Source organism: Asticcacaulis sp. W401b (genome assembly GCF_046503825.1).
Classification (GTDB): domain Bacteria; phylum Pseudomonadota; class Alphaproteobacteria; order Caulobacterales; family Caulobacteraceae; genus Asticcacaulis.
Genome location: NZ_JBKFEE010000003.1, coordinates 165,133 through 221,838 on the forward strand (window position 1 = coordinate 165,133; position 56,706 = coordinate 221,838).

Here is a 56,706-nt window from a genome sequence, read left to right on the forward strand (position 1 = left end):
AATGTCGTTGGCCATGCTGGCCTCCCGAATATGCGCAACCAAGGTTTAGCTTTTGTAGGCGACTGTCAGGTTTGTCTTTTTGCCATTGCCGGTGTGAAGTACCTTGTCACCCGGTTTCATTTCCATTTTCATGGCTGTTCGACAGGCCTCAATGTCTGTGTAGGCATGAGATTTTCCGGCAACGCTTGTATGTATGCCTTCCGCATCGAGTTCAAAGGTCTCAACGTTTTGATCAGCCGCCTTCAGCCGAATGCGTTGAATATATTCACGGAACTGTTGAACAGTAGGCACTGCGGTCTCCACTTACCCCTTCTCCCTTTAGGAGAGAAGGGAGAGGGTTAGCGTTCAGCAGCTCGATAGCTGTGATGCTCTCGGTTTGTGTGCACCCGGGATGACACCGATTGAACACAACTGCGTACTCGTTCCGTTGTGAAGTCCGCTTTCCAAACTTCAAGGTTATCCAGAAACGAAATGTAGACCGCGTGCCAAAGGATGCCCTTGGTCCCGAACCGAGGCTTCAAGGTGATGGCCTTGCTGGAACGACTAATTTGAATTTGTTCATTCAGCGTTGCTGAATAGTCCCGTAGCAGGTTTATCCAAGTGACTTCGCCTTGAGCACGGTCCAGCGCAACCTTGTCGCCCGAAGTAATGCGTATCTGCTTCGGGCGAACATCTAATTGCAGTATTTGCGACGTGCTCATGAGATCAACTCGACATCCACATGGTGGCGGGCCTTGATCATGTCGTAGCGGGCCGGGGTCGTGGTGGGTGGCATGTCGATCATGCGCTGCACCGACAGGCGCGCCTTGTCGATAATGGCGGCGTCCACCGTCACTTCGTGCGTCATCGTCAGCAGCGAGGCATAGATGCCTTCCAGCGTGATGCGCTTCATGTGCGGGCACAGATTGCACGGGCGCAGGAACTCAACGCCGTCGCCCGCATCGGCCGTGACATTATCGGCCATCGAACATTCGGTGATCAGCACCACCTGTTTCGGCTTGTTCTGCGTCACATAGTCGGCCATGGCCGTCGTCGAGCCGGTGAAGTCACAGGCCGCAATCACGTCCGGCGGGCATTCCGGGTGGCCCAGCACCACCGCATCGGGGTGGGCGGCGCGCACATCGGCAATGTCCTGAGCATTGAAGCGTTCGTGCACTTCGCACGCGCCCTTATAGGCGATGATGCCGATGTTTGTCTGACGCGCCACATTACGGGCCAGGAACTCATCGGGGACCAGAATGACGCGGTCCACGCCCCATTCCTTCGCCGCCCATTCGACCACCTGCACCGCATTGGCCGAGGTGCAGCAGATGTCGGTTTCCGCCTTCACATCGGCGGTGGTGTTGACGTAGGAGACGACCGGCAGGCCGGGGTAGCGCTGCTTGATCAGGCGCAACTGTTCACCCGTCAGGCTGGAGGCCAGCGAACAGCCGGCGCGCAGGTCGGGGATCAGCACGGTCTTTTCCGGGGCCAGAATCTTCGAGGTTTCGGCCATGAAGTGCACGCCGCCCTGCACGATGATCTTCGCGTCCGACTTCGCGGCTTCGCGCGCCAGACCTAAGCTATCGCCCACATAGTCGCCGACGCCGTGGAAGATGTCGGGCGTCATATAGTTGTGCGCCAGAACGACGGCGTTTGTCTCGCGCTTGAGGCGGTTGATGGCCGCGATCAGCGGGGCCTGAATCTGCCATTCGATAGGCGACACCTTGCCCTTGAGGCGCGCGTAAATCTCTGCGGTTTCCGCCTCTATGTCGGGCGTAAAGGCCAGCGCGCCAAGGGCTTCGTCCACGATCGGGTTTTTGCTGTGCAGCATTTTATTCGTCTCCTCGCGCCGCCGGACCGCTCCGGTGACCCTTATGCTCAATTTCAGCATAAGTGGCATTAAAATACGCCTTTGGCCGGTCATTGCAAGACCAGCCCGTAAAAAAACCATCACATATTGTATCGGTGTGGGGCGCCTGAGCCCTGTGTTTTCACAAAATCCGTGAAAACCGGAATTGTCGGTTATGGGTCATTGAAACTTTATAAGGAGCTGCGCATATCGCTGAAGACGTCTATTTATAAGGGTAACCATTATGCCGAAAGCCGCCGAAACGCCTGACACCCCCGTCTGCCTCGAACTGTCGAAGGTGCTGGCCGACAGCTATAATCTCTATCTGAAGACGCATGGCTATCACTGGAATGTACGCGGGCCGCAGTTCAACAGCCTGCATGCCATGTTCATGGCCCAGTACACCGAGATGTGGACGGCGCTGGACGAAATCGCCGAGCGCATCCGCGCCCTGGGCGAACTGGCCCCCATGTCGGGCGCGGCCTTTGGTAACCTGTCCTCGATCAAGGAAGGCGACGCCACCAAATCGGCCAATGAGATGCTGAAAGAGCTGGCCGACGGGCACAAGACCCTGATCGCCACACTGAAAAACGCGCTGAAAGTCGCCGAAGAGGCCAGCGACGACCCCACGGTAGACCTCCTGACCGTGCGCCTCGGCAGCCACGAAAAGCACCTGTGGATGATCTCGGCCTCGCTGGAAGATTAAAATAAGCTACCGAAAACCCGCTATACCGTAGCGGGTTTTTTGCTGCCATAGCCCTGATCACGTGTTCGTGATTGGCCGATCTTACAGGTGTGCCGGCGGGAAGAGGTGGGAGCATGAAGGTGTCAAGGCGTGTCCTGACCAAGGCCTTGTTTGTTGCGTTTGGCCTTTGGCTTGTAGCTGCGGTCGTAACTGCACGACCGGGCAACCCGGCGCTTTTCCCCGCAGCGCAGGGTGAGGTCACCGTGTATATTGTCAGCAACGGTTTTCACACTGACCTAGCCCTGCCTGCGGCGGCCGTTAACGCGAGAGGCGGGTTGCTGGCCAAAGCAGGAGAGGCGGCCGGTGGGCAGCCATGGCAGGTTTTTGGCTGGGGCGATGCAGGCTTCTACACCGCAAAAGGGGTTTCGGCTGCGCGGGCCGTGGATGGTTTACGCGCCTTGTTCAAACCGGGCAATCCCTCTGTGATAAGGGTTTTTGGTGTCTCGCGCCGTCCGGATCAGGCCTTTGAGGCCGAGGTTATTCCGGTTGTCCTGTCGCGGGCCGGTTTTGAAGCTATGGCGCGTCGTATGGAAGCGTCATTTGTCCACAAAGATGGTCAGCCCGTAAGAGCTGTTTTGCCCAATCCGGATGCCTTTTTTAAAAGCCCTGAGCACTTCTCGATACTGCGGATGTGCAACCACTGGACCGGTGATCAGCTTAATGCGGCGGGTGTGCCAACCACGCCAATGATTGACGGGCTGGCTCTCGAGTTCGCGTTTGATCTGCGGCTGCGGGCGGGACTTAAGGCCGCAAAGCCTGAGGTGTCCAAGGTTGAAGTCACAGAAAAAATCCCGCACAAGGCCGGATGATCTTCATTACGCCCAAAATCTCCGTCGATGAGGCCGAACTGAGCGAGAGCTTTGTGCGCGCATCCGGTGCGGGCGGGCAGAATGTCAACAAGGTCTCGACCGCCGTTGAACTGCGCTTTTCGATCTGGGAAAACCAGACGATCCCCTATGAGGTCAAGCAGCGCCTGATCGTTCTGGGCGGGCGGCGCGTGACGCAGGACGGCGTGCTGGTCCTGTTCGTGCAGACCCACCGCACGCAGGATATGAACCGTAAGGCGGCGCGCGAACGCTTTGTCGAACTGCTGCAACGTGCGGCCGCCCCGCCACCACCGCCGCGCATCAAGACCAGGCCGACGCAAGGGGCGGTGCGCCGGCGTCTGGTGGCCAAATCCATCCGGTCAGGCATCAAGTCCGGCCGCCAGAAACCTTTGGGCGAAGATGACGACTGAGATCCGACCGGCCACCGCCGCCGATGCCGACGCCATTCTGACGCTGTATCGTGACGTCGCGCGCCTCAGCGGCGGGCTGGCGCGTACCGAAGCGGAAATCACTTCGGACTATATTACCGGCAACCTGACGGCGGCCCTGACGCGCGGGGTGTGTCTGATCGCCGAAAGTGACGGGCGCTGCGTCGGGGAAATCCACGCCTATGCGCCGATGCCGAAGCAGTTTGCGCATGTCCTCAGCGACCTGACCGTGGCCGTGTCGCCCGCAGCGCAGGGGCAGGGGATCGGGCGTCGCCTGTTTGAGGCGCTGATCGCCCATAGCCGTCAGCAAACGCACATCCGTCGCATCGAGCTTTTGTGCCGCGAAGGCAATGCGCGCGGTATTGCCCTCTATGAAAGTCTGGGCTTTGTGCAGGAAGGGCGGTTGAAGGGGCGCGTCCACCTGCCCGACGGCACGGTCGAGGACGATCTGTTTTTTGGGCTCACGCTGTGAGCGTTTTGCGTATCCGGAACCAGCCATAGCACAGGGCGGCGACCACAAGGCACAGGGCGGCAAAGCGCAGTTCGACGCCGGTGGTTATGCCGATCAGGCGCGCCCCTGTGCCAATGGCGCATGACAGGGCGCACAGCCCCCAGATTTTCAGCGCCAGACGCCCATGATCGGGGTCGCGGTGGAGCAGCCATTGCTGATAAAGGTGGTCCTTATGCGCCTCAAACAGGTTGCGTTTACGCTGCGCGCGCCAGACGAGGGTCAGCAGCACATCGACCAGCAGCGGGGCCAGCAGGAAGCCGCCCAGCCAGATCGAGGCGATCTGATGCGTGCTGAGGACCAGCGCCCCGCCGGTGACCAGAGCCCCGCCGAACAGCGACCCGGCATCGCCCTGAAACACGCGGTTGAGCGGCAGGTTGAACGGCAACAGCCCGGCAAAGGCCCCACCGGTGGCCAGAAACACCAGTAGCACACCCCCCAGCATAGACACGGGCTGCGACCCGAAGGCCAGCACGAACCCGGCATAGATCAGCAGGCACACGGCCTGCGTCCCAATGGCCAGACCGTTCGACCCGTCCATGAAATTGATGGCGTTAAGCCCCAGCACCAGCCACGCGGTTGCGGCCAGCACCCCCAGCGGAAACGGCACGGCCAGCGTCAGGCCGGGGGCCAGGATCAGCTCATGCACCGGATAGTGGCTGGCAAAGCCTGCGCACAGGATAATCTGAAACAGCAGACGCGCCTTGGCGGGCAGGTCCAGCACATCGTCAATCGCCCCGGAAAGCCCGGCCAGAGCCGCAAAGCCGAACAGCCACAGGCCGGTCTGTGGCACGTGAGCGTGAAGTTCCAAAACGCCAAACGCGATGGCCAGCCCGCTGGCGGCCATGACGGCCAGCCCGCCGCTGGTCGGGGTCGGGGCCTTATGCGCGCCGCGGTCGCGCGGAATATCGACCGGCCCGCCGCGAATGGCCAGTTGCGCCAAAAGTGCGGCCAGCCCGGCAGCGATGGCGACAATGCTCAGACAGGCGAGGGGGGAGAGAAGCCACATAGTCACGCTCCTCTCCCTTGAGGGAGAGGGGGGCCCACAGGGGCGGGTGAGGGGGGGGAAGCCTCCGTTTGGAACACGTCTCTCGATTACCCCCTTACCCCAACCCTCTCCCTCGAGGGAGAGGGGGCTTGGGAGTGAACCCTTACTTCAGCGAGGCGCAGAAGCGCTGGATGCGCTCGCAGGCCTCGGTCAGCACCGCTTCCGACGTCGCGTAGGAGATGCGGAAGAAGGGCGACAGGCCGAAGGCCGCGCCGTGCACCACGGCGACGGTTTCCTGTTGCAGCAGCTCCGAAGCGAAGTCTTCATCCGTCTGGATGACCTTGCCCGACGGGGCGGTCTTGCCGATCAGGCCTTCGATCGACGGATAGACGTAAAACGCGCCTTCCGGCGTCGGGCAGTGGATGCCTTCGCAGGCATTCAGCCCGGCGACGACCAGATCGCGGCGCTTCTGGAACACGGCGGCGCGTTCCGGAATGAAGTCCTGCGGCCCGTTGAGCGCTTCGACGGCGGCCCACTGCGCGATCGAGCAGGGGTTGGAGGTCGATTGCGAGATGATCTTCGACATGGCCTTGATCAGCGGCTCAGGCCCGGCCGCGTAGCCGATGCGCCAGCCGGTCATCGAATAGGCCTTCGACACGCCGTTCATGGTCAGGGTGCGCTCATAAAGCTCCGGGCAGACCTGCGCGATGGTGGTGTAGTTGAAGCCATCAAAGGTCAGATGCTCATACATGTCGTCGGTCAGGATCCACACCTGCGGATGACGCTTCAGCACCTCACCCAGCGCCTTCAGCTCGGTCTCGGTATAGGCGGCGCCCGACGGGTTGGACGGCGAGTTGAGGATCAGCCACTTGGTTTTGGGCGTGATGGCGGCTTCCAGCGTTTCCGGCTTCAGCTTGAAGCCGGTGGACATTTCCCCGACGGCGAACACCGGCGTCCCGCCGGCCAGAAGGACCATGTCCGGATAGGACACCCAGTAGGGGGCCGGGATGATCACTTCGTCACCGACATTCACCGAGGCCATCAGGGCGTTATAGATGACCGGCTTGCCGCCCGGCGACACCGACACCTGAGTCGTCTTGTACTCCAGGCCGTTTTCGCGCTTGAACTTCTCGACGATGGCGGCCTTCAGCTCCGGGATGCCATCGACGTCGGTATAGCGGGTTTCGCCGCGCTTGATCGCCTTGATGGCGGCGTCGCAGATATTTTCCGGCGTGTCGAAGTCCGGCTCACCCGCACCCAGCGAGATGACCTTCTTGCCCTGACGGGCCAGTTCGCGCGCCTTGGCGGTCACGGCGAGGGTGGGGGAGGGCTTTACGCGCTTCAGCGTATCGGATTCGACGAAGGTCATGGATGTCGCCTCTTAAATATCTGGCTTTATGGGCGGTGGAGGTTCGCCCCTCTTTTGCGCGAAGGGCGGCGTTTGTCCAGCACTGTTGCAGGATTGTGCGACATTTTCGCAAAGGCGTGGCACAGAGGTCGTACAGATGGTTTCGTGCGGAACGAATCGCGGCGCGCGACGTGGGTGACAGGGTGGCTGGAAACGGGTAATATCCGCTCATTCAGGGGGGGTGATATGCGGCGGGTGCTTTTGACCATTGCATTGGGTGCGTGTATCGGCCTGTCCGGATGTGCCTCTATGCCCGTAGCCAGCGCTTCGGGCGGCATATCGCTGCTGCGCGACGCTTTGAGCGTGCCGGTGGCCGAACTGGAAACCAAGGCCGCCAGCGGCGACGCCCGTGCGCAGTTTTCGACCTCTCTGGTCTATCAGTACGGGCTACAGGGCACGCCTGCTGACCCGGTAAAGGCCACGACCTACAGTCAGAAGGCTCTGAGCGTCAAAGGCTATACGCCCATTACGCAATACATAGCCGGGCTCAATGGCAATCCGGGGCGTACAGCCATCATCAATGTGCCGCGTTATGAGGTCACCGCCGGCGAGGCCCAGGCCGCCTATCGCTGTGCGCAGGCGGTGGCGCGCCGTGTTGCACCGGCGGTTGGCGCGGCGGCCTGCGGGACGATGGAGGTTTATGCCGAGATAATGTCCCGTTGGTACGGTGGGAAGAGCAGATGGCCCGTCGTTTAGAGTTGGATCAGCCCGATATTTTCCTGCGCAATATGCGCTTTACGGTCGGGCTGGGGCTGAGTGCGGGTCTGCTGATCGGCCTGATTTCGCTGTGGCCGCATTGGCCCGGCGATATGATCGTGCCCTTCCGTTTGCAGCTTGTGGTTCTGGCGGTGGCAGGGTTGCTCATCAGCCTGTGTCTGGCGCGGCGGGCCTTGGTGGGTTTTGCCGCAATAGTGCTCATGCTGCACGCGACCCCTGTGGCCCTGCGGCTGATGCAGCGGCCGGTCCTGCCCGCAACGAGCGATGCCGGACGGCCGCTCAGCCTCGTTTTCAGCAATGTACTGGCCGATAATCGCGACTATGGCCGGGTGATTGCGCTGGCCGAAGGTGAAGATGCTGACCTGTTTGCCGCCGCCGAAACCTCTCCGGCGTGGATTGAACGGTTGAAGGCCCTGAGCGCGACCTATCGCTACAGCTATGCCCCGGATGCCGGTATTTTCGGTGTGGCGCTCTATGCCAAGCGTCCGTTCACGCCGACCCTTTATCGCATTGGTCGGTACAATATGACGCTGCTGCGCGCCGATTTTGGCGACTATGTGGTTTACGTTGCCCACCCCATGCCGCCCGCCAATGCCCGTCTGAGTAAAGATAACCGCCTGTATATTGCGGATATGGCCCGACGGGTCGTCTCAGAGACAAAACCTGTCATCGTCACGGGCGACCTTAATGCCACCCTGTGGTCCGGCAGCCTGGGACCGCTGATGCGCGCCAGACTGAGCTGGCCAGCGGGATCGGGTCTGCGCCACACCTGGCCGACCGGCCGCGCCCTTCTGGGCATACAGATCGACCATGTGCTGACGAAGGGCTTGCGCGCAGGCCGTCTGACGGTTTTGCGCGATGTCGGCTCGGATCATCTGCCGGTGAGGGCCGATCTGGTTTTGCCGCAGTGAACTTTGTGATTCCGACGGTTGGCGAATCCACCGCCAACCCCAAAAGGCACAATTGAACTTTACGCGCGCGCCAAAAGGCGGTGCGATAAACTCTGATTGAATACGCATGTGGGATGTTTGATGGCGGAGAGGGTGGGATTCGAACCCACGGTAGGCTTGCACCTACGCCGCATTTCGAGTGCGGTACATTCGACCACTCTGCCACCTCTCCGTATACAAAGGTGTATTCATTTCGTCCGTGGACGTCGCCCGGTGGTCGCGGGCAGGGCCGTTCTCCTACTCACAAGCGTTTCGCAACGCAAGCCCCTTTCCACAGTTCTGCACATTTAATTATTGAAAACTTACGGCCCGAAGACGACGACGTAGGGTAACTGCGTCCGAAAAAAGGCACGTCATCCTATAGTGTCTTTCGGGTGTCAGTCGTCGTTAAAGACGTATTAAAGGGCACATTTTCAACCAAAATGGCATTTTAGGTGCTATGCAAGATATGTTCCCGCAGTTATGTAGGCGTTTGTAATTACGGTTAGTCCGTCGTGCGTATATTCGGCGGCCTCATCGATGGCCAAGAGAGGGCATTACACATGAAACTCAACTTGCTGGCGGGCGCTGCGCTCGTCGCACTGGCGATGGCGTCTGGCGCCGCCGCTCAGGAAGCCGAAGGCTGGTACGGCGCTGTCGACCTCGGCTACAATCAGAAATCCGAATATGGTGCGAAGTCGGCGAACAAAATGCCGGACGGTGCACCGTTCGCTTATGATGTATCGACGGAAAATGACTGGGCTGGCTTTGCTCGCCTCGGTTACCGCTACAACCCGAACTGGCGCGTCGAATTCGAAGGCGGCTACCGTCCGGGTGACGTCGATGCCGCTCGCGGCTTCGCTCGCGTCTATGGTCCGGCCGCTACCTTCGGTGCCGGTACGGCTCCGCGTGACACCGCGCTCTGCACGCCGGGTGTGACCCGCACGGCTTCGACCCCCTGCGGCAGCCCGGTGGGTTCGTTCGATCAGACGACCTTCATGGCGAACCTGATCTACGATTTCATTCCGGAATCGAAGTTCCATCCGTTCGTCGGTCTGGGTATCGGTCTGGACCGCGTGAAGGCTGACTTCACGGGTCAGTACTCGGTCAACCCGGGTGCGGCCGGTCAGAACCTGACCATCTCCGGTGAAGACACCGTCGCCGCCTATCAGGCGCTGGCGGGTTTCGCCTGGGCTCTGTCGGATCGTCTGAACCTCGACCTGACCTATCGCTACCTGACGACGGAAGAGGTCAATCTCAACGCGAAATCGACCACCACGCTCCTGAACCCCGGTTCATTCTCGGGCAAGTTCGACGATCAGACCCTGACCGTCGGCCTGCGCTGGTCGTTTGGTGCGCCTCCGCCGCCCCCGCCGCCCCCGCCGCCTCCGCCCCCCCCGCCGCCTCCGCCGCCTCCGCCTCCGCCGCCTCCGCCGGTGGTTGAAGAAGCGGTGAAGTACGAAGCCCGCGAATTCATCGTGTACTTCGAATTCGATCAGTCCACCCTGACCGCCGACGCGCAAGCGATCGTGCAGCAGGCCGCTGATTACGCAAAGGCCGGTAACGCGACCCGCGTGGTTGTCGTGGGTCACGCCGATACCTCGGGTTCGGCCGCCTACAACATCCGCCTGTCGGAACGTCGCGCCAAGACCGTGGCTGACGCTCTTGCCGGTCTCGGCGTGTCGGGTTCGATCCTGGCCGTTGACTGGAAGGGTGAATCGGCTCCGGCAGTCGCCACCGGCGACGGCGTGAAAGAACCGCTGAACCGTCGTTCGACCATCGACATCGCGTTCTAATCGAACGCTGTCGGTATCGACAGACAACAAGAAACCCGGCCTGTTCGCAGGCCGGGTTTTTTTGTGCTTGCGGTGGGCGTTGGAAGCACTTGAAGATCGCGGTGCCGCTTGCCACCCTGTTACTTACTGCTGGGGTATGGGGACGTCTGTGCACCGCTTGCGGGGTGCAGGGGCCTGAGGCCCCTGCGTCTGATCATCTCTCTGAAACGCGCCTACTGATCGTCGTCCGGGGCCTCAAGCGATGAGCCGAGCGGATGCCCCGTCCGCGGATCACGCGGAGCGCGCTGGAAGCCGTACCCGCGGAACAGGGTAAAGTCGCGCGTGCGCTTGTGATCGAGCGCGATTTTCAGCGATTCGCCCGGCCCGGTAGCCGCAAAGTCGCGGCGAATATCCGGGATAAAGCCATCGACATAGGAGACGATCAGCACATTCTGTCCGGTTTCCGCGGTCAGCGGGGTTTCGGTCTCCGCCTGTGACTTGGGATGGGCTTCACGCACCCAGGCCTTGAGCGGGACGTCGGGGTTGGCCGTGAACCAGTCACGCCCATAATAGGCGAGGGCGTTATAAACATTGCGATTATCGACCGCGATGGCCGTCGGACGGGCCTCCGTCTGTGCCTTGGCGATAACGGCGTGGGTGAGGGTGTCCCAGCCGCGCGCGCGCTTCACCGTATTGCCGAGGCCGAGCGCATGGGTGAGGGGCTCTGAGACCGCGCCCAGCATAAAGACGGCCATAATGGCTACCTGAATGCCCAATCCGATTCCCAGCGCCGGCCGCCACAATCTGTGTGACCGGATAGCCACGCTGAAACCCGTCACCACAAAGGCGGCGACCAGCAAACTGGCCGGCACATAGGCCGAAGCGGCCCAGTTGGCATTGGCGCGCGACAGGAAGGCCTGCACGCTGACGAAGATCAGAGGCGGCAGGGTGAGACAGGTCAGACCGATCAGGGCGCTGCGCTGGGCGGCATCGGCTTCGCGGTGCAATAGGCCCGCACGCGGCCGCACAAGCCCCGCTATGCCGAGCAGCATCAGGACGACGGGGACGGGGCCAAAGACACCCAGTTGGTCGCGCCAGAATTTCAGCAGGGAGGTCGGGTTAAACAGCTTGCCCCAATGCCAGTTGGCATTGTCGGCGGTATGCGACACGGTCTGAAAGCCGTGCGTGGCATTCCAGTACAGGTTGGGCGACATCAGCACGATAAAGGCCCCGGCAAACAGGGCCAGGCTGCGCAGGTTCCAGCTACGCCGCACCGAGGGCACCAGCACGGCATGGGCGGCCGCCCCGATCAGGAAGTACAGACAGGCATATTTGCTGAGGAAGGCGGCCCCGAAGGCGACCCCCATCCCCAGCGCGGCCTTCAGGCGGGCCTTTTCCGCGTTTGTAGTAAGAAAAATACTGTAAAAATAGAGTGTTGCTGACAGGAAGAACATCAGCGGCGCATCTGTGGATATGACTGCCGCCGACAGCACGACGCCCGGCATCAGGCTATATATAATGGCGGCGCACAGGCCGGTGGCCTCGTTAAACAGCCGTTGACCGGCGCCCCACAGGCATAGCGCCGCCCCCAGATGCAGGAAGGGCGCAAACAGCCGCACAAAGGGCTCGACATCGGACCCCAGGGTGGACAGATGGATCAGCCACGCGATCATCGGCGGCTTGGAATAGTAGCCAAAGTCCAGTTGCCGCGACCACAGCCAATATTGCGCCTCATCCGGATAGAGATTGGTGTAGGTGTTGAACAGAAGCGCGACACGCAGCAAAAACAGCAGCCCCAGCCCCCACAGAACGTAACGCGCCGGAGCGGACAGGGGAGCGGGTGCGGGGAGCTGAGGCATGGAGAAACGTCGCTTGCGGGAGAGAATCTTGTGCGGTGCGCCATCGCATTACCGCTCAAAAGAGGAGGCACTGAGGCGCGTTCCGCGTTGAATGACACGCCCGCGCCCGATACGCAAACACGAATGGTTACGGACTGTGTCGCATAAGCGCCTTTTGCTGACATAAACTGTGGCAATTTAAGCGCAGATCGTTCCGCCTGTCACAATTGTCATCAAACCTTCGCACTTTTGGCTCAAAAAGCGGCTCAAAAGCGGCTAAAGGTGGAAACCTACCTAAACGTTTAAGTGATGGTGCTTAAAAACGGGCATGGGCGTAATCCGCGTCACAGCGCCGCTTTTCTGTTTTGTGAACCTGGAGAGGGGATACTCCGATATGAAAATGAACAAGTGGATTTTGGCCGGTACGGCCCTGACTGGCCTCTTTGCCGCCCATGGCGCCTTCGCCCAATCGACCGGTACGGAAGCGGCCGAAGACGTCAAAGAAGTTGTTGTTCAAGGCAAGCGCGGACCGCGCAGCATTGACGGTGCCCTGACCAAGGAATCAGTGGGTAAATCCCGCTCAACGGTCACTCAGGAGTATCTGGAAACGCAAGCCAGCGGCCAGACTGTTCTGCAAAGCATCAACCTTGTTCCCGGCGTCAACTTCACCAACAACGACGCTTATGGCACGTCGGGTGGTAACATCCGTATCCGTGGCTTCGATGGTAACCGTATCTCGCTGACTTTTGACGGGGCTCCGCTCAACGATACCGGCAACTACGCCATCTACTCGAACCAGCAACTGGACTCGGAGTTGATCGAAACGGTTGCCGTGAACCTCGGCACGACCGATGTTGACAGCCCGACAGCTTCAGCGGCGGGTGGTACGGTTGCCTACAAGACGATCCGCCCGTCCAAGGATTTTGGCATCGACAGCACCCTTTCGGTTGGTACGGAGAACTTCCGTCGCGCCTTCGTCAAAGTGGACACGGGTGAATTTCTGGGCTTCACGGCGTGGGTTGCCGCGTCGAAAACCCAGTACGACAAGTTCAAGGGCCCGGGGCAACTTGAAAAGACCCAATACAACGGTCGTATCTATCGTGATCTCGGTAATGGCGACTTCCTCAGCCTCGCGGCGAACTGGAACGAAAACCGCAATACCAACTACCGCAACATCACGATCAACGACCTCAAGACCAATCCTGATCTTGACTATGATCTGACCTGCGCTTCCACGGCCCTGCCGACCCCGGTAAACGGCACGGCTCAGAACGCGGGTTCTGGCTGCACCAACTACTATGGTCAGCGCAACAACCCCTCGAATACCGGCAGCGTTCGCGGTCAGTTCAAGAAGCACATTACCGACAGCCTTGTCTTTACGTTTGATCCCAGCTTCCAGTACGTTCTCGCCAATGGTGGTACGCAGTTTGAAGTAGTCAGCGAGAAAGACAATCGCCTTGACCTCGATGGCACCAACACGACCGGTGTCGGTGTCGACCTCAACGGCGACAAGGACACGCTTGACTCGGTCATGCTGTTCCGTCCGTCGAACACCAACACTCGTCGCTTCGGCCTCACCAGCTCGCTGATCTGGGATTTGAACGACGACCATCGTCTGCGTGGCGCCTACACGATTGATTACGGTCGTCACCGTCAGACCGGCGAATTCAGCTATATGGATGCCTCTGGCAATCCGGTTGACCTGTTCGGCGGTAAAGACGGCAATGGCCCTGCGGTTGTTGATGTGAAGGGCAACAAGCTTCAAAACCGTAATCGTTTCTCGATCGCCAAGCTTGAGCAGATTGCGGCTGAATATCGCGGCTACTTCTTCGATCGTGCCCTGATGGTGAACCTCGGCGTTCGTGCGCCGGTTCTGACGCGTGAACTCAACAATTATTGCTACCAACCCAACGGTGGTGACTTCCCCCGTTGTACGGCTGAAACGCCGACGGTTGTCGCCGGTGGTGCGGGCAACGTGACCTTCCCGACCACGGGCACCACGAAGCATGTGCCGCCGATCAGCTTCACGAAAGAGTACAAGAAGACTCTGCCGAACGTTGGTGTGACGTGGAACTTCACCGACATCCAGTCGCTGTACGTCTCTTACGCTGAACAAATCTCGGCTCCGCGCACCGACAACCTGTACAAGTACAGCCGTGCAGACACAGCGGGTTCGCCGCTGATCACCTCGATTGCTGAGCCGGAAACGACCCAATCCTTCGACTTCGGTTATCGTTATCAGTCGTCCAACATTCTGCTGTCGGCCGCTCTCTGGACCTCTAAGTTCCAGAACCGTATCGTTCAAACCTACGATCCGGAAACCCTGCTGAACACCGATCGTAACGTTGGTGAAGTCGAAATGTCCGGTTTCGACGGTCAGATCGGCTGGCAGGTTGCGGACTACTTCTCGGTCTATGCTTCGGCGTCTTACAACAAGTCCGAGCTGAAGGAAGACCTGCAGCTCAGCGCCACTACCTTCCTGCCGACCAAAGGCAAGACCCTGGTGGAAACGCCGGAATGGACCTATTCGGGTCGCTTCCAGTGGGAAGTGACGCCTGTGTTCCAACTCGGCGTCCAAGCTAAGTACGTTGGTGAGCGCTTCACCACCGATGTCAACGATGAAGTGGCCCCGGCCTATACCGTCTTCGACATGGACATGAACTACAAGATCAGTGCCTTCGGTAAGCCGGGTACTGAGCTTCAACTGAACGTCATCAACATGTTCGACGAAACCTATCTGGGTTCGCTGGGCTCGGCCAACAACGCCCTCCCGGTGACGCTGAACAACGGGACGGTCCGTAACGGCAGCACGACGACCCACAGCCGTGGCGCACCGCGTACCCTGATGCTTTCTCTGAAGACCAAGTTCTAAGACCAGACACGGTCTGACGAACACGAGCGGCTCTCCGGAAACGGAGGGCCGCTTTTTTTGTGCCCATTCTTCTGGCCTGTGTCATGGAAGGCATGGCCAAACCGGTTGACGCTGTGTAAAAGAGCCGCAATCCAAGTTTCGCTTTTTTCCGGGGTCCGGCATGAGCCAAAATCCGAACCTTTCCCGCATCGTTCCCGCTGAGTGGGAGCCGCACAAGGCCATGTGGGTCGGGTTTCCCAGCCACGAAAACCTGTGGCAGGAAGACCTGATCGAGGCTCAGGCCGAGGTGGCGTCGCTGGTGCGCGTGCTGGCCGAAGCCGGCGATGAGCACGTCAAGCTGATGGTGATGGGCGAGGCGGCGCGTAAGGCGGCGCAATCGCTGTTGTCCGACGTGAAAAAGGTCGAAATCGTCGATGGGCGGTTCGGCGACATCTGGTTCCGTGATACTGGCCCCATCTACGTCAATGTTGAGGATGCGCAGGACCGTCATGCGGCTCTGCCCGTGGCCTTCCTCAACAACGGCTGGGGCGGCAAGTATCACCTGAAGTACGACGATCAGGTCGCCGCTCAGGTGGCCGAACACGATGGCTATGTGCCGGAAACACAAGAGTTTGTGCTCGAAGGCGGCTCGCTGGAGCACGACGGGTTCGGCACCATCCTTACGACGCGCCAGTGTCTGCTTAATCCGAATCGCAACCCCGACTGGACGCAGTCCACGGCTGAGCGCGCGTTGCAGGACGCGCTGGGGGCGCGCAAGATCATCTGGCTCGATGACGGCCTGCTCAACGACCATACGGATGGCCATATCGACAATCTGGCGCGCTTTGTGGCACCGGGCGTCGTGGTCTGCCCCGTGGGTTATGGGGCGGATGACCCCAATGCCGACCTCTATAATGCGGTGGCCAAAACCCTCAGCCAGCAGACCGACGCGCGCGGCGTCAAGCTTCAGGTGGTGCGTATCCCGTCGCCGGGCCGCACGGTGGACGAGGACGGCGAAATCATCCCGGCCTCGCACATGAATTTCCTGATCGCCAATGATTGCGTCATCGTGCCGGTTTATAATGAGCGGCCGGGCGAAATGGCAGTTGAGGCGCTGCAAACCCTGTTTGCCGAACGTCAGGTGTTCGGCCTGCCGTCCAACGCCATCCTGACCGGCGGTGGCTCCTTCCATTGCATCAGCCAGCAAGTGCCCTATATCAAGGGCTGACCCCTGAACCCAAAGGTAACGATATGACCCGGACCGTTTCCGTGGCGGCGCTGCAAACCGCCTATGGCCCCGACATGGCCGCGAACATCGCCAAAACCGAGGCGCTGATGCGCGAAGCGGCGGGAAAGGGCGCGCAGATCATCCTGCCGTCGGAGCTGTTTCAGGGCGAATATTTCTGTGTCAGTCAGGAAGAGCGCTGGTTTGCCACGGCCTTCCCGTGGCGCAGCCATCCGTGCGTCATCGCCATGCAAAAGCTGGCGGCCGAGCTGAATGTCGTCATCCCCACCTCGATCTACGAGAAGGAAGGCCCGCACTATTTCAACTCGCTGGTCATGATCGACGCGGGCGGTGAGCTTTTGGGGGTCTATCGCAAGAGCCATATCCCTGACGGCCCCGGCTATCAGGAAAAATACTATTTCCGTCCAGGAGATACGGGCTTCAAGGTGTGGGATACCCGGTTCGCCCGCGTCGGTGTCGGCATCTGCTGGGATCAGTGGTATCCGGAAGCGGCGCGCGCCATGGCGCTGCTGGGGGCTGAGATTTTGTTCTATCCGACCGCCATTGGCTCCGAGCCGCACGACGCCGAACTGGATACGGCGGCCCCGTGGCAGCGCGTCATGCAGGGCCAGGCCGTCGCCAATGTCATCCCGGTCGTGGCCTCCAACCGCATCGGCACCGAAAGCCTGATTTCGCCGCAAAACGGCTGCGGTCAGACCTTCTATGGGCACAGCTTCATCGCCAACCACCGCGGCGACAAGGTGGCGGAGTATGGTAAGGGCGAAGAGGGCGTTCTGGTGGCCGAGTTCGACCTCGATTACCTGAACACGCACCGCGCCGCCTGGGGCTTCTTCCGCGACCGCCGCACCGATCTTTACGGCGCGCTGGCCAGCCCGCGTCCGGCGCTTTAACCGAACATACCGATCAGCAACTCATAGACATAGAGGCTGAACCCGGCCAGACCGAGGACGGCGAGCACCAGTGCGCTCCATTCGGCGGCGTTGCGCGCCGTGCGAATGGGCTTACCCGTTGCGGTGTGGTCGCGACTATAGGGGGTATGAGACGTATCGTCCATGGCAGGGCTCCTTTTTGCCGGAGCCTGCCCCCTTCTGTATAAGGCCGAAACACGGCTGTGAACGGCCTCTGTAAGCGCGCAATAAACCCTTACATTCCCTGCCACCTTGTGCCTATTCTACCGGAATAGCATTAAGGGGCTGGATATGAAGATGCGTAAGGCGGGCGTGACGTGGGCGGTGATGATGCTGATGGCGGGGGCTGCGCAGGCAGCCACAGTCGCAGTCAAGGCCGACCGCCTGATCGAGGTCGAAACCGGCAAGGTGATCGAGCAGCCGCTGGTGATCGTCACCGATGGGCGCATCACGGCGGTCGGCAGCGCCCTGACGATGAAGCCGCCGGCGGACGCTGACTATGTCGATCTGCCCGGTGTGACTCTGCTGCCCGGCCTGATTGATATGCACGTCCACCTCGACAACAGCCCGGAATATGGCGGCTACAGCGGCCTGTCGCACACGGATCGCTTCTGGGCCTTTGTGGCGGCGGCTAATGCTGAAAAGACGCTGAAGGCCGGGTTTACCACCGTGCGCAATGTCGGCGCGGGGGATTACAATGACATCGGCCTGCGCGAAGCGATAGACGAAGGCGTACTGCCGGGTCCGCGCATCGTGGCGGCGGGCCTGAGCTTTGGGGCTACCGGCGGGCATTGCGATTCGACCTGGCTGCCGCCGTCTTTTGACGCCAAAAACCCGCTCAATGCCGATAGCCCTTGGGAAGCGCGCAAATCGGTGCGGACCCTGAAAAAGTACGGGGCGGACGTCATCAAGATCTGCGCCACCTCCGGCGTCTTTTCGCGCGGGGCCAGCGTCGGCGCGCAGCAATTGACCTTTGAGGAAATGGCTGCGGTGGCTGACGAAGCGCACATGGCCGGCATGAAGGTCGCGGCCCACGCGCATGGGGCGGAGGGCCTCAAGGCGGCGCTGCGGGCCGGGGTCGATACGATCGAACACGCCAGTCTGGTGGACTACGAGGGGATGAGGCTGGCCAAAGAGAAGGGGGCCTACTTCTCGATGGACATCTACAATACCGACTACACGCAGTCCGAAGGCCAGCGCAACGGTGTGGCCGAAGAGAGTCTGCGCAAGGACCGTGAAATCGCCGAGGTGCAGCGCCAGAACTACGGCAAGGCGCTGAAGGCCGGGGTGAAGATGGTCTATGGCACCGATGCCGGCATCTATCCGCACGGTGACAATGCCCGTCAGTTTGCCGTGATGGTGCGCTATGGCGCGACGCCGCTTCAGGCCGTCCAGTCGGCGACGGTGATTGCCGCCGAGGCGCTGGGGCGGTCCGGGGATGTCGGCAGCCTCAAGCCCGGTCACTATGGCGATATGGTCGGGGTCGTGGGCGATCCACTAAAGGATGTAACCCTGCTGGAGCGGCCGGTCTTTATCATGAAGGGCGGAGATGTGATCACGAAGCCGTGATAACATCGGTGTCGGCTTATATATATGAGTTATAACGCCATTTTTTATTGTAACATAAATTAGAACGACGTTACTTTAAATAAACGTTAAGGCTGTTCCGACAAATCTTAACAGGGGCCTTCGTCGCCCTTGGTAACAGAGTCGGAAAGTCTGATAATGCAGCTACGTACAAAGTTTATCGGGCTAGGGGCGGCGTGTGCGCTTCTGGTGTTTGGCATGGTGGCCGCCAACAGCGTGGCGTCGCATTACGCGCGGACGCACGCGCGGCAGGCTTCGCTGATCAGCCAGATCACCCAGCGGCACATGGCCGCCGACATGATGCACGACGCCATGCGCGGCGACGTGCTTGAAGCCCTGCTGGCGCACCAGATGGGCGACGCAGCCGCTGCCGAAGCCGTGGTCGGCAGCTTCAAGGACCACGCTGACACGTTTGAGAAAAACCTCAAAGCCAATCAGGCCGAGGCCCTGCCGGATAATCTGAAGCAGCGCTTCGCCGAAACCCTGACGGCGCTTCAGGCCTACCGTGCTGCCGGTGACGCGGTGCTTACCGCCACCCCGGAAACCGAGCCCGCGCTGCGGGCGGACTTCGACGCCAAGTTCAAGGCGATGGAGGACAGCAATGAGAGCCTGTCCGGTGATCTCGAAGCGTGGATGACGGGCGAGGTCGAGCGGGGTGCCAAGACCGATGCGCAGTTGAACATGCTGGTGCAGGTGTTGTCGGGCTTCGCCATTCTGGGCGTATTGGCGATGATCGGCCTGATGTGGCGCGACCTGTTGCGGCCGTTGGGCCTGATGTCGCAGACAATCGGACGCATTGCCGAAGGCGACACGGATGTCGAGGTCGCCTTTATTAATCGTAAGGATGAGATGGGCGTGCTGGCCCGCGCCACCCGGTCCCTGTGTGAAACGGCGCGCAAGGCGCTGATGGTGGACCGCATGGTGCAGGCCATGCCGACCCCGGTGATGGCGGTCGATGTGCACAATGATCTGCGCATCACCTATATCAATGCCGCGACCGAAAAGCTGATGGACAAGGTCAAGGGGCATTTTCCCAACTATCCCGGCACGCTGATGGGGCAGTCGATCGATATCTTCCACAAACACCCTGAGCATCAGCGCCGTCTGCTGTCCGACCCGAAAAACCTGCCGCACCGCGCGCGTATCCGCGTGGGAGACGAAAGCATCGACCTGCAAATTTCCGCGGTGCGCGATCACCGCGACCAATATGCCGGGGCCATGCTGGTGTGGGATCTCGTCACCGATCAGGCGCAGCTAAGCCGCGATTTCGAAGTGCGGGTGCAGGACGTGGTGAACGGGCTGGCGGCGTCGGCGGCAGAGCTGTCTCAGGTGGCCGAAACCGTGACGGGCGATTTGCGCAATGGGGCCGGGCTGGCCGTATCGGCGGCCTCGTCGGCGACCCAGACCACGGCCAGTGTGCAGACGGTGGCCGCCGCGGCCGAAGAACTGGCGGCCTCGGTACGCGAAATTTCCGATCAGGTGCAGACGACCAACCGCCTGGTGGCCGATTCCTTCCATAAGGTGCAGGACGCCGATCTGGTGGCGCAGAAGCTGTCTTCGGCCTCGGATCGCGTCAGCGAAGTGACGACCGTCATCGCCAATATCTCCAGCCAGATCAATCTGCTGGCGCTCAACGCCACCATCGAATCGGCGCGCGCCGGTGAGGCCGGTCGCGGATTTGCGGTGGTCGCCGGTGAGGTGAAGAACCTCGCCAACCAGACCAGCCGCTCCATCGGTGAAATCAACAGCGTGATCGACGAAATGCGTCAGGCGTCGCGTGAAATCGTCGGCGTTCTGGGCGATATTCGCGGTGCGGTGGACGCCATCACCCACGCCACCACCTCGGTCGCGGCCGCCGTCGAGGAACAGTCGGCGACCACAGGGGACATTGCGCGCAACATGGCCTTTGCGGCTGAGGGGACGCGCGTGATCAGCGAAAATCTCGATCAGGTGTCGGGGATCACCACGCGCAGCGGTGAGGCCTCGGCGCACCTGTTCGACTCATCTCAGGCCCTGTCGGATCAGGCGGCGGCCCTGCGTGGTCGCGTGGCGGAGTTCCTCAGCCGCATCAATCGGGCATCGTAAAAGCGGTAAAACCACAGATTACACAGATTACGCAGATTATTCGACGCTGACGGGCCTTCCCGCGAGACGGGGCGCGAAGCGCCAAATCTGTGCAATCTGTGTAATCTGTGGTTCCAGATTGTTGGTGTGGCCAAACTCCGGACAGCAAGACCAAGGGGCCAGTTGCCCTTTCACCCCAATACATATCGACACACGAAGGCATGACCGGGCGCGTTACCATCGGGGTGCAGGGGACGTGTCCCCTGCGTCTCTTTCTACGCCTTCAGGTCACAGGCGCGCAGGCTCTGACTGCGCAGCAGGGCCTGCTTTTCGCGGACTGAGCCATGACGATAGGCGGCGGTCTGCCTGACGGTGGCGAGGGCCTCGGCGCGGCAGGCGGCCGGGGCTGCGGTCGCCGGAACAGCCGCGATCAGCGGCAGGGACAGGGCCATCAGGCATAGAAGCGGTTTCATACTGGGACACCTTTCAACAGTCGGAAACCACAGAGCAATCGCCGGGCCGTTCTGGTCATATCCGGTTAACCCTGTCTGTAAACTATAACCCAACAGATTTCGAGTAACATGGATATTGTCGAGCGATGTGCCCGATGTGTTCAAGGTTTATCCATGCGTCTGTCTGTTCTCGCTTGTGCGTTACTGTCTCTGGGTTACGGCACCTCTGTGGCCGGCGTGGCTTCGGCCGGCGTCGAATACGATGCCGTTCTGACCGCTGATCTGCTGCGTAACCATTCGGGAGGCTTGCGCAAAGGCAACCGGGTCATGAGCAATCTCGACCTGTCGGCCGCCTGGCAGGGCGAAGGTGAGGCCTTTAAAAACTGGGACGGTTTCGCCTATGTGCTGGCCGATAGCGGGGGCGGCTTTTCCGAGTTCTATTCCGGCGATGCGCAGGTCGTGTCCAATATCGACGCGCCGAAGGGCGTGCGCCTGTTCGAGGCGTGGCTGCGCCGCACAAGCGATGATGAACGCTGGTTTGTGACCGGCGGCCTGATCAATCTCAATGGTATTTTCGACGTGCAGGAGGCAGGGGCGCTGTTCCTCAACGCTTCGCACGGCATTGGTCCGGACTATTCGCAGAGCGGTCCGTCGATCTTTCCGTTTTCGACTCTGGGTCTGGTCGCCGAATGGCAGGCCAGCGAGACTTTACGCCTGCGTGCCGGGGTGTTTGACGGCGTGGCCGGCGACCCGGCGCATCAGAGCAGCTTTATCGGCATCAAGCTGGGCGACGGCGACGGCGCGCACTGGGTGGCCGAAGCGCAGCAGGACTTTGCGCGCGGCTATGTCAAACTGGGGGCGTGGACCTATACGGCGACGGCCGAGCGCTTCGACGGCACGGGCCTGTCCGATGGCAATAGCGGCTATTACGCGCAACTGAAGTACGATTTTTATAAACCCGAAGCCGACAGCGACCGCGGCGTGTCGGGCTGGGTGCGGCTGGGTAAGGCCAATAAGGACCTTCAGGCCATCGAAACCTATGCCGGCGGCGGTCTGGTGTGGACCGGGCCGCTCACAGGGCGCGAGTCGGACGCCGTAGGCTTTGCTGTTGCCCACGCCGACTTCGGTCAGCCCTATGCCGAGGCGGTGGGTGTCAACCTGAAGCCGGAAACCATTTACGAACTCAGCTATCGTTACGCCATCAGGGACGGTCTGAGCCTTCAGCCGGACGTGCAATATATCCGCCACCCGGCTGGTGATCCGAAAACGGACGATGCCCTGGTGCTGGGGGTGCGTCTGCGGGTGGGGCTCGCCGCGTTTAAATAAGCGCTTGCAATCGCAAAACGGAATCCGCATATAGCGGTCGAGATCGCGCGGGCGGAGGCCTCGCCAACCTGGTCAGGGCCGGAAGGCAGCAGCCACAACGAATTCACCTTCGGGTCGCGCGGTCTCACCGTCTCCCTCATAGCGTCATATGTTTGCCATCTGCCTGAGTTAAACTTCAGGTGGGGACAGCTTTGGCATAGGGGGATACCGCATGAGCGCTGTATCGAAACTCTCAGTAATGAGCGTCGCCGTTGTTTGCCTGACTCTGGCTCAGGGCGCAGGGGCGCAAACCGCGACGTGGACCGGACCTGACCCGCAGCGTAAAGTCAGGCTGTACGGCGACACCGTTTACAATCTTGATTACGTAATGAGCGAAATCTGCATGCCTTGGGTGATTCAGGAGGCGGATCCCCAAGGGTTCAAACGCTCTGGAGTGGTTGCCGCCCGCCGTTCCGCTTCCGAAAAAGCTCTGGATCAATTTGCCAAACGTGAAGTGCTTAGTGCCTGGTGGGTCGGTAGTCCGAATATTACGGTCACGCTGAGCCGGGGTGTCGGCAAAACCGAACGCAATTGTGATGTCACGGTCAACCGCGGCGAGGGCGCCAAGCTCAGAGACGCTATGGTCGCGCGGCTGGCGCAATGGCCGCATCCCCTGACCCAAAAATACAGCCAGCCGGTCACAAACTATGCGCAACGCGAACTCTGGTGCGGGACGGTGAACGAGGCCAGCGATCTGGCGCTGATCAGCAGCGGTGGGCAGAAGGGCTTTGCGGCCCTGCGGGCGACCGTGTGGCGGCAGTCGCCGCCGCATAAAGACTGTCCGTCTGAGCCCGCCGCGCCGTAACAAACGGCTGGCGTTGCGTCGGCGAGGCGCTATAAGTCGGGTATGTCCGACCATCCCGAATCTACAGAGACCGGCGATCCTTTTGCCACCGAACGCGATGAGAACACCGACGACATGTTCGGTGGTCCGGCGGTGCCTGCGCCTGCGAAAAAGGACGCGGCCTATACGGTGCTGGCGCGCAAATACCGCCCGCGCACCTTTGAGGACCTGATCGGGCAGGAGGCGATGGTGCGCACCCTGTCCAACGCCTTCGCCACGGGGCGTATCGCCCACGCCTTCATGCTGACCGGCGTGCGCGGGGTGGGTAAGACGACGACGGCCCGCCTGCTGGCGCGCGCGCTCAATTACGAATCTGACACGGTGAAGGGGCCCAGCGTCGATCTTTCGACCTTTGGCTACCACTGTCAGGCCATTATCGAAGGTCGGCATATCGACGTGCTGGAGCTGGACGCCGCGTCGCGCACCGGCGTCGATTCGATGCGCGAACTTTTGGAAAGCGTGCGCTATGCGCCGGTCGAAGCGCGCTACAAGGTCTATGTGATCGACGAAGTGCACATGCTTTCGACCGGGGCCTTCAACGCGCTTCTTAAGACGCTGGAAGAACCGCCGCCGCACGCCAAGTTCATCTTCGCCACCACCGAAATCCGCAAGGTGCCGGTGACCATCCTGTCGCGTTGTCAGCGCTTTGACCTGCGCCGCGTCGAGCCGGAAACCCTGACGCCGCATCTGGAAAAAATCTGCCGCCTCGAAGGGGCGAAGATCGAGCCGGATGCTTTGGCCCTGATCGCCCGCGCCGCCGAAGGTTCGGTGCGCGACTCCCTGTCGCTGCTCGATCAGGCGCTGGTGCAGGCCGAAGAGGGGCAGAGCGTGTCGGCCGAGGTGGTGCGCGACATGCTGGGGCTGGCCGACCGGTCGGCGACGCTCAGCCTGTTTGAGAATATCATTTCCGGTCAGATGCCGGAGGCGCTTCTGGCCTTCCGCACCCTGTACGGCTTCGGGGCCGACCCGTCACAGGTGATGGGCGACCTGCTCGAATACTGCCACGCCACCTCTGTGGCTAAGGTGCTGGGGGCCGAGGCCACGCGCCTGCCCAAGGAACCGGCGCAGCGGGTGGCGGCGCTGGGGGCGCAGTTGTCGGCGGGCACCTTGTCGCGTCTGTGGACCCTGATGCTCAAGGCGTTTGAGGAAATCCGCCGTGCCCCCGATCCGGCGGCGGCAACCGAAATGGCGCTGGTGCGCTTCTGCTATGCGTCTGACCTGCCGGGGCCGGAGACCCTGCTCAAGCGCCTGCAAAACGGCGAAAACCTGCTGGACGGTGGCCCGTCGGGCGGCGGCATGGGCGGCGGGTCCGGTGGCGGCGTCAGCGCGCAAGGTGCGGTCATGCGCCCGCAGGCCTATGCCAATGCCCAGCCGCAAATCCAGCTCCATACGTTTGACGACGTGCTGGCCCTGATCGCCGAAAAGCGCGATATCGGCCTGCGCGTCGATGTCGAGCGCTACGTCAAGCTGATCTCCTTCCGGCAGGGGGCGATTACGTTTGAACCTGCCCCGCACACGCCGATTGATCTGGTGCGTAAGCTTTCGGCGCGGCTGAAGGAATGGACGGGACAGCGCTGGCTGATCGCCACCGAGGGTGGTGGCGGGGCCGAAACCTATCGCGAGCGTGAAATCCGCGAAAAGGCGGAAGCCTTGCAAAAGCTGCGCAATGACCCATTTATCTCCGGTCTGATGACGGCCTTTCCGGGCGTGGAAATCCTCAGCTTCCGGCCCAAGCCGAAGCCGGTGGCCGCCACCACGCCCGACATGCCGATGACCGAAAACCGCGACGAATTCAGCGAAAAGGACGACGACTGATGGACTTGAACGCTCTGATGAAGCAGGCCCAGGCCGTGCAGCAAAAGTTTACCGAAGCGCAGGAAAAGATGAATCAGGTGGTCGTCACCGGTCAGGCCGGGGCCGGTCTGGTCTCGGTCGATCTGCAAGGGGGGGGCGTGCTGACGCGCCTGCACATCGACCCCAGCCTGATCAATCCGGACGAGGTTGAGGTGCTGGCCGACCTGATCGTCGCTGCCCACGCCGATGCGCGCAAAAAGCTCGATGAAGAATCCGCGCGCCTGATGAAGGAGGCGGCGGGGCCGTTCGGCAATATGCCGATGCCGAAGCTGTTCTAATCTATGGCCTCTGGCGCCGGACCTGAAATCGAACGCCTGATGGCGCTGTTGTCGAAGCTGCCGGGTCTGGGGCCCCGCTCGGCGCGCCGGGCTGCGCTGGCCTTGCTGAAAAAGCGCGAGCAATTGCTGATCCCGCTGACCGCCGCCATGCAGGACGCCGCCGAGCGCGTCACCTCGTGCCACATCTGCGGCGCGCTTTCGACGCAGGACCCGTGCGCCACCTGCGGCGACCCGGCCCGTGACGCGGCAATGATCTGCGTGGTCGAAGAAGACTCCGCCCTGTGGGCCATGGAGCGCGTCGGGGCCTTTTCCGGGCGTTATCACGTGCTGGGCGGGCTCCTGTCGGCGCTCGACGGGGTGCGGCCCGAAGACCTGCGCCTGTCGGGCCTGATGCAGCGCGTCACTGCGGGCGGCGTCGAAGAACTGGTCATGGCCCTGCCCGCGACGGTCGAAGGCCAGACCACGGCGCACTATATCGCCGACCGCGTGAAGCAACTGGCCCCGGCGGTGACCATCACCCATCTGGCGCGCGGCGTGCCGGTCGGCGGCGAACTCGATTGGCTGGATGATGGGACCATCGCCCATGCATTTAAGAGTAGACGATAAACTTAGTTATGCTAAGCTTTCCTTGCTCATAAGAGGGGGAGGCTACAAATGACGGGAATTTTCAAAAACTTGATCGCTGTCGGGCTGGTGTCCGTGTCACTGACGGCGTGCGCAGGGGCACCACAGTCGCAGGATGTGGCCCTGGACGACCTGCCGATGTTTGGCGCCATGCCGAAAGACATTGATCAGCGGATACAAAAAGCCTCAGCTCACCCTTTGGGCGATAAGGAGAACCCGGTTCGGGTGTATATGCCCAAGGGTGAATACGCCTATCTTGAACGCCTGCGTTGCCAGAATGGAACCATGCCTGCTTTCGGGCGCATCGGTAGCTTCGGGATCGGCCCTTTCGGTCACATTATCGACGGCTATGACGTCAAGTGTCCAGGGTCTGAACCGGCCCAAAGCACGATCTTTATGGACATGTACTTTCCCCAGCACGTTGAAACCAAAGCCCCTCCCGGATTTACTCTGGCCGCTGATTAGCGGTCTTCTCCCGGTGGCGCATGACCAGAAATACCGCAAACACCCCGGCCAGCTTGCTCAGCACCGAGGTCGCCACCGACCAGATGTTGAAAATCCCCGGAATCGTCGTCGAGGCGATGGCGTAGAAGACGGCTGAGTCAATCGGCGCGCTGACGGCGGTGGAGATCACCACCCGCTCGGACAGTGGGCGCTTTATAAAGGTGAAGATGGCCCAGTCGATCAATTCCGACACGGCAAAGGCGGCGCTTGAGGCGATCACCACCGCCGGGTCCGAGGTCAGCAGCGACAGGCCCAGACCAATGATCAGGGTCAACAGGATCCAGTGACCGATTTCGCGCTGGGCGAAGTCGCGCACGATCAGCACAAAGCCGGTCACGATCGCCATTGGCGTCCACGAGCCATTGTCGGGCAGGGGGATTTGCGGCACGGCGGCGAAGCACCAGTTGATAAACGGGATCAGCGCCAGATAGAGGTACGTCCACGGCGTGCGCCCTGTGACCGCCTTGCGTATAAATGCACCGAATACCATCTGCCCCTCGCACACAAAGTCTTAGATACGTCGCCGCGTGTCCCCCGGATGCGTTAAGGGGTCTTATCTCCGACCGGAATCGTGTCAGGAAAAAGCTTGTCAGCTTTTATTCCGTATGGCAAGAACATTTCATGAACTTTGAATCCGTCGCCCTTATTGCCTCTGTCTTCGCCTCGCTGGTTCTGGGGGGCGGCTATTATCTGGCCTTTCAGGAGACGCGCCGCCTGCGCGAGCGCAATGAAGACCTGAGCGATCAGTTGCGTGACGCCGCCGCTGAGGTGTCGCAACTGAAGGAGCGCACGCGCAATCTCGAAGACGCGCGCGCCGCCATGAGCGAACATTTCCGCGCGGCGTCTCAGCAGGCGCTGAGCCAATCGACCGAGGCGCTTCTGAAACGCGCCGAAGAGAATTTTGCCGCGCGCGAAAAGCTGGCGCTGGAACGCATGGGCCACACGCTGAAACCCGTTGCCGAAACGCTGGGCCGTTTCGAGGCGCAGGTGAAGGAGATGGAGGAATCGCGCGCCAAGGACACGGGCGGGCTGAAAGAGCAGATCACCCACCTGATGCAGGCGTCGGTGGCGACGCGCGAGGTGACGCAGAAGCTGGCCAATGCCCTGCGTCGCGGGGCCGGGGTGCAGGGCCGCTGGGGCGAAGAGACGCTGCGCAATGTGCTGGAAAGTGCCGGACTGTCCAAACATTTCGACTTCGTTGAGCAGCAGAACCTCGACACCGATATGGGGCGTCGCCGCCCGGACGTGACGGTGAAACTACCCGGCGGCGTGTTCGTCATTGATGCCAAGGCCAATCTGACCGCCTATCTGGAGGCCATTGAGGCCACCGACGAGGCCATCCGCGAAGAGGCGCTGCAACGTCATGCGCGCGCCTTACAACAGCATGTGCGCGACCTGTCGGCCAAGGCCTACTGGGATCAGTTCCGCGAACAGTCGCCGGATTTTGTGGCTATGTTTGTGCCGGGCGACGGCATATTGTCGATGGCGCTGGAGCGGATGCCGCACCTGATGACCGAGGCGATGGACCGCAAGGTGATCATCGTCACCCCGACCACCCTGTTTGCCCTGTGTAAGGCCGTGGCCTATGGCTGGCGCGCTGAGGAGCAAATTCACAATGCCCATGAGGTCGCGGCGGTGGGCCGTGAACTGTACAGCCGCCTGTCGGTGATGGGCGGGCACGTGGCCGCGCTCGGCAAAAATCTTGGCAGCGCCGTCGATAAGTACAATGCCTTTGTCGGTTCGCTGGAATCGCAGGTGCTTACTCAGGCACGCCGCTTCGAGGACCTCAAGGTGAGCCACGAGGGCAAGGAGATCGTTGAGGCCGCGCCGCTGGATGTGCAGACGCGGCCCCTGAGCAAGCTGACCGTGGTGTCGGGCGATTAGGCAAACGTCCCGTGGAAGCCCAGCGGTGTGGCGTGCGCCGAACGCCATGAGCCCACCGGTCCGGCGCTGAGGTTTTTCGCCTCGAACACGTGCAGTTCGGTGGCCTTGGCCTTGAGATTCAGCACCGTGCCGACCATCCAGCCGTCCATCTCCTGACCCGTGCCGCCGTGGCTGGCCGGACGCGGGACGAACAGAGCCTCTTCGACAATAGCGTCTGCGCCGAAATCGTGGGTCTGCGCTGTACCGGTCTTCCAGTCGAAGGCCGACAGGGCGTGCGCCCCCAGACGGCCCTCAATATAGCCGCCGACGTGCACGACGCGGTCGCGGCGCAGACCCTGAAAGCGGTGATCGGTCTGCGGAAACTCCGATGAGACGCCCGTCGCCTGCATGTCGGCGCGACCGTCCGGGCGCAGCTTGATAAGGGCCAGATGCGCCTCCTCATCATTGCCGGCGTTATAAATCCCTTTCACCAGATCACGCGCCCCGTTCAGGCCGAATTTCGGCGAATTGGCCAGACAGACATCGAAGCGGATCGTGCCATCGGTGTCTTCCCAGGCGTCGCCCGTATGGAAGTAGGTGGCGGCGGGCAGTTCATACAGACGCCGCTTCGACAGGTCGGCCTTTTCGACAACCAGAATGCGGATCGGCTGATCGGGACGCCAGACCAGCGTATCGACGAAGGGCGGCGTTCGGCGTTCGGCGATAAGCGGCTGCATGGGCAGGATCAGGTGGCGTTCGCTGACCACCCAGTCGTGGGCATACCCCGCAGCGGGAAGCTGGATCAGCTCGCCGCGCTCCATTTCGCCCGACGGGCTGAGTTGCCAGATCCACGCCTTGTCGCCCATGAACCCGGCGCTCCAGATGCGGCCCGACGGTTCGACCTTGGGGTGGGCCAGAAAGGCCAGGCCTTTCAGGTCGTCGCGGAAGGTTTTGGGGCCTTTGGTCAGCAGGGTCTGAGCATCGAGGCGGTAGGGCGAACCGCCCTCCCACAGGGCCCACAGCTCGTCCCCGACACGCAGGACCGAGGTATTGGCGGCGTTGACATCGTCATTGCTGGTCACCGGGGCATCGGCGCGGCCTTTGGTGCCAAAGCCCGGCATGACAATGGCCTGTCTTTGCTGCTCGATGCGGTGTTTGACCGTATCAACGAAGCGGCCGGTGTGGCGCACGCCGTCGGCGCTAAGGTCGTATTTCTGGATCATGCCGTCGCCGTCGAACCAGTGGCCGGTGACGTCGTCGCCATAGCGGAACCACGCCGGGCCGTTGCGGTAGAGTGTGCCGCTCAGGCCCGCCGGCATTTTTCCGCTCAGGCGGGTGAGGGTGGAGGGGGCGTAGCCTTCTGCGGGAGCGTTGGCGACGGCCAGACGCCAGCCTTCTGAAAAATTAGCGGTCGCGGCCGCGGCGGCCCACGATGTCGGGGCGGCGGCCATCAGGCCTGCGCCGCCCAGCGCGGTCAGGAAGGAACGGCGGGACAGGTCGGTCATGTCGATCCCTCCTTAAAACGCGATGTCTTGCGTGGTGTTGCCCTTGACCTCAAAGGCGGCGTCGGCCCACGCCGCCGGGCCCATGCGGCCTTTGGCATTGTTGGAAAAGGCGAAGGGCTCGACCGGCATTCCGAAGGGGTTGGTGTCCATCTTGCCATTGCCATTGAGGTCGTGGAACATCTTCAGGCCGTACTGACCCGGTTCGACGTCGAAGGTGGCGCTGGCCGTGTCAGCGCTGACGGTGACCTGCTGGGCGGCGACGGGCTTGCCGCCCGTATAGGCCTCTTCGCCCTTATAAAGCGCGACCATCAGCGTGCCCTTGGGCGTCAGTTTGGAAAACTGCACGGTCAGGGTTTCGGCGCTGGCAGGCAGGACGACAAGGCCCATCAGGGCGGCGATAAGAGCGGGTTTGAACATAAGAACCTCGGTTGGTTGCGTTGCGATGACCCCGGTGTAGGTCGGCGCGGCGGCGGCGGGGCAAAAGATGCGCGAGTGGGGCGTCCCGATACGTCAACGGACGGTCTGCCACTGGCGCTTCGTGAATGGCATCGGCCAAGGGACTGATTTATAAGCAATCGTCAGCGGCGAAGCGCGAATGCCTTGACCCGCCGGGGGCGGGTTCTTATTTTAGCGCCATGGCCATTCGAGACATTATCACCGTACCCAATCCACTGCTCAAGCAGGTGTCCAAACCCGTTGAAGGGGGCGTGACCGACGAACTGCGCGCCCTGATGGACGACATGCTGGAGACCATGTACGACGCGCCCGGCATCGGGCTGGCGGCGATCCAGATCGGTGAGCCGATCCGCGTCATCGTCATGGACCTTCAGGAACGCCCCGACGACCTTCCCGAAGACGCCCCGGCGCCGAAGCAGCCGCGCTACTTCGTCAATCCGGAAATCATCTGGGCATCGGACGAACTGTCCACCTATGATGAGGGCTGCCTGTCGGTGCCCGAAGTCTATGACGAGGTGAAGCGTCCGGCGCGCGTGCGCCTCAAATACCTGAACTATCAGGGCGAAGAGGTGATCGAAGAGTGCGACGGCCTCTACGCCACCTGCATCCAGCACGAAATGGACCACCTGAACGGCGTGCTATTCATCGACCACCTGTCGAAGCTGAAACGCGACCGGGCGGTAACCAAGGTCAAGAAGCTCAAAAAAGTCGCCTGATAATCCGGGTTGCTGGCCGCTGCGTCGTTTTTCGATTGCATCGAAAAACACCTCTGAATAAAGCCAAGCCAGACCGAAGAACCGCTTCGAGGTCTGGCTTGTCGTTTTTGAGCCCGCAAAAACGTACTGAGCGAAGCGAAGACTTTTTGCGGAGATAGACCCATGCGTTTGGCCTTTATGGGCACCCCCGAATTTGCCGTGAAGGCTCTGGCCGAACTGGTCGCCGCCGGTCATGAGATCGTCTGCGTCTATTCGCAGCCGCCGGCACCCAAGGGCCGGGGGCAGGTGCTGACTCCGTCGCCGGTGCACGCCTTTGCCGATAGCCTCGGCCTGCCGGTGCGCACCCCGAAGTCGATGAAGTCGGCTGAGGCGATTGCCGAATTTCAGGCGCTGGACATCGACGCTGCCATCGTTGTCGCCTATGGCCAGATTCTGAAGCGCGAGGTGCTGGAGCATCCGCCGCTCGGCTGTTTCAACCTCCATGCCTCGCTATTGCCGCGCTGGCGCGGGGCGGCGCCGATCCAACGCGCCATCATGGCCGGAGACACCCATACGGGCGTGCAGGTGATGCGCATGTCCGAGGGGCTGGACGAAGGGCCGGTGATCCTGTCCGGCCGCGTCGAAATCACGGCGCAGGACACGGCCCAGACCCTTCACGACAAGCTGGCCGGGCTGGGGGCGTCGCTGCTGCCCGTCGCATTGGCCGCCATTGAGCGCAGCCAGCCGGAGGGCGAACCGCAGGTCGGTGAGGTCACCTACGCCAAAAAGATCACCTCGGAAGAGGCGCGAATCGACTGGAGCCGGCCGGCGCGCGAACTCGACTGGCACATCCGTGGCCTGTCGCCGTTTCCGGGGGCATGGACGATGCTGACGACGCCAAAGGGCGAGCAGCGCCTCAAGGTGCTGATGTCGCGCGTCGATGCGGCGGTGAGTGACGCCGCACCGGGCACGCTGATCGGGCCGGGCCTGCGCCTGGCTACCGGCGACGGCGTGATTGAATTGCTGCGCGTGCAGCGCGAAGGCAAGGGCGCGCAGGACGCCACCGACTTCCTCAACGGCGCGGGCCTGAGCGCCGGGGACCGTCTGGGATGAGGCCTTTTCGATCATACTCCCCCAGCTTGCTGGCGGGTATAGCGCGGCGAAAGTATAGCTTTCGCAAGCGATGGGATGCGAAACCCACGGTTTCGCAGACGGTGGGGGGGGGGGGGGCGCCTCTCACGACGGCGCGTGCATGGCGTCAAATGGAAAGAACCCCCACCACCGCATCTCACCGCCTGAGGCGGCTCGTGCGGTCCCCCTCCCCGGTAAACCGGGGAGGTATAAAGGTTTAGCATGCCCCGCTATTCCTGCCTCGTTGAATATGATGGCCGCCCGTACAAGGGGTTTCAGGCGCAGGATAACCTGCCCACCGTGCAGGGGGCGCTGGAGCGCGCCATTCTGGGCTTCTCCGGCGAAGCCCTGCGCATTACAGCGGCCGGGCGTACCGATACGGGCGTCCATGCGTCGGGTCAGGTGATCACGTTTGATCTGCCCAAGACCTACCGGCCCGATGTTGTGCGCGACGCCATGAACGCCTATCTGGTCCCCGAACCGATCGCCGTGCGCGAAGCGGCGATTGTCGATGACGACTTCTCGGCGCGCTTTTCGGCGACGGGGCGCATGTACCTCTATCGTATCCTCAACCGCCGGGCCCCGCCGGCGCTGGAGCAGGGGCGGGTGTGGCATGTCAAGAAGCCGCTGGATGCCGAGGTGATGGCCGAGGCCGCGCAGCACCTGATCGGGCGGCATGATTTCACCACCTTCCGCGACACGGAGTGTCAGGCCGCCTCACCGATCAAGACGCTGGATATCGCGCGGGTGAAGCGGGTGGGGGAGGAGGTTCACCTCGTCTTTGCCTCGCGCTCCTTCCTGCATCGTCAGGTGCGTTCGATGACCGGCACGCTGGTCGAGGCCGGGATCGGTCGCTGGACGGTGGCCGATGTCAAGGCGGCGCTGGAGGCGCGCGACCGCCGTGCCTGCGGGCAGGTGGCCCCGCCGGAGGGCCTGTGCCTGACGCACGTCACCTTTGAGCCGGAACCGGATTTCGCAAGCCGCAGTTCGATATAAGTCTCCTCCCTAAACCGCAGGTTTGGGGAGGTGCCGAGCAAGCGAAGCGCGTCGAGGCGGAGGGGGGGGGCGACTCCCAAGGTTAGCGCGCGCTGAGAGGTTAGAGCGAAATGACTTTGAGTGGGATCGCCATTTCGCTCTAAATTCTTGTTTTGTCGCGATGTTTTTGCGGAAAACCGCTCACACTTTTCCGCACATCGCTCTAGGCGTTGTCCCCCTCCGTCACTTCGCTGCGCTCAGCGCCACCTCCCCCTCGCTGCGCGACAGGGAGGAGGGGTTAGGCGAACACCTTGAAATATTTGGCGATCAGCGCCGCATAGGCGTCGGTCAGGTCATAGAGGTCCTGTACCGGGGTCGCTTCATTGACCTGATGCATGGTCTGGCCCACCAGACCGAATTCCACGACCGGGCACAGGGCGCGGATAAAGCGCGCGTCCGACGTGCCGCCGGTGGTCGAGGGATCGGCCTCGACCTTCAGCACGTCGCGGATGGCGTCCTGAATGACATCGACGAACGGCCCGGCCTCGGTCAGAAACGCCTCGCCGGAAATGACCGCCTTCACCTCGATCGCGGCACCGCTGCGTTCCGCCTGACGCACGCAGACCTCCTCGATCCACGCCTGCAAGGACGCGCCCGAATGGGTCGGGTTGAAGCGGATATTGATGCGCCCTGTCGCCGTTTGCGGGATCAGATTGGTGGTCTTGTTAGCCACATCAAAGGTGGTGATTTCGAGATTGGACGGCAGGAAGCGCTCATAGCCCTCATCCAGCACGCGGTCGTCCAGTTCAGCCATGATGGCGACCAGCACGGGGATGGGGTTGAGGGCGCGCTGCGGGTAGGCGACGTGGCCCTGCTTGCCCGTCACCGTGATCGTGGCATTGATCGAGCCGCGGCGGCCGACCTTGATCATGTCCCCCAGCACCGCGGAAGAGGTCGGTTCCCCGACGATGCAGTGGTCGATGACCTCGCCCGTTTGCCTCAGGTGTTCGACGACCTTCCTAGTGCCGTCCAGCGCTTCGCCTTCTTCGTCGCCCGTGATCAGGAAAGACAGCGAGCCGGGCACGCTGTCAAAGCGCGACACGGCGGCGATCCACGCCGCAATACCGCCCTTCATATCGACGGCTCCCCGCCCGGTCAGCACACCGTTTTCAATCGTGGCGGCAAACGGGTCCGAGCGCCAGCCATCGAGCGCGCCTTCGGGCACCACGTCCGTATGACCGGCAAAGCACAGGTTGGGCGAGGCCGTCCCGCGCCGCGCATAGAGGTTTTCGATCTCGCCGAACTTCAGCCGCTCACAGGCAAAGCCGAGCGATTCCAGCGTTTGCTGCACGCGGTCCATCGCCCCGGCGTCCACCGGAGTCACGGACGGATGGTTGATCAGGGCCTTGGTCAATTCGACCGGATCGAGCGTGTTTTCGGGTATATTCGTCATGGCGCGTGGTGTAAGACGACTTTGCTGCGAACGAAAGTGAAATCATTCGCGGACCTGTTTACCGGATATCGCCGTGACCCCTCCCGTTTCGCCTGAAATCGTTTCCGAGCCGCCGTCGCCGCCGGAATCGCAAAACCCGTTCCGCATACCCGCTTACCGCAACTTCTGGATCGCCCGCCTGTGTTCCGTGCTGGGCTTTTCGTCGCAAAGCGCGGTCATCGCCTGGCAGATCTATGAGACGGCGCGCAAGGATTCAGGCATCGGCGAGGCGGCGCTGTATATCGGACTGATGGGGCTGACGCAGTTTATCGCCATGTTTGCCTTTACACTGCCGGCAGGGATCGTGGCCGACCGCTATGACCGCAAGAAGATCATGGGTTATACGATCGCGGCGCAGGCCGTGATTGCGCTGGGCTATATGGGGCTGTCGGCGCTGGATCATCCGCCGATTGCCGGACTGATTGCCCTGTCCTTCTTTCTGGGGGCGTCGCGCGCCTTCATCGCCCCGGCCTCATCGGCCATTGGCCCCATGCTGGTACCCAAGGCGATTTTGCCGCGCGCCATCGCCTCCAACGCTCTGGCGTTTCAGATCGGCGGTATCTCCGGGGCGGCGGTCAGCGGCCTTCTGCTCAGCGTCTCGGCCATTTTCGCTTACGGCTTTTCGGCGGCGCTGTTTGTCATCGGCGGCGTGCTGATCGCCACGCTGAAGGCCGATACGCACCCCGTCAACGCGCCCACAGGCTCCAAGATGGAGATGGTGCGCGAAGGCCTGATCTATATCTGGACCAACAAGATCGTCTTTGGCGCCCTGTCGCTCGATCTGGCGGCGGTGCTGCTGGGCGGGGCGACGGCGCTGCTGCCTATCTTTGCGCGCGATATTCTGCACGCTGGTGAAATCGGTTATGGCGCGCTCAGGGCCGCCCCGGCGGTAGGGGCCATGATGACGGCCCTCTGGCTGGCGCGGCGGCCTTTGAAGTACATGGCCGGCAAGTGGATGTATGGCGGCGTGGCGGTGTTCGGCCTGATGACCATTATTTTCGGCCTTTCGACGAATATCTTCGTGTCGGTGGCGGCTCTGGCCGTGCTGGGCGCGGCGGATATGGTCAGCGTCTTTGTACGCGGGACTCTGGTGCAGATCGTGACACCCGACCCCATGCGCGGGCGGGTGGCCTCGGTGTCCTACCTGTTTATCGGCGCGTCGAATGAGCTGGGCGAATTTGAAAGCGGTGTGGCGACGCGCCTTCTGGGGCCCATCGGCGCGGCCCTGTTCGGCGGCATTGGCGCGATACTGGTGACCGGCGCGTGGATCAAGCTGTTTCCGGCGTTGTACCGCGTGGACAGGTTGGAGTGATGTCTTTCTGCATAGAGGTGGATAAGATCCGGGTGACAGACCAGACGGTTTCTGCCTACTATCTGTCATGGGGAGACGTGAAGACAGTGAAAACGCATGGCGGAAAGCGATTGATGATGCTTACGCGGTTTTCGCCAGTTACCGGCGACCGGGAGTTCTTGATGCCTCACCCGTAGAAAACGCTGAGGCAATGCTCGCCGATCTGACATCGGCCCCTCTTCGTGATCTTACACCCCAAAAGCTGGATAATTTTGCCGGATCGGCGCTCTACACAGTGGGCACCGAACTTGATTATAAGCATTTTCTGCCACGCATACTCGAACTGATGGTCAGCGCACAAGGCTACGGGTTCGACGCCAGCTTGACGGCAAGGAAGCTGGACTACGCTCACTTCAAATCGTGGCCTGCCGATGAAATCGCTACAGTCCGTGAAGTGTTCAGGGCAGCGTGGCTCTTCGCCTGCCACGCTCCGTCCACGACTGAGCAACTTCCCGATCTGCTGGTCGGTAATCGCATCGTCGGCAATGAGCTTCTCACCCTGTTAAGTCAGTTCGAAACGGTGGAGAGCGATCAGTCTGTTATGAAGTTATCCCGATTGGTACGCGCCGTTTTAGAGATGGACGAGCGTGATTTTTGCTGGTCACAACTGACGGCAGAGGACAGGGTTTGTCTGGAGACATGGAGCCAGTCCGAAGCCATTACGCTGGCGTTATTCGAGGGGCTCGATTTTGTGGCGGGATACGATGCCTGGGATGTCGAGTTGACGTTACAGCGTTTGGAGCGTTTTTGAGTCCGGGGGCCACGCATTAAAAAAGCCCGGCAGAACCGGGCTTTTTTTGTCTGTTACTGGCTGCCGCGGCTGGTGGACAGGGCCGGGCGCAGCGGGATGTTCTTGCGCTCCGTCTTGGCGACCAGCTTGTTGGCCGCGCCGGAGTCTTCGTACTTGTAAGGCGTGGTCTTCATGGCCAGCGCCTGAGACGGCAGATTGTCCTGCGTGCGCTTGAGGTCGGCCATGGCGATCATGGTATCCAACTCGTGCTTGCGCGCCTTGAAGGCCACCAGGTCCTGACCGGCCAGAATGGTGCCCTGCGGCACCTTGGCGTCCTTTGGATTGATCGGGCGGTTCTTGTACCACACTTCGAAGTGCAGGTGCGGGCCGGTCGAATTGCCGGTCGAGCCGACATAGCCGATCAGTTCGCCCTGCTTCACGCGCTGACCGGGGCGGACCTTGATCTGCGACATGTGAGCATAGCCGGTGGCCCAGTCATTATTGTGCGACACGCGCACCCAGCGGCCATAACCGCCCCACCACTTGGCATCGGCCACGACGCCATCACCGGCGGCGTAGATGGGGGTGCCCGTACCGGCGGCAAAGTCGATGCCGGTGTGCATCTTCATAAAGCCCTGGATCGGGTGGCGACGCATACCGAAGCCGGACGAGGTGCGGGCCGCCGCGACCGGTGTGGCCAGCAGGAAGCCTTTGATATTCTTGCCCGTATCGTCGAAGAACTGCGATTCTTTATCACCCTGACGCTTATAGGAATAGAAACGCGTGATGTGGCCCTTGGCGCTGATTTCGGCGTACAGCAGATTGCCGGATTCCACGACGCGGCCGCTTTCGGTGACCTTGCGATCAAACACCAGCTTGAAGGTGTCACCCGGCTGGATGTCGCGTTCAAAGTCGATCTTGTGCGCGAACAGCTTGAGCACCTGACCGGTGACGTTCGGCGTGGCGCCCAGCGCCGTGGCCGAGGTGATCAGCGAACCGTCGATGGTGCCAATGGCGACGCGGCGCTCATCGCGCACCGATTCTTCGAGCGCACGCAGGCGCATCGAACCGTCGTGGCTGGTGGTCAGGGTCAGTTGCTTGGCTGGTCCGGTACGCACGGTCAGGCCCAGAAGCTGCGCCGGGGAGCGGCCGTTTTCGGGGCGGGCAATGGCGGCCTGAAGGCTTAACCCCTTGCCGACATTGACCACATCAAAGGCCTGCGACAACAGCGACACGGCGGCATTGGCCTCGGTCGAAGAGACGCCCGAACGGGTCAGGGCCTGAGTGAGGGTTTCGCCGGCGCGCACCATGATCTGCACATTGACCGGCTGGGTGAAGCCCGGACGCGCGGCGGCTTCGGCCAGAGCGCGGGTTTCCAGCGCCAGGGTCGCACTGGGGTCAAGGGTCGGCAGCGTGCTCGGCAGCGGCTGATAAACGCGCCAGACCAGGGTGGCCACCGTCAGGGCGGTCGCAGAAACCAGCACCATCGGGGTCAGGCGCACAGGTTGGCGGCGAGGGTCGAGTTGAGCCATTACGATCCAAAAACGGTATACGAGGTTTACACAACGCGGGCTCTACTCAAACGGAGCCGTTTTCTCCGCCGCCCAGTTAGCCTGTATCTCCCTGTTTCAGGGAATATGCGACCCGACGAGTTGCCGCAGACGCGAATTTGAAAGTGTTAACGCCCCTGCATACGCCGAAATGGGGCGAAAATGAGGCGGCAGCCGCCTCACATATCGCCGTTTTCCGGCCGAAGGGACGCAAAAGGGTCTGTCCCAATTAGGGGGCGAAGGTTAATATCCGGCTTAAACCGGCCCTTTCAGGGCGCATTTATGGGTTTTTTACGACACGCGATGCCAGAGACGGGGTGAGGCGCCGACCCTATCACTTTGCGTAACGCGCGACCAAAAAACGCACCGGGTGGCCGATAAAGGGGCCGTAATGTTCCGGATACGGTAAGAAAAAGAATCGGTTATGCGCCGTTTTTTTAAGAGTTGCGTGCCATAATGCTGCCCTGAACCTTTTGTCCAACCGTTGATCCCGTGAGAGCTTGATCCGTTGCGCACCCACATTCTGACCGATGCGCCTGAGGATGGAGGTGAGCTGTTGTTTCCTGTGCGGCTGCCGCCCCAGTCGAGTTTTACCCGTGCGGTCAGCAACGGAAACGACACCCCTGCGCCGCGCCCGAAAGGCGGCGGTGGGGGTGGCCAAAGGGGCGGCACCGCCTCCGGCGGACCGGGTGGTCCGGGTAAACGCAAGCGCTATTTGAAGGCGGGCGGCTGGCTGCTGCTGACCCTGTGGGGCGCGGCGGCGGTGGGGGTCATCGCCTATGCGGCGCGCAAGGACATTGCCCGCGAAGTGGCGCAGGGTTGGCTGCGTTCCAACGATATACCGTCTGAGCTGCGCATAGACACCCTAAGTCTGGACCATGTGTCCGGCCGCATCGTGCTGGGCGAGGCTGGGCGACCCGACCTGAAGATCGAACGTTTCGACATTGATTATGAGTTGAACCTGTGGCGGCTGGGGCAGCCGCTGACGCGCCTCAAGCGCATCCATCTGGTCAAGCCGGAGCTGAGCTTTTCCTACGATAAAAAAGGGCTGGGCTTCGGGCGTCTGGACCGCCTGCTGAAAGACGGGGGCAGCGGGGGCGGCGGTCCTTTGCCGGAAGAGATTCTGGTCGAAGAGGCGCGCATCCGCGTGCGGACCGACTATGGCACAGTCGCGGCCACTGGCGGGCTCAGCCTGAAAGAGGGTCGCCTGCGGGCGCTGAATGCCACCCTGATCCCCGGCGCCCTGAACGGCTCCCAATTGCAGGGGCAGCTTTCCGACGGCCATATCCGCATTCAGGCCGAACCCGACGCCGATGCCGGTGAAGCCCTGCGCATCGACGCCAACCTGTCTGCGGCGGAGTTGCTGTTCCCGGCGGCGCGCGCCCCCGATGCCGAACTGGGTGATCTGCTGCCGCGCCTGAGCGGGGTGCACGCTGACCTTGATCTACGCCTGCCCTATCGTCGCCTGTCGGACGCCGCCTCGCGCAAATCGCCCCTGTCGGCCTTTGACGGCGCAATCAGCGGTATGCTGGCCGTACGCGCCGAAGCCATTGAGGGCGCGGCTTCGCTTCAGGGCCTCGACAGCACCATCGGTCTCAATGGCCGGGTGGATTTTGAAAATACGCGCGTGGCCTTTTCGGGTACGTCGCAGGTGATGGCGACTCTGGACGGTGTCACCAGCGGCACGATGCAGGGCCGCGCCCTTCGGGTGACGGCGCAGGATATGACGCTGCGTAGCGATCTGGCGCTCGATGCGGCCTCGGCCCTGACGCTTGATGGCCCCTTGAGCGTCAAGGCCGGTGCCTTTACGCAGGACGCCCTGTCGCTCAACGACGCGGCGCTGGACCTCTCCGGGTTTTCGCTGGCGCACGGCTCCGAAGGCACCGACCTCAGTTTTGAAGGTCGCGCCGTGGCCGCCCGCGCCGCGCAGGGGGATCTGAGCCTTGACGGCGTGACCGCGCGGCTGGAGGGCACGGGACGCTTAGGGCCAGACGCTTATGAGATCGCCCTGACCACCGATGTGAACGGCCGCCAGGGCAGCTATCGCGGCATGGGCGCGCTGGCCGCCGACCGCGCCAGGGCTCTGGCCGATGGGCGTGTAGCCTTTGACGCCGCCAATGCCCGCCTGCCGGACGGCATACCGCCGGTGCCCGCGCCGCCGCCGGGCCCGGACCTGATGGTGTCTCTGCTGCGCGCCGCCGACCGTTTCAGTCTGTCGGCCGATACTGTGCGCGTGTCGCTGACCGGGCAGGGCAACCGCCACCGCTTCGCCGTGCGTCCGGGCAAGCCGGTGCTGATCCGTCCGCTCGATGGCGGCGAGATCCGCCTGACGACCGAGGGCCCGTCCGCCCTGATCGCCAGCGATGCGCGCAGCACGTTTAATATTGTGACGAGCGGCGAAACCCTGCCGGTGCTCAAGGCGCGGGTGTCGGACTTTGGTTTCGGCGCGCAGGGCGCGCTGGATGGCCGCCTGAGCCTTGAGGCCGGTTTCAACTTCGCGCCCGTCTATGGGGCGCAGGCCAGGGCCAATGGCCGTTTCGTCTATAGTGCGGCGGGCCTGTTGCAGGTGCGCCTTGATGACTGCGTGCCCGTTACCGCTGACCGCGCCGATATTGGCGGCCGCCTGACCGCGGTGACCACCCGCCTGTGCCCGACGACGGCCCCCATCCTGACGATGACTGGGGGTCAGTGGCGCAGCGAAGGCCGTTTCGACAGCTTTACCGCCGCCGCGCCCGATTATCAGGTGACACTGGCGGGCGGCGAGGGGGCCTTTACCGCCAGCAGCTTCGCCGACGCCGAGGGACTGGGCTTTACGGTGGGCCTGAAAACCCTGAAGGCCACGGACGCGCTCGACGCGCCGCGTTTCCATCCGGTGCTGATCGCCGGAGACATAACGCAGGGCCGCAGGACGCTGGACGGCAAGCTGGCGGTGACCTCAGCCGATGCGGCGGTGCAGGCGAGCGCTGGTGGACCTCTGGCCGAGATCAGACTGACCTCGGACGTGGCCAGTGGCCGGGGCCGCGCTGATCTAACCGCGACGAACCTGACCTTCGCACCGCAAAAACTGCAACCGCTCGACCTGACGCCGATGGTGGCGGGAGTAGTGCAGCGCGACACCACGGGGCGCGTCGATTTCAAAGGTTTTGTCGCCTGGTCGCCGGACGGTTCGACCTCAGGCGGCGTGCTGACGCTCAATGAGATGGGCTTTACCGGCCCGGCGGGTCTGGTCGAGGGCCTGAACGGGCGCATTGACTTTACCTCTCTGGCCCCGCTGCAATCGGCGCCAGGTCAGACCCTGACGATCCGCAACGTCACCAGCGCAGTGCCACTGAAAGACGTGCGGGCGGTGGTGCAGTTCGCGGGGGAGTATCTGAAGCTAGAAAGCGCGCGCGTTACCAGCGACGGCGGCGATTTCGCCCTGGCTCCGATGGACGTGCCGTTCGATACAACCAAGCCGCTCAAGGGCGAACTGAGCTTTGACAAGGTCGATTTCGGCAAGGTGGTGGCCTCAAGCCCGTTCGCCAGGGACGCGGAATTTACCGGCTTCGTGTCGGGCAAGCTGCCGTTTGAACTGAACGGCGGCAAGCTCAGTGTGCGTAAGGGCTATCTGCTGGGCGAAGGGCCGGGCCGTGTCTCGATCCGCCGCAACGCGGTGACCGCGGTGGCGGCTGAGGGCGGGACGGTCAGCAACGCCGATAAGGCTGCCGTCCCGGTGGCCCCGACGCCCGATCCGGCCCCAAATATCGTCGAAGGCCTTGCCTATCAGGCGATGGAGCATCTGGCCTATGAGGAACTGTCAGCGGCGGTGAATACGGATGACAAGGGGCGGCTGAACTTCAACTTCCGCATCGTCGGACGCTATGATCCGCCGCAGCGCCGGGAGGCGAAGATCGGCCTGATTGACTATCTGCGCGGCACCTGGACGCAAAAGCCCATCGACCTGCCCTCCGATACCAAGGTCAATCTCAACCTCGATGTAAGCTCCAATCTTGATCAGTTCCTTAAAGACTATGTCGAGGTGCAAAAACGGGGTGGCTTCGACTGGTCGAAGATCAAATAGACACAATTCTGAGCCATATCCGGTGCCAAGAATGTCTCTGTCATTCAGGCCCGGTTCAGCTTATAGCTGATATCCAGACGTCATGATCTCTTGCTGTGGAGCCCTTCATGTTGAAATCCCCTGTCGCCCGCGCGGGCGTGGCCGTCCTGTGTCTGGCCGGTGTAGCGCTCACCGCGGCCTGCACGCCGACGGTTCGCCTTCAGGTCGATCCCATCACCATCTACGCCAAGCTTGACGCCAATGTGCGTATCTCGCTGGATGAGGATGTGAAGGCCCTCGTCAAACAAAATCCGGATCTGTTCTGAGGAATTTGGCTATGAAAAAGACCCTGTTTTCGATCCTCAGCGCCGTCGTCGTCTCGTCGGCCGTGCTGACCGCCGGTATCGCCCTGAACGCCCCGGCCTACGCCCAGTCCGCCGCCAAGGCGACCGTGGATGCCGCCAAGGCCGCCGGTACGGTGGGCGAGCAATCCGACGGCTATCTGGGCCTCGTCAAGGACTCAGCCGACGCCGCCACCAAGGCCGCTGTCGATGAGATCAATGCCGGCCGCGCCCGCGTCTATGCCGAAGCCGCCGCCAAGAACGGCGTCTCTCCGGCTGCTGCCGGGGCCTCGGCCTATACCAATGTGATCTTCCCGAAGGTCAAGGCCGGGGAATATTACAAGGACGATTCCGGCAACTGGAAGCGCAAGTAAGCCTTCTGATTTCACGGCTTCTTAAAGGCCCTGTGGCAGTGTGTGCCGCAGGGCCTTCTTCGTGCGTGAGTGGCATATGACGTGCAGGGCTTCGTCAAAATTCGCCTGACTGGTTTATTTCAGGACACCCCGCACAGGAACCCGCCCATGACGACACCCATTCGCGCCGCCGTTTCCCCGGCCGCAGCCGACAATATCCGGCCGCTGACCTCGCTGCGTTTCTTTGCGGCGGTATGGGTGATCCTCTACAGCTACTGGTCGGCGCTCGAAGGGGCCATCCCCATCGGTATCATCGAAAAGGGCTATCTGGGGGTCGATCTGTTCTTCATCCTGTCGGGTTTCATTCTGAGCCACGTCTATATGACGTCGCTCGGGGAAGGGCGGTTCCGTTACGGGTCTTTCATCGTCAACCGGCTGGCGCGCGTCTATCCGCTGCATCTGGCGACGCTGTGTTTTGCTATCCTGCTGTGGGGGGCCGCGACGCTGAAAGGCATGAGCGTTGACAAGAATCTGGTCAACTGGCCGTCCCTGCCGGCGCATCTGTTCCTCGTGCAGGCCTGGGGTCTGGCGCCGGAAGCGTCTTTCAACCACCCGTCGTGGTCGATTTCGGCGGAATGGTTCGCCTATCTGCTGTTCCCGATCTTCGGCACGGTGGCGTGGTCGATGCGCGCCCGCCCGTGGCTGGCTGTCGGCCTGTCGGTCACCTTCCTTGTCAGCCTGTACATGATTTTCGAAGCCTTTATGGGCTTCAAGCTGACCTCGGCCACCGTCTTCTGGGGGGCACTGCGTATCGTGCCGACCTTCATGCTGGGCTGCGCACTTTATCTGGTGTGGCGGTCGGGCAAGCTGACGCCGCAAGTGGCGCTGATGGGGGCGGCAGCCTCCAGCCTGATCGTCATTGCTGCGGCCTCGTGGCTGAAGATCGACGCCCTGATCGTGCCGATGCTGGGCCTGATGCTGTTGTGCGTGTCGCGCTTTGGTAATGGCGGCGTGATGGGCAACCGCGTGCTCGTCTATCTCGGCGAAGTGTCGTTCGCCATGTACATGGTCTATGTGCCATGGAAATGGGTCTATCTCAATGTGATGGGGATGGTGCTGGGTACGGGGGATGCGCCTTTGCCGCTGCTGTGGTGGACGGTGGGCCTGATCGCCATTATCCCCGTCGCCATGCTGGGCCATCACATTGTCGAACTGCCGATGCGCAATGTCGTGCGCCATCTGGGGGACCGGCTGCGCTATCGACTCGCTTACCGCCTGGCGCGTTAGATCAGTTTGCCCCGCTCTCATCCGTAAGCGGACGAAACCCCATAATTCGAGCGTCTTTTCCCGCGTGCGGCGAAAAGACGCTCGTTTTTTTTCGCCCGCGCCCTGAATTTATAGTTAACTGATGTTTAACAACTTTTTTGCAACATCCTCAGGCACGGCCCGTCCAGATGTGGGAAATTTACCACGATTTGGAAAATAAAGGCTTTGTAAATGCCGCTGAGTTATGTATCAAACCTCTACAAGTAAATGTTGCGGGCGTTTTAGCTGATCTTTTTCACCCGCAGCCACCCCCTGTAAGACCCCTAAGAGGACCGCCGCAAAGGCCCCTCGATCAGGCCCCAAATGGAGTGCTCGTGTGCTGAAAAGACTAAGCGTATTGGCCCTGTCGGCGACTCTGGCGTTTGGCGCCGTGGGCGCGCAGGCCGCTGAGAAGAAATCCCCCTACTGGCAATGCGTCACCTTCGCCCGGTCGATCACGGGTATGAACATTTTCGGTGACGCCTGGACGTGGTGGGAAGGCGCTTCGGGCAAATACGACAAGGGTCAGGCACCGAAGGCCGGGGCGGTTCTGGTGTTCCGTCCGCAGGGCAAGATGCGACTGGGCCACGTGGCCGTCGTCTCTCAGGTTATTACCGATCGCGTCATTCAGATCACCCACGCCAACTGGTCGCCCATCGGTGGCCGCCGTGGTCAGGTCGAAAAAGACGTCACCGTCGTCGATGTCTCCGACAAGGGCGACTGGAGCAAGGTGAAGGTGTGGTACGGCCCGATCGCCGATGTGGGCACCACGGTCTATCCGACCTATGGGTTCATCTATCAGGCGGCCCAGAAGGGTCAGGAGATGGGCGAAAACCTCGTCACTCAGGTGCTCGACAAGCCGACCGTCAAGAAGCCGTCTGCGTTCGACAAGGTGGCGCAGAAGACGTCCTCCAAGACCAGCAACAAGGCCCTCGTTAATGCCCTGACCGCCGATGTCGAAGCGCCGCGCAGTCAGGCGCTGGCCTCCGCGACGGTGGACGATGCGGTGGCCCCCAAGCCCGCCGATGTGAAGCCGGACGCCAAGGCCGCGGACAAGGCGAAGGCGAGCAAGACGAAGACCTCCGCCGAAAAGGCCGTCGCTGACAAAGACGCCGATAAGGCTCCGGCGGCGAAATCAAAGACTAAGACAGACAAGGGCGACAAGACGACCAAGGTCGCCGACAACGCCAAGGCGGACAAGAGCGCCAAGATGGCCCCCAAGTCCGGCAAGTAGGCCGTCGCCGAAGCGGACGACAAGGCCGCAAAGACCTCTAAAACCGCCAAGGCTGATAAGGCTGAGAAATCGGGGACCAAAAAGGTCGCCGAAGCCGAGGCCAAAAAATCCGAAAAGAAGACGGAGAAGACCAAGGCCTGAGCCGGTTCTTTTTGTCTGAAGGTTTGCAGCGCCGCTGGTCCCGCCAGCGGCGTTTGACTTGTCAGGGCGACGCAAAGCGGCCTATTCAGGAATGATCTGTGAGAGGCCCCATGCTGAACATCTATAGCCGTGACGTGGCCCCGGACGGGGCCTTTACCGTGGTGCCGCCCGAAGGGGCAGGGGACGAGGCCGGCTGGTGCGAGATTACGCCGGACGGGGTGTGGATCGACCTCTACAATCCGGACCGTGAGGAAGAACGTTATGTCGAAGGCGTCGTCGGGCTGAACCTGCCGACGCGCGAGGACATGCAGGAGATCGAGTTTTCGTCGCGCCTCTATCTCGAAGATGGCGCGGCCTTCATGACGGCGCTGGTAGCTTTTTACGGTGGCTTCGACCACCTGCAATCGGGGCCGGTGACCTTCGTCCTGCACCGTCAGCACCTGATCACCATTCGCTATATCGACCCCAAATCGTTCAGCATCTTTGCCGAACGCACGGTGCGCCATCCGGAAAACTGCGATCAGGCGCACGAAGCGCTGGCCAACCTGCTGGAGGTGCTGATTGACCGTACGGCCGACCTGCTGGAAAAGGCGTCGGCCACGGTGGATGAGATTTCCGGGCGTATCTTCGCGCCCAAGCGCGGGCGCAATCTGGAGCGGGGCCTGCGCGAACTGGGCCGTTGTCAGTCGGACACGGCGCGCATCCGCGACAGCCTCGTCTCCTTTGGCCGGCTACTGCTGTTTGCGCGGGCGCTGGATCGCGAACTGGTCGGAGCGGACGAGGCGGGCTTCAATGCCTTCCATGACAAGCTGCGCACGCTGGAAAAGGACGTGGCCTCGCTGAACGATCATTCGGCCTTTGTGTCGGGCAATATCGCCTATCTGCACGACGCGGCGCTGGGGGTAATCAATCTGGAGCAGAACACGACCATCAAGATCGTTTCGGTGGCCTCGGTGGCCTTTCTGCCGCCAACCCTGATCGCTTCGCTCTATGGGATGAATTTCGAATTCATGCCCGAACTGCACGTGCCGTGGGCGTACCCGCTCGTGGTGCTGGCCATGATCGCCTCAGCGGTCGGGCCGCTGGTGTGGTTCCGCCTGAAAGGGTGGTTATAAAAGCCACTTATCTTTCCGCCAGCGTGTAGGTGCAGCCCTGATCGCGGACATGCGCCATTTCGGCCTCCAGAAGCCGCGCCCGCGTCAGGTCGGCGTGGCGCAGGCTGGCGTGGGTCAGGGTGGCCCGCGTCAGATCGGCACGCAGGGTGCGGTCACCCCCCAGCGACAGGGGCGAGAGATTGGCCCGGTCCAGCGTGGCGCGGGTGAGGCGGGCCCCGATCAGGCGTGCGCCCCTCAGATCGGCCCCGGACAGGTCGGCCATGCGCAGGTCTGCACCGGAGAGATTGACCCCCTGTAGCTGCGCCCCGGAGAGGTCCATGCCGTACAGGATGGCGCCGGCCATGTTGGCCGCCGTCAGCTTGCGGCCGATCAGGGTGGTGGCGCTGCGAAAATCGAGCCCGCTGAAATCCTGCGTCGCGCCCTCCTGCCCCCCGCTGCGGCACCACGCCTCATAGGCGTCGAGCAGGTCATCGAGCGGTTCATCGTCAATGAAGACGCTGATCGGTTCGCCCAGAATATCCGACATGTCGGTATCCTTGGTGGTCATGCCCTGGGTCTGGGTCCCGACCATCACCGCCCCTTTTAATGAGGCCCCGGACAGGTCGGCGGACGACAGGTCCGCCGCCGACAGGTTGGCCCCCTCCAGTGAGGCATTGCGCAGCTTGGCGTGGCTTAAGACCGCGCCTTCGAGCTGGGCATCGCGGAAATCGGCGGATATGGCCCCGGCGCCGGTCAGGCGCGCGCCCGACAGGTCCGCCCCGGAGAGGATGGCGTAGTCCAGTTCGCCGGCGCGCTTTTCGTGCTTCATCAGGCGCAGACCGTGCTTTTCATCCTTGAAGGCGATCTGCCCTTCGCGCAGATCGCAGCGCGTCAGGCTGGCCCCGGTGAGATTGGCTCCGCGCAAACACGCCCCGCGCATATCGGCGCGGTCGAGCACGGCGAAGCGCAGATCGGCTTCGCGCAAATCGCATCCGTACAGATTGGCGCGGCTGAGGTTGACGTCGCGCAGCGCCGCGCCGCGCAGACAGGCCCCGGTCAGGACGGCATCGGACAGGTCCATCCCTTCGAGATTGACCCCGCTCAGGTCGATATAGGCGAGATTGGCCAGCTGCCCGCCCGGCTTCATCGTCTTGTATTTGTGGTGCAGCTCGATGATCGTGCGCAGGGAACGCGGATCAATGGTCTGTAAGGTGGCGGCTGACTGCGTAAGGGGCAAGGGAGCGTCCGGACAGGGCGTGAAGGGAGCGAGCGGTGAGGAGGGCAGGCGTGTCCCCCTGACCCTGAAGCCAAATGGTGAAAACTTGCTCTACGCTGGGTCGCGGGGCGAAAAAATATCTCGTGGTTGTTTCATGCGACATTTGGGGGCGCAATGATTTCTACTGGAATCATTGCGCTCAAGCCGCCATTGAGGCGGCGGCCAAGGTGGCGGAGCCCGTACCCGGCGAGGGCAAAACAAAGGCTAAGCCATTCTGTTTTTGCAGAAAACATAATGATTTAGCGGCAGGCCTTGCACAGGCCGCGCGCTTCCAGCGTCACCCGGCGCGTTTCAAAGCCGCTGGCCGAGGCCTGCTGGTCGATTTCGGGCAGGCTGACGGCCACCTCTTCGCTGCTGCCGCAGCAGTCGCACAAAAGGAAGGCGGCGGCGTGCGGCTGCACGGCCTTGCCGTCGGCGTGGCCCTGGCAGGCGACGAAGGCGTTCAGGCTTTCGATGCGGTGGATCAGCCCCATCTGCTCCAGAAAGGCCAGCGCGCGATAGACAGTCGGCGGCTTGGCAGCCCCGTCGGGGTGGAAGCGGTCGATGACATCATAGGCCTTAACCGGGGCATTTTCGCTGAGGATCAGCTCCAGCGTGCGCAGGCGCGGCGCGGTCATGCGCTCACCCTGCGCTTCGCACAGGCGTCGGGCTTCGCTCAGGCGCGCGTCGATGCGCCCGCTATCGAGGGTGTGGACGTGGTCGTGATCGTGGCCGCAGGCGTGTGACATGGCTATAACTTAGGCAGACTCGCGACATTTCGCAATGACGGCTTGACACCGTTTATGTTATTACATAACAGATACCGGTCCGGTACGGCCTTTGTGTGTGGCCGTCCGCTTTTTTCGGGAGCCTCCCCCATGCAAACCCGTATAGTTCTCACCCTGAGCGTGAGCCTTGCCGCGCTGATCGCCGTTACCCCGGTTCTGGCGCAGAGTTCGTCTCCGACACCTCAGAAAGACGAGGACATAACGGAGATCGTCGTGACCGGTACGGCCTATGGCGTGTCGAAAGACGCCCTGATGAGCAATGTCGATGTACTGACCCGCAGCACTATCGACCAGAAGCCGGCTGAGGGTCTTGGCGAGATGCTGGCCACCCTGCCGGGCGTGCGCTCGTCTGCCTTCGCACCTGGTGCCAGCCGTCCGGTGATCCGTGGCCTTGACGGGTTTCGTGTTCTACTGCTCAACAACGGCATGGGGGCCATTGATGCCTCAGCCGTGTCGCCCGACCACGCGACAGGGACCGATCCGGTCGAGGCCCAGCGTATAGAGGTTCTGCGTGGCCCTTCGGCCCTTATCTATGGCGGCAACGCCATCGGCGGCATTGTCAACATCATCGACGATCGTATTGCGTCGGCCCCGGCCAAGGATGGTGTTGAGGGCCGCTTTACGGCACAGGCCTCCAGTGTTGATAATGGCAAGCAGCTTGGGCTGAATGTAAAGACAGGGCAGGGGCCTTGGGTTTTCACCGCCGACGCCCTCAAGCGCAAGAGTGATGATTACGAAACGCCCGTAGGTCCGGAGTCCCGTCGGCTGACCGACGCTGAAGGGGAGGAACCCGATACGCGCGTTCGTCAGGAAAATTCGGCTGTTGATCTGAGCGCCTATGGGGCTGGCTTGTCCTATGTGGGTGACTTTGGCTTTGCGGGCCTGAGTGTCAAGCATACCGATACGACCTACGGCGTGCCCGGTCATAGCCATGCTGAAGACGCGTCTGATCACGAAGAGGGTGACGACCACGCGCATGAGGAAGAAGGCCCGGTGACCATCGGCCTGAAGCAGACGCGTTACGATGTCCGGTCATCGCTCAATATCGCCTTTGCGGGTTTCAACAAGCTGACGGCGGATGCGGGCTACACGGATTATAAACATACCGAGTTCGAAGGCGAGGAGGTCGGCACGCGCTTTCTCTCTGACGGATATGAGGCGCGCGTGAACCTGATCCGCCAGAAGATGGGCGATGTCTCTGGCGCGGTAGGTTTCAATGTCCTCGAACGCCATTTTGAGGCGATCGGAGCCGAGGCCTTTGTGCCGTCCTCTACGACGCGAGAATTCGGCACCTATGCACAGTCGCGTCTCGACAGGGGCGCCTGGGGCATCGAAGGCGGCCTGCGGGGTGACCGCAAGGAGATCACTTCCGCAGGTTTCTCAAAGGCATTCGACAACCTGTCGGGTTCGCTGGGCGGGTTCTGGAAACCTTCCGATCATGCCTTTTTTGGTCTGAGTGTGACGCGCTCTGAACGCGCGCCTTCTGATGTTGAATTGCTGGCCGATGGCCCGCACGCCGGTACAGGGGCTTATGAAATTGGCAATGCAGCTCTGAAATCGGAGACAGGCTACAGCGTAGAGGCCACCGGCCACTGGCAGATGGACAGCCATTCGGCTTTCAGCCTTGACGCCCACCTCTATTCCAGCCGTTTCGACAATTTCATTGACCTGCGTCCAACGGGTGACAACGAGGACGGCCTGCCGGTCTATCGCTACGTGCAGACTGACGCTGACTTCTGGGGCTTTGAACTGGAAGGCGGCGTGAACCTGTGGAGCCGTGGCGCTCAGGCTGTGCGTCTTGATCTGGCCTATGACTATGTTCGCGGCAAGAGCGATCTGGGCGATATTGCTCGTATTGCCCCTTCGGCGCTGACGGCCACCCTGGGCTACGAAGGTGAACGCTGGAAAAGCCATCTCGAAGTCCGGCATGTAGCCGCGGCGGACACGCATTTGGCGGCGTTCGAAACCCCAACCGATGCCTACACGGCCGTCAATGTCTTCGGGTCTTACTGGATCAATCCCAAGGTATCAGTCTTCGCCGAATTGCGTAACGCGACTGACGAGGAAATTCGCGAGCACACTTCGGTGCAGAAGGATATACTTGTCGGTGCTGGTCGCAATCTGCGCGCCGGTCTGACCTACCGATTCTGACGGATCGGTGCAGGATTACGGCGCGGAACCCCGGAAGCCCGTACTTCCGGGGTTCCTGCGCGTTAAAATACCCGCAGGTGCCGGTTTTTGCGCGAATTGCGGCCTTTGCACTCGCCTGCCTGAACGTGCCGCTTGCGCTTTCCCGCAGGCATGGGCTAGAAGCGAAACTCCTCAGTTTTTACCACTACAAAGAGCGATCATGGAACAGGCTCAAGACCAACAAAGCGCGCTGACAGGGAACGTGCTGTTTTACAAGACTCCGGAACCCCTGAGCGTTGAAGCCCACGGCAATCTCGGCATCAGCGCTTCGCCGACGCCGCACGCCTTTGTCGCTGAAACCAATGTGGTGCCGCTGACTGTGGCGGAATTCCCGGCGGCTTCGCTGAGCTACCCCATCGTCTTCATCGGCGAAGCGCGTATGCCGGTGGCCGCCATGGGTCTGGCCGCCGGTCAGAACATGTTCGTGTCCCCCGAAGGCGTCTTCCGCCCGGACGCCTACCTGCCGGCCTTTGCCCGTCGTTATCCCTTCGTCTTTGCCAATGACGAACAGGAACAACGCATGATCCTGTGCGTGGATACCTCCTCGCCGGTGGTGACCGCCAACAATCCGGACGTGCCCTTCTTCGAAGGCGGCAAGCCGTCGGCCTTCGTCGAAAACGCCATGCAGTTCTGCTCGGACTTCGAAAACGAGCGTCTGCGCACCGAATCCTTCGTCAACCTGCTGAAGGATCTGGACCTCCTGGCCCCGCGCGAAACCATCTATCGCCCGGCCAATCCGGACGGTTCGCAGGGTGAGCCGCAAAAGATCGCCGAATATTTCGCGGTCGATGAAGAAAAGCTGGCCAAGCTGCCGGCCGACAAGCTGGTTGAGCTGCGTGACAACGGCGCCCTGATGCACATCTACGCGCACCTAATCTCCCTGCTGGCCTGGGACAAGCTGATCGCCCTGACCATCGAGCGCAATCAGTCGGCCCCGGCGGTCAACTAAGCGTTTTCGGTTTGAAACGACAAACCCCGGAGGCTTCGGCTTCCGGGGTTTTTTCATTGGCCACGAAAAAAACGAAAAGGCTGGTAAACCGCTATGGCCCGTAGGGCCGTTTTTCAGTGTTGCGGCGTGCTGTCTGGTCGGGCGCTTCGCGCCATATGTTCGTGCTTTTCGTGGCGAAAACCTTACCCAACAGGCGGCGGATTGCGCTGAAACACCGAGCGCGTCAGGCATGAAAAGACCAGACGTCCGGCTTCGTCGAGCAGGTCGTGCTGGGCAATGACGACGCCCTTTGTGTCGCCCACAGCGTCCTTGCCCATAATGGTCAGACGTCCGCGCAGCAGTTCGCCCGGCGGCGGGTTGCGCGACCAGCGCAGAGCATCGACGGCCAGTCGCTTCGTCTGCGGCCAGCCCGCGGCCGCTTCCTGCTCCAGCTTTGACCACAGAGCGAAGATCAGCGCATCGGGCAGGCCGTCCTGCGTGTTCCACGACGGCGCATAGGTGGCGCAAAACTGTTCGAGATCGCTCTGGGAGACGACGCCCGCGCCGATAGAGGCGACCTGACCAATCCACAAATCGTCAAAGGCGGCAGGCATGAGCGACTCCGTTCAAACAACAAAGTCCTGTGTTCTAAGCTGTGTCGGGGCGTTCGGCAACGCTTTTGCACAGGCGGTCACAAAAGACAGAAAGCCTTGTTCCCAAAAGCCTTACGTATTGATTTGGGACGGGCGCTGTGGTTTGGTTTTTTACACACGCTGGGGGGAACAGCGTGCAGGATTTGCCGAAGTCTGATGAGTGCACAGGACAATATCACGGTTCTTGAGGACGAGGCCTATACGGGCCTGTTCCTGACGGCTGAGCGCGACGCGGCGGTGCGCGCGCAGGGTCAGGTGCTGGCCGGTGGGCGCGTGCAGGGTCAGGCGGAGGCGCTGGCCAGCGATCCGGAAACGCTCGGCAACATCCTGCGCAGCACGCGCGAGGCGCAAGGTTTTTCGCTGGAATACATGGCCGATATCACCCGCGTGCGGCGCAGCTATCTGGAGGCGCTTGAAGAAGCCGCCTATGACCGCCTGCCGTCGCGCGCCTTTTCTATCGGCTTCGTCAAGGCCTATGCCAAGGCGCTGGGGCTCGACGAAGAGAGTCTGGCCGATCTGTTCAAGCGGTCTTTTGCCGACCCGGCGCAGTCGGACAAGCTGCGGGCCCCGGTGGGGGCCGCTTTTGAAGACCTGCGCCCCAGCTATCGCCTCTATGGCGGGCTGGCGCTGGCGCTGGTGCTGGCGGTGGTGGCGTGGAACCTGTTTCAGCGCACGCCGGGCTGGGGTGGGCATCACGCGCCTTCGGCTGATACGACGCCGCAGAAATGGGCACCGGGCGTGCCGCTGGTGCGCGACAAGCTGGTGCTGACGCAAGCGGCCCCGGCGCCCAAGGATCAGGACCTGCCCGTGCCCTATTACACGCCGGGGCTGGAGGAGGGCTTTGCCGCCATCGACGCCGAACGCGCCGAGCAGAACCCCTCGGCGACGGTGGGCGTGCCGCTTCAAATGCGCAAGGCCTTCAACCCGCGCGGGGCGGTATTTGGCGCAACGCCAGTCGATTCGATGGTGACGATTCAGGCCCAGCGCAGCGTCAATCTGGTCCTCAGCGGGACAGACAAGCGCGTCTATTTCGCGCGGCAACTGGGGCCGGGCGAGGCCTACCGTCTGCCACAGGTCAGTGCCGTCAACCTGCTGATCGAGGTGGGCGACCCCAAGGCGTTTGAAATCTATTATAACGGCGAATTTGCCGGGGTGATGGAAGAGCGCGCGACCTCTGTCTCCAAGCTCAATGCCCGTGCGGCGGCGCTGGCCAAGCTGATGGACGCGCAGATGGAGGCCCTGCGCCCGGCCGGTCGTCCCACGGACGCCGCCGTGCCTGCCGCCCCCGCGAACACGCCGGTTGTTCCGGCGGACGTCCCGGCGCGTGACGGCCCCATCCCCTACGTGCCGCAGACGACGCCGTCCGCGACGCCCCAGACTGACCCGGCACCCGTGACCCAGCCCTGAATTGCGGCTGGTAAAGCGCCCGTCGAAGGCTTACATAGGGCGCATTGACCCGTATCCCCAGAGTGCATGATGAGTGACCATACGCATGTCCGCCCTTGGCGCATGATCGAGCGCCGCAAAAGCCGCAAGATCAGAGTCGGCAAGGTCGAGGTCGGCGGTGACGCCCCGATCAGCGTGCAGTCCATGACCAATACGCGCACCCACGATGTCGATGCCACCGTGCGTCAGATTCACGCGCTGGAAGAGGCGGGGGCCGATATTGTGCGCGTCTCCTGCCCGGACGTGGACTCAACGGCGGCGCTGAAAGAGATCGTGCGTCAGGTCAGTGTGCCCATCGTCGCCGACATCCATTTCCACTACAAACGCGGCATCGAAGCCGCCATGGCCGGCGCGGCGTGCCTGCGTATCAATCCCGGCAATATCGGCTCACCCGAGCGCGTGCGTGAGGTGATCAAGGCGGCCAAGGACTATGGCTGCTCCATGCGCATCGGCGTCAATGCCGGGTCGCTGGAGAAGGAACTGCTGGAAAAATATGGCGAGCCGTGCCCGGACGCCATGGTCGAAAGCGCCCTGTTCCACGCCAATATCCTGCGCGATAACGACTTCCACGAATTCAAGATTTCGGTGAAGGCGTCAGACGTCTTCCTGACCGTCGCCGCCTATCAGGCGCTGGCCGACGCCATCGACTGCCCACTGCATATCGGCGTGACCGAGGCGGGGCCTCTGCGCACTGGCACCATCAAATCGGCCATCGGGCTGGGCAACCTGCTGTGGGCGGGGATCGGCGATACCATCCGTGTCTCGCTGGCCGCTGATCCGGTCGAAGAGATCAAGGTCGGGTTTGATATTCTCAAATCGCTGGGCCTGCGCCATCGCGGCGTCAATATCATCGCCTGTCCGTCCTGCGCGCGTCAGGGCTTTAATGTGATCGAGACGGTGGCAAAGCTGGAGGAACGTCTGGCCCATATCGCCACGCCCATGTCGCTGTCGATCATCGGCTGCGTCGTCAACGGGCCGGGGGAGGCGCTGTACACCGATGTCGGCTTTACCGGCGGTGGCGCGGGGGCAGGCATGGTCTATATGGCGGGCAAGCCGGACCACAAGGTCTCTAATGACGACATGATCGAGCACATAGTCGGTCTGGTCGAAGCCCACGCCGCCAAGCAAAACCAAAGCGAGACGGCTCCGGAAGCGGTCTGAGCGGGCGGCTTCTCCACAGACGGTCGTTGGATGGCTTCTTATGCTATTGAGAAACCACAGATTTCACAGATTTCACAGATTACGAGTTCCCCCGGCAGATGCGTAGGGTCTGATGGGGCAAGGGCGCGAAGCGCCAATCTGTGAAATCTGCGCAATCTGTGGTTCTCCAACCGCGGCACAGAGTCAGTAAAAAAGCCCCGTCAGGCGAACTGGCGGGGCTTTTTGTTTCAGAATATCTGAGGCTTAGCGTACGCCGGCGATATAGCGGCCATTGGTGATGTGGGTCACCTGTGAGGTCGCCTGACCTTCCATCATGATGTCGATCTCGCTGCGATCCACGGGCTTGGAGAACAGATAGCCCTGAATGATGGCGCAGCCGGCCTGACGCAGGATATGGCTCTGCGCCTGGGTTTCGACCCCTTCGGCCAGAATGCTGAGGTGCAGCGCCTTGGCCAGCTTGATGATGGCGCGGATCAGCGCCTCGGCGTCCGGATCGACCCCCAGATTGGAGACGAAGGAGCGGTCGATCTTGATCTTGTCCACCGGGTAGCGGCTCAGATAGCTGAGCGACGAATAGCCGGTGCCGAAATCGTCGAGCGCGATGGAGAAGCCCATCTGACGTAACGCATTGAGGGTATTCTGCGTCGGCTGATCGTCGTTGAGCAGCATCCCTTCGGTGATCTCGATTTCGATGGAACGCGGCTCGACGCCGGTTTCGCGCAGCATGTCCTTCAGTTCCGGCAGGAAGCGCGAGGACCGCAACTGCGTCGCCGACACATTGATGGCCACCTTCAGGCCCGGCCAGCGTTTGGAATCGATCAGGGCGCGACGCATGATCAGCGTGCCCAGATCCATCATCAGGCCGCACTCTTCGGCCAGAGGCACGAAATAGGCCGGGCTGATCGGGCCGCGCTGCGGGTGGCTCCAGCGGGCCAGCGCCTCGACGCCGACGATGCGGCCATTGTGATCGACCTGCGGCTGATAGACGACGTCGATGGCTTCGACGTGGATGGCTTCGCGCAGGCCCGTTTCCAGCAGTTTGCGCAGCTTGATCGTCGCATCCATCTCGATTTCGAAGAAGGCGTATTGCGAACGGCCCTGTTCCTTGGCGCGATAGAGCGCAAGGTCGGCCTGACGCAGGGCTTCGGCGGCTTCGATGTCCGATTCCTGCAACAGGGTGACGCCGATGGAGCAGGATGAATAGACCGGGCCGCTTTCCAGCGTGACCTGACCCTTGAGGCCTTCCAGCACGCGCTTGGCCAGGGCGGCCGCGGAATGGGCGTCTGTGTCGGTCTGGATGATCACGAAGACGTCGCCGCCCAGACGCGCCAGCGTATCGCCCGCCCGGATCATGCTGCCGATCTTTTGCGCCGAATGACGGATCAGTTCGTCGCCCGCCGAATGGCCCAGCGTATCGTTGACGTCCTTGAAGCGGTCGAGGCCGACGCACATGACGGCG

Annotated in this window: 52 protein-coding genes, 1 tRNA gene and 1 other RNA gene (2 of these 54 cut by a window edge); 35 read left to right on the top strand and 19 right to left on the bottom strand. The window is 61.9% G+C overall.

Going from position 1 to position 56,706, the window contains the following annotated elements:
* The 4 genes in view from ACK8OE_RS08300 to nadA are tightly spaced (at most 35 nt apart) and all read right to left on the bottom strand, a layout consistent with a single transcriptional unit that may run on beyond the window.
* On the bottom strand, positions 1–15 hold the beginning of the coding sequence (locus ACK8OE_RS08300; protein ID WP_410272165.1) for an L-aspartate oxidase. It extends 1,539 nt beyond the left edge of the window; 15 of the gene's 1,554 nt are visible here — the first part of the coding sequence; the start codon lies at positions 13–15; its stop codon lies beyond the left edge, outside the window.
* A 30-nt stretch (positions 16–45) separates the two neighbouring features.
* Positions 46–303, bottom strand: coding sequence for a hypothetical protein (locus ACK8OE_RS08305; protein ID WP_410272166.1), 258 nt, complete (start codon positions 301–303; stop codon positions 46–48).
* Between the two features lie 35 nt (positions 304–338).
* Complete coding sequence (locus tag ACK8OE_RS08310) at positions 339–701, bottom strand: hypothetical protein (protein WP_410272167.1); 363 nt, start codon at positions 699–701, stop codon at positions 339–341.
* Entirely contained in the window at positions 698–1,813 is a 1,116-nt protein-coding gene (nadA, locus tag ACK8OE_RS08315; protein WP_410272168.1) for a quinolinate synthase NadA, read from the bottom strand. Before nadA ends, ACK8OE_RS08310 begins: the two co-directional genes overlap by 4 nt.
* A 262-nt stretch (positions 1,814–2,075) precedes the next feature.
* Here nadA and ACK8OE_RS08320 point away from each other — a divergent pair, with 262 nt between their 5' ends.
* From ACK8OE_RS08320 to ACK8OE_RS08335, 4 genes are all read left to right on the top strand, one after another.
* Entirely contained in the window at positions 2,076–2,537 is a 462-nt protein-coding gene (locus tag ACK8OE_RS08320; RefSeq protein ID WP_126419573.1) for a Dps family protein, read from the top strand.
* Between the two features lie 113 nt (positions 2,538–2,650).
* A complete protein-coding gene (locus ACK8OE_RS08325; protein ID WP_410272169.1) occupies positions 2,651–3,385 on the top strand; it encodes a DUF2459 domain-containing protein in 735 nt (244 codons plus the stop codon).
* Complete coding sequence (gene arfB, locus ACK8OE_RS08330; protein ID WP_410272170.1) at positions 3,382–3,813, top strand: alternative ribosome rescue aminoacyl-tRNA hydrolase ArfB; 432 nt, start codon at positions 3,382–3,384, stop codon at positions 3,811–3,813. Before ACK8OE_RS08325 ends, arfB begins: the two co-directional genes overlap by 4 nt.
* Positions 3,803–4,303, top strand: a complete 501-nt coding sequence (locus tag ACK8OE_RS08335; RefSeq protein WP_410272171.1) for an N-acetyltransferase family protein — start codon at positions 3,803–3,805, stop codon at positions 4,301–4,303. The genes arfB and ACK8OE_RS08335 overlap by 11 nt, the downstream gene beginning before the upstream one ends.
* On the opposite strand, the gene ACK8OE_RS08340 is transcribed toward ACK8OE_RS08335, so the two are convergent.
* Positions 4,293–5,348, bottom strand: coding sequence for a glycosyltransferase family 4 protein (locus ACK8OE_RS08340; protein ID WP_410272172.1), 1,056 nt, complete (start codon positions 5,346–5,348; stop codon positions 4,293–4,295). The two genes, ACK8OE_RS08335 and ACK8OE_RS08340, sit on opposite strands and share 11 nt — an antisense overlap.
* 142 nt (positions 5,349–5,490) lie before the next feature.
* Positions 5,491–6,696: a pyridoxal phosphate-dependent aminotransferase gene (locus ACK8OE_RS08345; protein WP_410272173.1), complete on the bottom strand. Its 1,206-nt coding sequence runs from the start codon at positions 6,694–6,696 to the stop codon at positions 5,491–5,493.
* A 288-nt stretch (positions 6,697–6,984) separates the two neighbouring features.
* Between ACK8OE_RS08345 and ACK8OE_RS08350 the strand changes: the two genes are divergently transcribed.
* On the top strand, positions 6,985–7,431 hold the full coding sequence (locus ACK8OE_RS08350; protein WP_290799649.1) for a hypothetical protein: 447 nt from the start codon (positions 6,985–6,987) through the stop codon (positions 7,429–7,431).
* The gene (locus ACK8OE_RS08355) at positions 7,416–8,363 is read left to right on the top strand and encodes an endonuclease/exonuclease/phosphatase family protein (protein ID WP_410272174.1); all 948 of its coding nucleotides are present in this window, start codon (positions 7,416–7,418) and stop codon (positions 8,361–8,363) included. The genes ACK8OE_RS08350 and ACK8OE_RS08355 overlap by 16 nt, the downstream gene beginning before the upstream one ends.
* 121 nt (positions 8,364–8,484) lie before the next feature.
* On the opposite strand, the gene ACK8OE_RS08360 is transcribed toward ACK8OE_RS08355, so the two are convergent.
* Positions 8,485–8,574 (bottom strand) — tRNA-Ser (locus ACK8OE_RS08360).
* A gap of 370 nt (positions 8,575–8,944) precedes the next feature.
* Between ACK8OE_RS08360 and ACK8OE_RS08365 the strand changes: the two genes are divergently transcribed.
* A complete protein-coding gene (locus tag ACK8OE_RS08365; protein ID WP_410272175.1) occupies positions 8,945–10,177 on the top strand; it encodes an OmpA family protein in 1,233 nt (410 codons plus the stop codon).
* 212 nt (positions 10,178–10,389) lie between these two features.
* Here the strand turns inward: ACK8OE_RS08365 and ACK8OE_RS08370 are convergent, their stop codons facing one another.
* Positions 10,390–12,015 carry a glycosyltransferase family 39 protein gene (locus tag ACK8OE_RS08370; protein ID WP_410272176.1) on the bottom strand — a complete coding sequence of 542 codons (1,626 nt, stop codon included), beginning with the start codon at positions 12,013–12,015 and terminating at the stop codon, positions 10,390–10,392.
* A 373-nt stretch (positions 12,016–12,388) separates the two neighbouring features.
* Between ACK8OE_RS08370 and ACK8OE_RS08375 the strand changes: the two genes are divergently transcribed.
* From ACK8OE_RS08375 to aguB, 3 genes are all read left to right on the top strand, one after another.
* A complete protein-coding gene (locus ACK8OE_RS08375) occupies positions 12,389–14,866 on the top strand; it encodes a TonB-dependent receptor (protein WP_410272177.1) in 2,478 nt (825 codons plus the stop codon).
* Positions 14,867–15,026: 160 nt separating this feature from the next.
* Positions 15,027–16,073 carry an agmatine deiminase family protein gene (locus tag ACK8OE_RS08380; RefSeq protein ID WP_410272178.1) on the top strand — a complete coding sequence of 349 codons (1,047 nt, stop codon included), beginning with the start codon at positions 15,027–15,029 and terminating at the stop codon, positions 16,071–16,073.
* Positions 16,074–16,096: 23 nt separating this feature from the next.
* Complete coding sequence (gene aguB / locus ACK8OE_RS08385; RefSeq protein ID WP_410272179.1) at positions 16,097–16,981, top strand: N-carbamoylputrescine amidase; 885 nt, start codon at positions 16,097–16,099, stop codon at positions 16,979–16,981.
* Here the strand turns inward: aguB and ACK8OE_RS08390 are convergent.
* Complete coding sequence (locus ACK8OE_RS08390; protein WP_410272180.1) at positions 16,978–17,145, bottom strand: hypothetical protein; 168 nt, start codon at positions 17,143–17,145, stop codon at positions 16,978–16,980. The genes aguB and ACK8OE_RS08390 overlap by 4 nt on opposite strands.
* Positions 17,146–17,290: 145 nt before the next feature.
* On the opposite strand from ACK8OE_RS08390, the gene ACK8OE_RS08395 reads away from it, so the two are divergent.
* Both ACK8OE_RS08395 and ACK8OE_RS08400 read left to right on the top strand, forming a co-directional pair.
* On the top strand, positions 17,291–18,568 hold the full coding sequence (locus tag ACK8OE_RS08395; RefSeq protein ID WP_410272181.1) for an amidohydrolase family protein: 1,278 nt from the start codon (positions 17,291–17,293) through the stop codon (positions 18,566–18,568).
* A gap of 156 nt (positions 18,569–18,724) precedes the next feature.
* The gene (locus ACK8OE_RS08400; protein WP_410272182.1) at positions 18,725–20,671 is read left to right on the top strand and encodes a methyl-accepting chemotaxis protein; all 1,947 of its coding nucleotides are present in this window, start codon (positions 18,725–18,727) and stop codon (positions 20,669–20,671) included.
* Between the two features lie 254 nt (positions 20,672–20,925).
* Here the strand turns inward: ACK8OE_RS08400 and ACK8OE_RS08405 are convergent, their stop codons facing one another.
* Positions 20,926–21,123 (bottom strand): hypothetical protein, encoded by a 198-nt coding sequence (locus ACK8OE_RS08405; RefSeq protein WP_410272183.1) that lies wholly within the window; start codon positions 21,121–21,123, stop codon positions 20,926–20,928.
* A 153-nt stretch (positions 21,124–21,276) separates the two neighbouring features.
* On the opposite strand from ACK8OE_RS08405, the gene ACK8OE_RS08410 reads away from it, so the two are divergent.
* From ACK8OE_RS08410 to ACK8OE_RS08440, 7 genes are all read left to right on the top strand, one after another.
* Complete coding sequence (locus ACK8OE_RS08410) at positions 21,277–22,428, top strand: carbohydrate porin (RefSeq protein WP_410272184.1); 1,152 nt, start codon at positions 21,277–21,279, stop codon at positions 22,426–22,428.
* Between the two features lie 36 nt (positions 22,429–22,464).
* Positions 22,465–22,560: signal recognition particle sRNA small type (ffs, locus tag ACK8OE_RS08415), an RNA gene on the top strand.
* A gap of 79 nt (positions 22,561–22,639) precedes the next feature.
* Positions 22,640–23,272 carry a hypothetical protein gene (locus tag ACK8OE_RS08420; protein WP_410272185.1) on the top strand — a complete coding sequence of 211 codons (633 nt, stop codon included), beginning with the start codon at positions 22,640–22,642 and terminating at the stop codon, positions 23,270–23,272.
* 42 nt (positions 23,273–23,314) lie between these two features.
* Positions 23,315–25,126 (top strand): DNA polymerase III subunit gamma/tau, encoded by a 1,812-nt coding sequence (locus ACK8OE_RS08425; RefSeq protein ID WP_410272186.1) that lies wholly within the window; start codon positions 23,315–23,317, stop codon positions 25,124–25,126.
* On the top strand, positions 25,123–25,443 hold the full coding sequence (locus tag ACK8OE_RS08430; RefSeq protein ID WP_290796323.1) for a YbaB/EbfC family nucleoid-associated protein: 321 nt from the start codon (positions 25,123–25,125) through the stop codon (positions 25,441–25,443). The genes ACK8OE_RS08425 and ACK8OE_RS08430 overlap by 4 nt, the downstream gene beginning before the upstream one ends.
* A gap of 3 nt (positions 25,444–25,446) precedes the next feature.
* Positions 25,447–26,049, top strand: coding sequence for a recombination mediator RecR (recR, locus tag ACK8OE_RS08435; RefSeq protein ID WP_410272187.1), 603 nt, complete (start codon positions 25,447–25,449; stop codon positions 26,047–26,049).
* A gap of 48 nt (positions 26,050–26,097) precedes the next feature.
* Positions 26,098–26,532, top strand: a complete 435-nt coding sequence (locus ACK8OE_RS08440) for a hypothetical protein (RefSeq protein WP_290796311.1) — start codon at positions 26,098–26,100, stop codon at positions 26,530–26,532.
* Here the strand turns inward: ACK8OE_RS08440 and ACK8OE_RS08445 are convergent.
* Positions 26,513–27,061 (bottom strand): VUT family protein, encoded by a 549-nt coding sequence (locus ACK8OE_RS08445; protein WP_410272188.1) that lies wholly within the window; start codon positions 27,059–27,061, stop codon positions 26,513–26,515. The two genes, ACK8OE_RS08440 and ACK8OE_RS08445, sit on opposite strands and share 20 nt — an antisense overlap.
* Positions 27,062–27,192: 131 nt before the next feature.
* On the opposite strand from ACK8OE_RS08445, the gene rmuC reads away from it, so the two are divergent.
* Positions 27,193–28,455, top strand: a complete 1,263-nt coding sequence (gene rmuC, locus ACK8OE_RS08450) for a DNA recombination protein RmuC (RefSeq protein WP_410272189.1) — start codon at positions 27,193–27,195, stop codon at positions 28,453–28,455.
* Here the strand turns inward: rmuC and ACK8OE_RS08455 are convergent.
* Together ACK8OE_RS08455 and ACK8OE_RS08460 are read right to left on the bottom strand one after the other, a co-directional pair.
* Entirely contained in the window at positions 28,452–29,939 is a 1,488-nt protein-coding gene (locus ACK8OE_RS08455; RefSeq protein ID WP_410272190.1) for a carotenoid oxygenase family protein, read from the bottom strand. The genes rmuC and ACK8OE_RS08455 overlap by 4 nt on opposite strands.
* A 12-nt stretch (positions 29,940–29,951) precedes the next feature.
* Positions 29,952–30,356: a DUF2141 domain-containing protein gene (locus ACK8OE_RS08460; RefSeq protein WP_410272191.1), complete on the bottom strand. Its 405-nt coding sequence runs from the start codon at positions 30,354–30,356 to the stop codon at positions 29,952–29,954.
* A 218-nt stretch (positions 30,357–30,574) separates the two neighbouring features.
* Between ACK8OE_RS08460 and def the strand changes: the two genes are divergently transcribed.
* From def to truA, 3 genes are all read left to right on the top strand, one after another.
* Positions 30,575–31,111 carry a peptide deformylase gene (gene def / locus ACK8OE_RS08465; RefSeq protein WP_126419599.1) on the top strand — a complete coding sequence of 179 codons (537 nt, stop codon included), beginning with the start codon at positions 30,575–30,577 and terminating at the stop codon, positions 31,109–31,111.
* A gap of 162 nt (positions 31,112–31,273) precedes the next feature.
* Entirely contained in the window at positions 31,274–32,203 is a 930-nt protein-coding gene (gene fmt, locus ACK8OE_RS08470) for a methionyl-tRNA formyltransferase (protein ID WP_410272192.1), read from the top strand.
* A 240-nt stretch (positions 32,204–32,443) separates the two neighbouring features.
* Positions 32,444–33,217 (top strand): tRNA pseudouridine(38-40) synthase TruA, encoded by a 774-nt coding sequence (gene truA / locus ACK8OE_RS08475; protein ID WP_410272193.1) that lies wholly within the window; start codon positions 32,444–32,446, stop codon positions 33,215–33,217.
* A gap of 277 nt (positions 33,218–33,494) precedes the next feature.
* Here truA and dapE read toward each other — a convergent pair whose 3' ends face one another.
* Complete coding sequence (dapE, locus tag ACK8OE_RS08480; protein WP_410272194.1) at positions 33,495–34,649, bottom strand: succinyl-diaminopimelate desuccinylase; 1,155 nt, start codon at positions 34,647–34,649, stop codon at positions 33,495–33,497.
* A 73-nt stretch (positions 34,650–34,722) separates the two neighbouring features.
* Here dapE and ACK8OE_RS08485 point away from each other — a divergent pair, with 73 nt between their 5' ends.
* Complete coding sequence (locus tag ACK8OE_RS08485; protein WP_410272195.1) at positions 34,723–36,000, top strand: MFS transporter; 1,278 nt, start codon at positions 34,723–34,725, stop codon at positions 35,998–36,000.
* 67 nt (positions 36,001–36,067) lie between these two features.
* Entirely contained in the window at positions 36,068–36,790 is a 723-nt protein-coding gene (locus ACK8OE_RS08490) for a hypothetical protein (protein WP_410272196.1), read from the top strand.
* Between the two features lie 53 nt (positions 36,791–36,843).
* Here the strand turns inward: ACK8OE_RS08490 and ACK8OE_RS08495 are convergent, their stop codons facing one another.
* Complete coding sequence (locus ACK8OE_RS08495; RefSeq protein WP_290796347.1) at positions 36,844–38,301, bottom strand: M23 family metallopeptidase; 1,458 nt, start codon at positions 38,299–38,301, stop codon at positions 36,844–36,846.
* A gap of 526 nt (positions 38,302–38,827) precedes the next feature.
* Here ACK8OE_RS08495 and ACK8OE_RS08500 point away from each other — a divergent pair.
* The 6 genes from ACK8OE_RS08500 (at position 38,828) to ACK8OE_RS08525 (ending at position 46,847) form a co-directional block, all read left to right on the top strand.
* The gene (locus ACK8OE_RS08500) at positions 38,828–42,379 is read left to right on the top strand and encodes a YdbH domain-containing protein (RefSeq protein ID WP_410272197.1); all 3,552 of its coding nucleotides are present in this window, start codon (positions 38,828–38,830) and stop codon (positions 42,377–42,379) included.
* A 107-nt stretch (positions 42,380–42,486) separates the two neighbouring features.
* Positions 42,487–42,684, top strand: a complete 198-nt coding sequence (locus tag ACK8OE_RS08505) for a YnbE family lipoprotein (RefSeq protein WP_290796402.1) — start codon at positions 42,487–42,489, stop codon at positions 42,682–42,684.
* An 11-nt stretch (positions 42,685–42,695) separates the two neighbouring features.
* A complete protein-coding gene (locus ACK8OE_RS08510; RefSeq protein ID WP_410272198.1) occupies positions 42,696–43,073 on the top strand; it encodes a YdbL family protein in 378 nt (125 codons plus the stop codon).
* Between the two features lie 147 nt (positions 43,074–43,220).
* On the top strand, positions 43,221–44,339 hold the full coding sequence (locus ACK8OE_RS08515; RefSeq protein WP_410272199.1) for an acyltransferase family protein: 1,119 nt from the start codon (positions 43,221–43,223) through the stop codon (positions 44,337–44,339).
* Positions 44,340–44,694: 355 nt separating this feature from the next.
* Positions 44,695–45,591 carry a CHAP domain-containing protein gene (locus ACK8OE_RS08520; protein ID WP_410272200.1) on the top strand — a complete coding sequence of 299 codons (897 nt, stop codon included), beginning with the start codon at positions 44,695–44,697 and terminating at the stop codon, positions 45,589–45,591.
* A 251-nt stretch (positions 45,592–45,842) separates the two neighbouring features.
* The gene (locus ACK8OE_RS08525; protein ID WP_410272201.1) at positions 45,843–46,847 is read left to right on the top strand and encodes a magnesium transporter CorA family protein; all 1,005 of its coding nucleotides are present in this window, start codon (positions 45,843–45,845) and stop codon (positions 46,845–46,847) included.
* A gap of 7 nt (positions 46,848–46,854) precedes the next feature.
* Here ACK8OE_RS08525 and ACK8OE_RS08530 read toward each other — a convergent pair whose 3' ends face one another.
* Positions 46,855–48,063 carry a pentapeptide repeat-containing protein gene (locus tag ACK8OE_RS08530; protein ID WP_290796415.1) on the bottom strand — a complete coding sequence of 403 codons (1,209 nt, stop codon included), beginning with the start codon at positions 48,061–48,063 and terminating at the stop codon, positions 46,855–46,857.
* Positions 48,064–48,341: 278 nt separating this feature from the next.
* Positions 48,342–48,830, bottom strand: a complete 489-nt coding sequence (locus tag ACK8OE_RS08535) for a transcriptional repressor (protein WP_013478420.1) — start codon at positions 48,828–48,830, stop codon at positions 48,342–48,344.
* A gap of 129 nt (positions 48,831–48,959) precedes the next feature.
* On the opposite strand from ACK8OE_RS08535, the gene ACK8OE_RS08540 reads away from it, so the two are divergent.
* The gene (locus ACK8OE_RS08540) at positions 48,960–51,020 is read left to right on the top strand and encodes a TonB-dependent receptor (RefSeq protein ID WP_410272202.1); all 2,061 of its coding nucleotides are present in this window, start codon (positions 48,960–48,962) and stop codon (positions 51,018–51,020) included.
* Positions 51,021–51,219: 199 nt separating this feature from the next.
* Positions 51,220–52,008: a SapC family protein gene (locus ACK8OE_RS08545; protein WP_290796425.1), complete on the top strand. Its 789-nt coding sequence runs from the start codon at positions 51,220–51,222 to the stop codon at positions 52,006–52,008.
* Between the two features lie 182 nt (positions 52,009–52,190).
* Here the strand turns inward: ACK8OE_RS08545 and ACK8OE_RS08550 are convergent, their stop codons facing one another.
* Positions 52,191–52,601: an acyl dehydratase gene (locus ACK8OE_RS08550; RefSeq protein ID WP_126419615.1), complete on the bottom strand. Its 411-nt coding sequence runs from the start codon at positions 52,599–52,601 to the stop codon at positions 52,191–52,193.
* 195 nt (positions 52,602–52,796) lie between these two features.
* On the opposite strand from ACK8OE_RS08550, the gene ACK8OE_RS08555 reads away from it, so the two are divergent.
* Positions 52,797–54,047, top strand: a complete 1,251-nt coding sequence (locus ACK8OE_RS08555; RefSeq protein WP_410272203.1) for a helix-turn-helix domain-containing protein — start codon at positions 52,797–52,799, stop codon at positions 54,045–54,047.
* Between the two features lie 66 nt (positions 54,048–54,113).
* The gene (gene ispG, locus ACK8OE_RS08560; protein WP_410272204.1) at positions 54,114–55,247 is read left to right on the top strand and encodes a flavodoxin-dependent (E)-4-hydroxy-3-methylbut-2-enyl-diphosphate synthase; all 1,134 of its coding nucleotides are present in this window, start codon (positions 54,114–54,116) and stop codon (positions 55,245–55,247) included.
* Positions 55,248–55,490: 243 nt separating this feature from the next.
* Here the strand turns inward: ispG and ACK8OE_RS08565 are convergent, their stop codons facing one another.
* Positions 55,491–56,706: the 3' portion of a putative bifunctional diguanylate cyclase/phosphodiesterase gene (locus tag ACK8OE_RS08565; RefSeq protein WP_290796437.1), read on the bottom strand. 965 nt of this gene lie beyond the right edge of the window; 1,216 of the gene's 2,181 nt are visible here — the last part of the coding sequence; its start codon lies beyond the right edge, outside the window; it ends in the stop codon at positions 55,491–55,493.

Bases quoted from the DNA above. Each gene is read 5' to 3' on its own strand.
- ACK8OE_RS08420 (WP_410272185.1), top strand. From the start codon at position 22,640: ATGAGCGCTGTATCGAAACTCTCAGTAATGAGCGTCGCCGTTGTTTGC.
- def (WP_126419599.1), top strand. From the start codon at position 30,575: ATGGCCATTCGAGACATTATCACCGTACCCAATCCACTGCTCAAGCAG.
- ACK8OE_RS08320 (WP_126419573.1), top strand. From the start codon at position 2,076: ATGCCGAAAGCCGCCGAAACGCCTGACACCCCCGTCTGCCTCGAACTG.
- ACK8OE_RS08355 (WP_410272174.1), top strand. From the start codon at position 7,416: ATGGCCCGTCGTTTAGAGTTGGATCAGCCCGATATTTTCCTGCGCAAT.
- ACK8OE_RS08510 (WP_410272198.1), top strand. From the start codon at position 42,696: ATGAAAAAGACCCTGTTTTCGATCCTCAGCGCCGTCGTCGTCTCGTCG.
- fmt (WP_410272192.1), top strand. From the start codon at position 31,274: ATGCGTTTGGCCTTTATGGGCACCCCCGAATTTGCCGTGAAGGCTCTG.
- rmuC (WP_410272189.1), top strand. From the start codon at position 27,193: ATGAACTTTGAATCCGTCGCCCTTATTGCCTCTGTCTTCGCCTCGCTG.
- ACK8OE_RS08505 (WP_290796402.1), top strand. From the start codon at position 42,487: ATGTTGAAATCCCCTGTCGCCCGCGCGGGCGTGGCCGTCCTGTGTCTG.
- ACK8OE_RS08455 (WP_410272190.1), bottom strand. From the start codon at position 29,939: ATGACCGACCTGTCCCGCCGTTCCTTCCTGACCGCGCTGGGCGGCGCA.
- ispG (WP_410272204.1), top strand. From the start codon at position 54,114: ATGATGAGTGACCATACGCATGTCCGCCCTTGGCGCATGATCGAGCGC.
- ACK8OE_RS08445 (WP_410272188.1), bottom strand. From the start codon at position 27,061: ATGGTATTCGGTGCATTTATACGCAAGGCGGTCACAGGGCGCACGCCG.
- ACK8OE_RS08515 (WP_410272199.1), top strand. From the start codon at position 43,221: ATGACGACACCCATTCGCGCCGCCGTTTCCCCGGCCGCAGCCGACAAT.
- ACK8OE_RS08380 (WP_410272178.1), top strand. From the start codon at position 15,027: ATGAGCCAAAATCCGAACCTTTCCCGCATCGTTCCCGCTGAGTGGGAG.
- ACK8OE_RS08340 (WP_410272172.1), bottom strand. From the start codon at position 5,348: ATGTGGCTTCTCTCCCCCCTCGCCTGTCTGAGCATTGTCGCCATCGCT.
- nadA (WP_410272168.1), bottom strand. From the start codon at position 1,813: ATGCTGCACAGCAAAAACCCGATCGTGGACGAAGCCCTTGGCGCGCTG.
- ACK8OE_RS08375 (WP_410272177.1), top strand. From the start codon at position 12,389: ATGAAAATGAACAAGTGGATTTTGGCCGGTACGGCCCTGACTGGCCTC.
- ACK8OE_RS08440 (WP_290796311.1), top strand. From the start codon at position 26,098: ATGACGGGAATTTTCAAAAACTTGATCGCTGTCGGGCTGGTGTCCGTG.
- ACK8OE_RS08350 (WP_290799649.1), top strand. From the start codon at position 6,985: ATGCCCGTAGCCAGCGCTTCGGGCGGCATATCGCTGCTGCGCGACGCT.
- aguB (WP_410272179.1), top strand. From the start codon at position 16,097: ATGACCCGGACCGTTTCCGTGGCGGCGCTGCAAACCGCCTATGGCCCC.
- ACK8OE_RS08400 (WP_410272182.1), top strand. From the start codon at position 18,725: ATGCAGCTACGTACAAAGTTTATCGGGCTAGGGGCGGCGTGTGCGCTT.
- ACK8OE_RS08490 (WP_410272196.1), top strand. From the start codon at position 36,068: ATGGGGAGACGTGAAGACAGTGAAAACGCATGGCGGAAAGCGATTGAT.
- dapE (WP_410272194.1), bottom strand. From the start codon at position 34,649: ATGACGAATATACCCGAAAACACGCTCGATCCGGTCGAATTGACCAAG.
- ACK8OE_RS08545 (WP_290796425.1), top strand. From the start codon at position 51,220: ATGGAACAGGCTCAAGACCAACAAAGCGCGCTGACAGGGAACGTGCTG.
- arfB (WP_410272170.1), top strand. From the start codon at position 3,382: ATGATCTTCATTACGCCCAAAATCTCCGTCGATGAGGCCGAACTGAGC.
- ACK8OE_RS08395 (WP_410272181.1), top strand. From the start codon at position 17,291: ATGAAGATGCGTAAGGCGGGCGTGACGTGGGCGGTGATGATGCTGATG.
- ACK8OE_RS08370 (WP_410272176.1), bottom strand. From the start codon at position 12,015: ATGCCTCAGCTCCCCGCACCCGCTCCCCTGTCCGCTCCGGCGCGTTAC.
- ACK8OE_RS08460 (WP_410272191.1), bottom strand. From the start codon at position 30,356: ATGTTCAAACCCGCTCTTATCGCCGCCCTGATGGGCCTTGTCGTCCTG.
- ACK8OE_RS08540 (WP_410272202.1), top strand. From the start codon at position 48,960: ATGCAAACCCGTATAGTTCTCACCCTGAGCGTGAGCCTTGCCGCGCTG.
- ACK8OE_RS08550 (WP_126419615.1), bottom strand. From the start codon at position 52,601: ATGCCTGCCGCCTTTGACGATTTGTGGATTGGTCAGGTCGCCTCTATC.
- ACK8OE_RS08495 (WP_290796347.1), bottom strand. From the start codon at position 38,301: ATGGCTCAACTCGACCCTCGCCGCCAACCTGTGCGCCTGACCCCGATG.
- ACK8OE_RS08425 (WP_410272186.1), top strand. From the start codon at position 23,315: ATGTCCGACCATCCCGAATCTACAGAGACCGGCGATCCTTTTGCCACC.
- ACK8OE_RS08535 (WP_013478420.1), bottom strand. From the start codon at position 48,830: ATGTCACACGCCTGCGGCCACGATCACGACCACGTCCACACCCTCGAT.
- ACK8OE_RS08525 (WP_410272201.1), top strand. From the start codon at position 45,843: ATGCTGAACATCTATAGCCGTGACGTGGCCCCGGACGGGGCCTTTACC.
- ACK8OE_RS08310 (WP_410272167.1), bottom strand. From the start codon at position 701: ATGAGCACGTCGCAAATACTGCAATTAGATGTTCGCCCGAAGCAGATA.
- ACK8OE_RS08405 (WP_410272183.1), bottom strand. From the start codon at position 21,123: ATGAAACCGCTTCTATGCCTGATGGCCCTGTCCCTGCCGCTGATCGCG.
- ACK8OE_RS08410 (WP_410272184.1), top strand. From the start codon at position 21,277: ATGCGTCTGTCTGTTCTCGCTTGTGCGTTACTGTCTCTGGGTTACGGC.
- recR (WP_410272187.1), top strand. From the start codon at position 25,447: ATGGCCTCTGGCGCCGGACCTGAAATCGAACGCCTGATGGCGCTGTTG.
- ACK8OE_RS08325 (WP_410272169.1), top strand. From the start codon at position 2,651: ATGAAGGTGTCAAGGCGTGTCCTGACCAAGGCCTTGTTTGTTGCGTTT.
- ACK8OE_RS08390 (WP_410272180.1), bottom strand. From the start codon at position 17,145: ATGGACGATACGTCTCATACCCCCTATAGTCGCGACCACACCGCAACG.
- truA (WP_410272193.1), top strand. From the start codon at position 32,444: ATGCCCCGCTATTCCTGCCTCGTTGAATATGATGGCCGCCCGTACAAG.
- ACK8OE_RS08345 (WP_410272173.1), bottom strand. From the start codon at position 6,696: ATGACCTTCGTCGAATCCGATACGCTGAAGCGCGTAAAGCCCTCCCCC.
- ACK8OE_RS08365 (WP_410272175.1), top strand. From the start codon at position 8,945: ATGAAACTCAACTTGCTGGCGGGCGCTGCGCTCGTCGCACTGGCGATG.
- ACK8OE_RS08555 (WP_410272203.1), top strand. From the start codon at position 52,797: ATGAGTGCACAGGACAATATCACGGTTCTTGAGGACGAGGCCTATACG.
- ACK8OE_RS08335 (WP_410272171.1), top strand. From the start codon at position 3,803: ATGACGACTGAGATCCGACCGGCCACCGCCGCCGATGCCGACGCCATT.